We start from the raw sequence: 57671 nt of genomic DNA, 5'->3' as shown, positions 1-57671 counted from the left end.
GATATCCAGGTTGTATACCTTAGGATTGTTAATGTTAATCTTGTTTTCAAAGATTTCTGATGAATTTCTTTTAGAGTTCTCAGACCAAAGACGATCTGTCTGAGCGAAAGAAATACCCGAGATTAAGAGCATTCCAATCAGTGTTAATTGTTTTTTCATATTAATATATATGTTTGATTGTGGAATATCAAAGCTAACAAAAAATATATTACGAAAAACAAAAATTTTTAAGAATATTTTAGACTATTTGTTTAAAATATTATGCAATACATTGAATATGTTTGAAACTATTAGTATTAAAAAGAAAAATGACATACATGAAGGCGTATGTCATTTCCAATTTATAAAATAAATTAATTTCTAGTTACATTTTATCATCCGCAGTAGGGCCATAAAGTCCGGGAACCTTATTTCCTGTTGATCTTAAATAAACAACAAGCTCACCTCTGTGATGGTACAAATGATTACACAAAAATCCTCTGACTACCTGAATTTTCGGAGAGGGAGGAAAAAGAACATTTCCATTCATTTCCATTTTCCATTCATTGAAATAACGGCTTTCATCAGACTCTTCCAGCACTTTTTGTGCTTTGGCTGCATTTTCTTCAAATTTTGCGAGAATATTTTCGGCTTTTGAAATATCCCCTTTATCATACTCATACTTGCCCATATCAAAAATATCCTGATTGAAAGTGGGTTCGTACCAGTTGTAAACTTCTGCAATATGAGAGGCTAGCTGGCCTGTTGTCCAGTTTTTTTCGGACGGTTTCCAGTCTAAGGCGCTGTCAGGAATTGCTTGTAGAATTTTCCGTGTGTTTTCTGCTTCATGCAGAAATTCACCTAAAAGTGCCTGTTTAATCATTTGTATGTAAGGTTAAAGTTATTTTGTAATATCTCTTCCGATTACCAGTCTCTGGATTTCAGAAGTACCTTCACCAATAGTACAAAGTTTAGAATCTCTATAATATTTTTCAGCAGGGAAGTCTTTTGTATATCCATATCCTCCGAAAATCTGAACTGCATTATTAGCAATTCTTACACAGGCTTCAGAAGCATATAATTTAGCCATTGCTCCTTCTTTTGTCATTTTTTGCTTAGCATTTTTCAAAGTAGAAGCTTTTTGGATCAAAAGTTCAGCAGCATCAATTTCTGTAGCCATATCAGCAAGCATGAAGTTGATTGCCTGGAATTCTGCAATTGCTTTTCCAAACTGATGTCTTTCTTTAGCATATTTTAGAGCAGCTTTATAAGCGCCTCTTGCAGTACCTAAACTTAATGCGGCAATTGAAATTCTACCTCCATCCAATACTTTCATGGCTTGTTTGAAACCTTCTCCAACTTCTCCTAATCGGTGAGAATCTGGTACACGCACATTGTCAAAAATCAATTCTGCCGTTTCTGAAGCACGCATTCCTAATTTATTTTCTTTTTTTCCTGAAGTGAAACCGGGCATTCCTTTTTCTAAAACAAAAGCCGTAGAGTTGTTTTTGGCTCCTTTTTCACCAGTTCTTGTCATTACAACAGCGATATCTCCGGAAATAGCATGGGTAATAAAGTTCTTAGCTCCGTTGATGATCCACTCATCACCATCTTTTACAGCAGTGGTGGACATGCCTCCTGAATCGGACCCTGTATTATGTTCTGTTAATCCCCACGCTCCGATTACTTTTCCGGAAGCTAGCTGAGGAAGCCATTTATGTCTCTGTTCTTCATTTCCAAATTCATAAATATGGTTGGTACAAAGAGAGTTGTGTGCTGCTACAGAAAGACCAATAGAAGGATCTACCTGAGAGATTTCGTCCAGAATGGCAACATATTCATGATATCCTAAGCCGGAACCGCCGTATTGTTCAGGAACGACAATTCCCATAAATCCCATCTCACCTAGCTGGTGGAAAAGATCTTTTGGAAAAGTCTGGCTTTCATCCCACTCCATAATATTCGGTCGGATATTCTTTTCTGCAAATTCTCTAGCTGTCTCCGCTATCATTTTGATGTTGTCAATAGTCTCTGTATTCATATAGATAATAGTTAGTTCCCAAAGATAATTAAATTGACGGAAAGCCAAAAAAATTATTTTAGCCATAGTGTTTTGGCGGCAACTGTATTAGATTTCAATTTTTTATATTATTAAAATTAACGTTTTCGTAATAAAATATTCTAAATATTAAGTGTTTTATTTTACTATTTTAGTCGCCCAATTTTTAAGGTATGAAAAAAATTCTACTTCCTATTATTTTGATATCCTCTTATATTTCTGCTCAGGCTCCTGCCGGATATTATAGCGGAACTGCAGGATTGACAGGTTATGCACTGAAATCGAAACTCCATGATATTATTGCTGAAAAAAATATCAACTGGAATTATAGTGACCTTCAGAATCTTTATAACCAGACCGATCTTGATGTTTACTATGATCATGATGCTTCTAATACGACGCTTCTGCTGGATATTTATTCTGAAATTCCTACTGGGCCGGATGCATATGAATACGACAGCACTCAGATGATCGGAAGTGCATCAGCGGAAGGGGACGGCTGGAACAGAGAGCATATGATGCCGCAAAGTACTTTTTACAGCAACTATCCGATGTATTCTGATTTGTTTTATGTCATTCCTACGGATGCAAAAATTAATCAGCTGAGAAGTAATTATCCTTATGGTATTTCCACTACCACCGCGTCCAATGTGTATTATACCTTTACCAATACCTCCAAGATTGGCAAAAGTGCTATTCCGGGATGGGTGTACACAGGAAGGGTGTATGAACCTATAAATGAGTTTAAAGGGGATGTGGCCAGGAGTTTACTCTATTTTGCTGTCAGATATGAAGGGAAATTAGGAACATTCAATTTTAATAATAGTGCAAATCCCGCATCGGATACTAATCCTCTGGATGGTACTGAAGAGAGGGCATTTGAACCGGCTTATATTGCGATGCTTCTACAGTGGCATCAGCAGGACCCTGTTTCTCAACGTGAGATTGACAGGAACAATACGGTATATGGTATCCAGAAAAACAGAAACCCGTTTATTGATAATCCTTCATGGGTGAATGCCATCTGGGGGCAGGCTCCGGATGCTATAGCTCCTCAGGCGCCTTCAAACCTTATGTCTGTTCAGAATAGTGCTTATTTTACTACTTTAAGCTGGACTCCCGGATCTGATACAGATGTTATCGGCTATCAGATTTATCAGAACGGAACCTTGGTGGGGACAACAAAAAATACTTCCATAAGTATTGATCATCTTACGCCTTCAACTTCTTACAATTTTACAGTAAAGGCTTATGATAACGGATATTTATATTCGCCGGAGAGCAATACTGTTGCCGTAACAACGCTGGCTTCTGATGTATATGCTAAAGATCTGTATGTTTCAAAATATTTAAAGGGGTCATCTAATAATAAAGGAATTGAAGTAACGAATAAAACCGGCCATCCGGTCAAGCTGAGTGATTACAGGCTCTCTATACAATATCCGGGTAGTGGGGGTACTTATTATTTCCCGGCTCCTTATGAGTTGGATGGAATTGTACAGAATAATGAGTCATTTGTCATTTTAAATCCAGCGGCCAGTTTCTCATGTTACACCAATGATCAGGCGAAATTTGTAACAGCGGCTCCGCAAATGACATTTACAGGGAGTCAGTATCTGGAACTGAGATACAAAAACAGTACAGTGGATGCTATTGGTGTAAGAAACCAAAGTAATACTTCTGCTTTAGGAAATGTTTCATTGTACAGAAAACCTGCGGTAAATCAGCCGGCCAGCACATTCAATATCAGCGAGTGGGATTCTTACCCTGCCAATTATTGTCAAAATTTAGGCGGGACTTTGTCAACGGGTGAACTGATTACCTCGTCTAAAGAATTTAAAATTTATCCGAATCCGGTTAATGACAATCTGTATGTAAACGGAGCAACAGAGAAAATAGGGACGGTGCAGATTATTGACTTTTCAGGAAGAGTGATCTATACTGAAAAGGATCCGTTCAGAAATAAGAAAAGTATTTCCGTACAGAGCCTTCCGGCCGGATCTTACTTCTTAAAGCTTGATGGGAAAGTACATCAGTTTATTAAAAAATAGAAAGAAAAAAATAATATTGATATCGACTAAGCGAGGCAGGTTTTTAAAATCTGTCTCGTTTATTTATGATAAGAGATCCCGGAGGATCATCATGGCTGTGTTGTTTGTCTCTACTCTGATTTTTTCTTAGCCCCGATAGGAGCGGTTACCCCGCAGTAAGCCCGGATTTCGGGATGGAGACGAGGAGTATGAGCGGATAGCGGGAAACAGCTTCTGATGATAAAAAAAAAGAAAAGTGGAGTGAAAGCAGGTCAGGAAAATTGGTATTTATTTCCTGATCAAAGCCTTAAAAACCTCATATTTAGGACATCATCGATATAAGCAGATTGACTAATAATCATTATCTATAAGGGTTTCTGCTTATATTTTTTATTTATAAGTAATTATGCTTATATTTGCAGGATGATAGCGGTCATTACCGGTGATATTATAAATTCACAGCATGCGGACACGGAAGTCTGGATTACCAGGCTTAAAAATCTTCTCGATAACTGGGGGATCAGTCCTCAGACATGGGAAATCTACAGAGGAGACGAATTTCAATTCAAGTGTAGAATTGATGATGTTTTCTGGCATTTTATAGCTATCAAATCTCTTATTAAAAGTCAGGAAAATTTAGATGTAAGAATGGCTATTGGAATTGGTGAGGAAAGTTTTTCTTCTGAAAAAATCACGGAATCCAATGGTACGGCTTATGTATATTCCGGAAGATTACTTAATGATCTGAAAAATGACGGCCATACTGTGGCGATAAAAACTTCCAACGATTCTGTTGACAGAGATCTTAATATCCTTTTAAAATGGTCTTCAAAAGATTTTGATAACTGGACCATGGCTACCTCGGAAATCATTCATGAAATGATTATGAATCAGGATATCACTCAGGAAGATCTTGCCAGGAAATTTGCTATTTCACAGTCTTCGGTAAGCCAGAGACTGAAACGAGCCAACTATGAGCTCATCGTGGAAACCAACCAATATTTTAGAAAGAAAATCTCAGAACTATAGCATGATCTTTATCAAACTCATATTGGCACATCTACTCGGAGATTTTGTTCTTCAGCCAGACTCTTGGGTTGCAGATAAGGAAAACCATAAACTGAAAAGTAAGTTTTTATACTTTCATATTCTGATTCACACGGTATTAAGCTTTGTTTTCCTTTGGGATGCAGCGCTTTGGTGGGTGGCGGCTTTAGTGGGTGTTTCTCATTATATGATTGATGCCGCTAAACTTCGTTTTCAGAATGTTAAAACAAAGAAAAGATGGTTTTTTATTGATCAGCTATTACATGTTTTGGTCATTCTGGGGATTTCTTTTTATTTCGGAGAATTTAATTTCAGTTTTTTAAAAAATCAGGAGTTTCTAAAGATTATAATGGCAGCATTGCTCCTTACGACTCCTGCCTCTATTTTTATCAAGATCTTATTGTCATCATGGACCCCTGCTCCTGATGGCCCAAACAATATCCAAACCGAATCTTTAACGAGTGCGGGAAAATATATCGGAATTTTAGAACGCCTGCTGGTTTTCACTTTTATTATGGTGAATCATTGGGAAGGCGTAGGTTTCATGGTAGCTGCCAAATCTGTTTTCAGATTCAGCGACCTTGCACAGGCAAAACAGAGAAAACTTACAGAATATGTATTAATTGGTACACTGCTGAGTTTTGGACTGGCTGTCTTAACAGGAATAATAATAAAGTAAATCAATAAATCTAACTACAATTTAGAAAGTAAAAATTATGAGTCAAAAGAAAGAAATGTTGTACGAGGGTAAAGCGAAACAAGTATTTGCAACCGATAATCCTGATGAAGTGGTAGTACGTTTCAAAGACGATGCTACAGCATTTAATGCTCAAAAGAAAGGTCAGGTTGACCTGAAAGGAGAGATGAACAACGCCATCACTACTCTTATCTTTGAATATTTGAATGAAAAAGGAATCAAAACTCATTTCATTAAACAACTGGATGAAAGAGAACAGTTGGTAAGAAAAGTATCTATCATTCCTTTGGAAATGGTGGTAAGAAACTATTCTGCGGGAAGTATGGCACAAAGACTGGGTGTGGAAGAAGGAATCAAGTCTCCGGTAACTATTTTTGATATCTGCTACAAAAAAGACGAATTGGGAGATCCGCTTATCAACGATCACCATGCCGTTTTCTTAGGAGCAGCTACTTACGAAGAGCTTGACGAAATGTACGAACTGACTTCAGATATCAACGAAATCCTTATCGATCTGTTTGACAAAATCAACATTATCCTGGTAGATTTCAAAATTGAATTAGGTAAAACTTCAGATGGTGAGATTATCTTAGCTGACGAAATTTCTCCTGATACATGCAGACTTTGGGATAAAGATACCATGAAGAAATTAGACAAAGACAGATTCAGAAGAGACTTAGGAGAAGTAACTGAGGCTTATGTTGAAATCTATAACCGTCTTAAAAACTTACTTGGAAAATAAGATTCAGATGCTGGATATCAGATTTTTTTAGATATTAGCACTGAAAAATACTTTGTTAGTTTAAAACAAAAATTAAAATTTGAAGTTGGTTTTTAGTCTGAAATCTGAAATCTGACTTCTAAGATCTACAATTAGAAAAAATGAAAAGTTTAGACATTCATAAAAGTGAATATTTAAAACAGTTTAAAGACCAGCCTTACGGAAGAAATCTTTTCAGAACTCAGGAAGAGGAAAGACTGGATGCTCCTAATGAAGAGTGTGGGATTTTCGGACTGTATTCGGATAATGATCTGGATACGTTTTCTCTTTCACAGTTTGGCCTTTTTGCATTACAGCACAGAGGACAGGAGGCTTGTGGTATTTCCGTTTTAAAAGAAGGGAGAATTACCAATATGAAAGATGAAGGATTGGTTTTGGACGTTTATAAAGATATTCAGGAACCTGAAACTTTTATGGGAAATTCTGCAATCGGACATACCCGTTATACGACTGCAGGAGACAAGAAGAAATATAATTTTCAGCCATTTTTCGCGAAAAACGAATATGACCAGATTATACTTTCTATAGCACACAACGGTAACCTTACCAATGCGAAAGAGCTAAAAGCTGAATTAGAAGCTGAAGGTGTGGTTTTCAGAGCAACTTCCGATTCGGAAGTTATTTTAAGACTGATTCAGAAAAACCTTGATTTGGGACTTCGAGGAGCAATTAAAGCTACAATGGAGAAGATTGAGGGAGCATATTCTGTTGTGGGAATGACAAGAAACAAATTCTTTGCCTTCAGAGATTTCAACGGAATCCGTCCTTTGGTTTTGGGAGCTATTGATGAGAGATCATATGTAGTGGCTTCCGAGTCTGTGGCCTTGGACGCTGTAGGTGCTCAGTATGTACGTGATATTCTTCCCGGAGAGATCATCTATACCAATGAAAACGAACCCGGAAAACTTCATTCTTATATGATGGATGAAGCAAAAGGTAAGCAGAGAATCTGCTCTTTCGAATATATCTATTTCGCAAGACCCGACTCTACGTTAGAAAATATTAATGTATATGAAATCAGGGAAAAATCAGGTGAGAAAATCTGGGAACAGGCACCGGTAGAAGCTGATTTGGTAATTGGGGTTCCGGATTCCGGAGTTCCGGCTGCTATTGGATTCTCGAAAGCTTCCGGAATACCTTTCCGTCCTGTACTGATCAAAAACAGATATATAGGAAGGAGTTTCATTGTTCCTACCCAGGAAATGAGAGAAAGAGTCGTTAATCTGAAACTAAACCCTATTATTTCTGAAATGAAAGATAAGAGGGTAGTGATTATTGATGATTCTATTGTTCGTGGAACTACATCAAAGAGACTGGTTAAAATCTTAAAAGATGCAGGAGTGAAGGAAATCCACTTCAGAAGTGTTTCTCCACCTATTATTGCTCCTTGTTATCTGGGAATCGATACTCCTTCAAAAGATGATCTGATCTCAGCCAATATGTCTACAGAAGAACTTAAAAATTATTTAGGTGTTGATTCTTTAGAATTTTTAAGTATTGACAACCTGAAAGAGATTTTAGGGTCTTCCAATCACTGTTTCGGATGTTTCACAGAAGAATATCCGGTAGGAAAAGGAGAGGAGGTAGAATTATTCAATTAATTTATTCATTATAAAAATAAAGGCCGGATCGTACGCGATCCGGCTTTTTCTTTTGGATTAAATGTAGCAAAAGCTTAACATTCCTTTATTATACAGTATATATGTAAATTCTACTTTTGTGAAGTTAAAATTTCAGTGTATGAAAAAAGGATGTATTACAGGACTTTTTATAGTATTGGCTCAGTGTTTTTCTGCTCAGTCTTTCGATAAACAGGCTCACCGGGGCGGAAAATCCCTTTATCCTGAAAATACGATCCCCGCAATGAAGAATGCTCTGAAAATGAACATCACCACATTGGAAATGGATTTAGCCATTACCAAAGATAAAAAGGTAATTCTTTCTCATGACGCATTTCTGTCTCCTGAACTGGTAACAAAAGCCGACGGAACACCTATTCCGAAAGACTCCGGATTTTATTATAAGATTTATGAGATGCCTTACGCAAAGATTCAGACATTTGACGTAGGATTAAAGAAGCTTGATCATTATCCTGATCAAAAGAAACTAAAGGTTCAGAAACCTCTTTTTTCAGCCGTAATAGACGCCTGTGAAAGCTATTCACGTGAATTGAAAAGACCACTGCCATTCTATAACATAGAAACCAAAACCCGTCCTTTCTCTGATCATGTCTTCCATCCGGAACCTGAAGAATTTGTAGCCCTGATGATGAAAATTATTCTGGAAAAAGGAATTCAGGATCGTGTGATTATCCAGTCTTTTGATCCCAGAACGCTGGAAATCATTCATAAGAAATATCCTAAAATAATGACTGCACTGCTGGTGGAAAAAGTAGATGATAAAAAACGGACACAGCAGCAGGCTTATTTTAAAAATATTCCTGCAGAAAAATTTAAACTGTATCCAAACCACCTTACGGGAGTGAAAGGAGATATGAAATTTTTAAGTTTTACTCCTACCATATACAGCCCGGATCAGAGCCTGGTTACTCCCGAACTCGTACAGGAATGCCATAGATTGGGAATGAAAGTTATCCCATGGACTGTAAACACTAAAGAAAGGTTGCAGGACCTGAAAACAATGGGAATAGACGGAGTCATCAGTGATGATCCGAGAATATTTGAATAAGACTTTATTTTTTACTTTACTATATACAGAAATGGCCGGAAGAATCTCTTTCGGCCATTCTATAATGCATTGCTGCATTGAAGTTAAAAAATTGATCTAATTATTAAAAACTGATTGTATTAAAACTTATAGTTTAATCCTAATTGGAAAACTCTGTTGTTATTGGCTGCTGCAGGAGTATTTTTATCAATCTTCGTCAGACTGTTTACATATCTTGCATTGATCCCGATATTATTGGTGATATCATACCCAAGACCAAGACCTAAACCGAAGTTGAATTTATTGATCTGGTCTTTATCAAGGTCCTCAGAGTGAGATTGAGTGGTGGTAGTTGTAACTCCACCTGTCGTTGTAGTTCTGGTGATATCTCCTTTGTTTTTTCCATTAATGAAATAGCTGAATTCAGGTCCTGCTTCAATATAAAACTTATCAAGAGGTCTCATCTGAACCATTAAAGGAACTGAAATATAATTCATCGTTACTTTATCCTGAACTTTTACATTCCCATTTTCAACAGGAGTGGAAGAGATCACATCTCTTGCTCCCATCTGGTTGTATAATACCTCCGGTTGGAAACTGAACTGTTTAGAAATTGGAATATTTACAAAAGCACCGGCATGAAAACCTAGTTTCTGGCTGTTCATTCCAAAACTCTGTGCACTGAAGTAAGAGGAGTTTCCACCTGCCTTAATCCCAAATCTGATAGGCTGAACGTCTTTTTTTAAAGGTGATGTATTGGCAGTCTGAGTGGTCTGAGTAGTCTGAGTTTCTTGAGCAAAGGCTAGTGTACCGGCTGTTAAAGCCAGTCCTAAAAATAACTTCTTCATAATTTTTATTTTTTAATTTTACTATTTGCACTTTATTTTACAAAATGCTTGCCAAACTCCAAAAACCCTGATTTAAAGCAGTATACAGGCGTTTTTAATAATTAAAAAACAACTGTCATGTTCGGCTTTTAGTAAAATATTTTAATATATATTGAATATTTATGATAAATTTTATGTTAATTTTTTTCTATACAGAAATATCTCTTTATTGAGAAAAATTTTCATCATTATTATAAGATGATATTTTTATTTACCGATATTTTTTATTTATAAATAAAAAGCCGGATACTGAAAGCATCCGGCACACATCGAAAAATAATAAATATCTATTTGAATTTATAGGCTACCCCAATCTGAAGTGCGTTGTTTCTTACTTTGTAACCATCATCAGCATTCTTAAGAATGTTTGTGATGCCTGCAGTAAATCGTGCTGTTACTGCAAAGTTCTGAGTAAAATAATAACCTGCACCCATCCCTATCCCAAAGTTGAATCTGTTGTAAAAATCCATAGGAAGTTTTTCGGAAAAACTCTCAGTAGTGGTAACAACTACACTACCTGTTTTGCTGGATTGTGTTTCATCCCCTTTTGATTTACCTCCTAGTAATAACCCGAATTCAGGACCTGCTTCTACATATAATTGAGGAAGAATATTGTACTGAACCACAACCGGAAGGACAAGATAGTTGAGGTTTGTTTTATAATCAGCATTTTTCCTGTACGTCGTGTTGTTGTAAGTGTAACTAAATCTTTCTTCTGTTTTTGCTCCTAACTGGGTGAAAAGAAGTTCCGGCTGGATGCTGAATTTTTGTGCTACCGGAATATTAACGAAAACACCTGCATGAAAACCAGCCTTCATTTTATCTTCATCATCCTGAAAATCACCGTCATGATCATTAGTACGTGAGAGAGTAGAGGCATTGAATCCTGCTTTAACTCCAAAAGTGATAGGAGAAGAGGATTGGGCTTTTTCCTGTGCATTCATAAAAAGACTTCCTGCAACTGCCAATCCGGCAAATAATTTCTTCATGATTAAAAGTTTAAATTTAACTCTCACATCGAAGCAAAACTCCCGCCAAAGAGAGAAAATTGATAAAAATCATATAAAAGCGAAAAGGTCAGATGTAAACGAGTAAACCTGACCTTTTCTATTGAAATCAAAATGTATTCTAATGTATTCTATATGACCCTGTACAATGCCTTTTCCGGATCTGTCCGCATTTTTAATCGCTTCACAGCTGAAGTCAATCTAATAACCGATAATTTATTTTTTTGAAATGGTGTTAGAATTGAAGCGGGAATTATAATTCAGAAACATTATAATAGGTACAATCATTATTTAATTTGCAAATTCCTTGCCAAAATTGTTCATAACAAAAAAGTCAGGCTAAATAAATAACCTGACTCTTCGTATTGAAATAAAATTTGTTAGTGTGTAATCCGCTTATTAGAATTTATAAGCTAATCCAACCTGGAATACTCCGTTTTTAGAAGAATCACCACCCACTCTGTTTTTTGCGATATCAGTTAATCCTGCAACGTATCTTACGTTAACTCCGATATTCTGAGTAAAATAGTATCCGGCTCCAAGACCAAGTCCGAAATCAAAAGTCTTTGTTGAATCTTTAAGATCCAGGCTTCCTGAATTTGTCTTTAATTTCGCACCTACCAGGAAACCAAATTGAGGACCTGCTTCTACATATAAGTTAGGAAGTGCATTGTACTGGAACATTACCGGTACTGCAATATAATCTAAATTGATTTTATCACTACTGTTATATTTAGATTTAGCCCCCATTCCGCTGTATAAAACTTCCGGCTGTACAGAGAAATCCTGTGCTACTGGAATGTTAGCAAATACACCACCGTAGAATCCAGCTTTTGAATTAGTATCGCTGTTAGAAATGTTAGAAATATTAAGACCTGCTTTTAAACCAAATCTAACTGGTGAAGAAGCTGCTGTATTAGTAGAAGTTTTTTGTGCGAATGCGAAAGTACCTGCTACAAGTGCTAGGCCTAAAAAAATCTTTTTCATAAGTATTTATTTAATAGTTTTTTAAGTTTTGTTTAACATTTTGTTTATTATCAAATGCTGTGCCAAAAAAATAAAATCCATTGTATTTATTTGTAATGCTTTATTCATAAAGCATTTTTCAATGATTGCAATCGCAAAAAATCAATAGGTAGTGATTTTAAAAGACTATTATGTATTGATTTTTTAACAAAAATTAGGTTTTAAGAATAAAAAAGGTCAGATTAAAATAAATCTGACCTTTTCGTATTGAATATAAAATTTGTTATTGAATGTAAAGCCTATTATTTGAATTTATAAGCTAATCCTACCTGGAATACATTATTTTTTACAGCATCACCGGAATTATTTTTATAAATATCTGTAAGACCTGCTGTATATCTTGCTGTAATTCCTAAGTTAGGAAGGAAATAATATCCTGCTCCGATACCGATACCAAAGTTGAAGGTTTTGAAGTCATCCTTATTAAGGCTGGCAATCTGAGTGTTAGTGTTATTGTTTGTAGAGCTTTTAAATTTATCATTAGCACTTACTAAGAATCCGAATTCCGGACCTGCTTCAAGGAAAAATTCCGGAGTCGCATTATACTGGAACATTACCGGTACTGCAACATATCCCAGATTTCTTGAATATTCACTTCTATATGTATTTCCTAATGCAGAATACTCTCTGGTCACTTTTGAACCCAAGTCGTTATAAATAACCTCCGCCTGCACACTGAATGAGCTCGCCACCGGGATATTAGCAAAAACCCCTGCATTAAAACCGATTTTGGATTTAGAGTCACTTAAGTCTGCTCCGTTAGATAATGAAGATACGTTCATTCCCCCTTTTACCCCAAACGTTACTGGATTAGATGACGTGTTTCCTGTTTGTTGCGCGAACGCTAACGTACTTGCAGTTACTGCTAATCCTAAAATTAACTTTTTCATAACTTTAATTTTTTAATATTTTACTCTTTCTTAATTTTAAATTTTACTACTGTCCAAGTATCCCGTTGGACGCAGAGTATCTTTCAAATTGCTTGCCAAAAATATTTTTTATGATTAAAATCAATAAAAAAATCAGTACCGAAACATATTAATAGTGTTGTATCGTTTTGATTATCAATTTATTATTTTTTTAATTAAACGTTTGTTTAGAAGCTGTCTAAATTGACAATTTTGTCAAAATAACAGGGATGTCGGGTTTAATTTTTATGAAATCAGGTAATATTGTACTATTGCGTTATAAAAAGGATAGGTTCAAAAATGTTTTCTGATCTTCCGGCGGCCTTTATTATATCATTCTGATTTCCTTAGACAGCATAACTAAATCCTGTCTATCTCATTTTGCTTTATTAATTTTGTAGTTCTTATAAAATGATAACCAGATGCCCTTACAAAACAAATTCTCGAATTTTGTAAGGATTCGCTAATCTCGACAATATGAAAAAGTGCACATTGCTGCTGTTATTTCTATTCTTTGAAAATACTTTTCAGGCCCAGGTGGGCATTAATACCACAACACCAAACCCTTCTTCCGTACTGGAGATTGTGGGTTCTGACAAAGGAATCTTAATCCCCCGAATTGCACTGACCGGAAGTTCGGATACCGTGACCATACCATCGCCGGCCCAGTCTTTAATGATTTACAATACAGCCGCTGTAAACGGATTGGTTCCGGGATATTATTACTGGAGTACAACTGCCGGACGATGGACAAAAGTTCTGGATGATCTGACACCTGTTGTGATGACAGGATGGAGCCTTACGGGAAACTCCGGTATGGTAAACGGAGTTAACTTTATAGGAACATCTGATAATGTAGATGTTATCTTTAAAAGAAATAATATAGTATCCGGTGTACTCAATACGACGAATACTATATTTGGAGTCAATAGTTTAACGGCTAATACAAGTGGCCTTAACAATACTGCGGTAGGGGTCAATAATTTGATTTCAAATACCATAGGAAGTATGAATACCGCTATAGGAGCAGAGGTCTTAAGCAGTAACAAATCCGGAATACAGAATACCGGTTACGGATATCGGGCACTATATTCGAATCTGGATGGAAATAATAATGTTGCCAATGGCTATTTTTCACTTTTTTCCGCTAAAAGTACCATAGGGAATGTAGGCATTGGAGCCAGCTCTCTTAGGGAACTGATCTCCGGTGATGACAATATAGGAATAGGAGGAGATGCTTTCCGGATGCTTCCGGGAGGAAGAGGAAATACGGCAATTGGCGGATCTGCAGGATATAATTTAAATACCGCGAATAATTATAACACTTTTATCGGTTTCCGGGCAGGTACAGGACTTGTTTCAGGAAAAGCGAATACCATAATCGGAGCGAATGTAAGCGGATTACCTGCTTCACTTTCAAATAATATTATCATTGCCGATGGTGACGGAAACAGAAGAATCAATATTGATCAGAACGGAAATATTGGTATAGGAACGAATGCACCGAAATTTCCGTTGGATATCCGCTTAAAGACTGCCTCATGGCCTTTGGCTGTATCAAGCCTTACCTATTACGGCATAAGCCCGGATTCGGGGGCTCCCGACGGAATGTTAACTACCTATCCGAATTATACTAATGATATAGGGGCTTTCAATACCAATACATCTATGTATGCAGATGGAAATATTATAGCGGTAGGGAAACTGAGTGTGGCACAGACTTCGCTTTTTTCAGATAAAAGAATCAAAAATATCATAGGAAAATCAGATACAACAAAGGATTTAGCGATCTTAAAAAAACTGGATATTACCGATTATCTTATGAAAGATGAGGCGGTGTACGGCAGACAAGAATTTAAAAAGGTAATTGCTCAGGAAGTGGAAGCTGTATATCCGCAGGCAGTCAGTAAAAATAATGTGAAAACTTTTATTCCCAATATTTATCAGCCAGCCCGGCAAAACGACGAGGTTTTTACCTTTGAAAGACCGATAGCTATTTCTAAAGACGATAAATTTCTTAAAATATATGATGAAACCGGAGAAATTATTTTAGAAATTAAAAAGAGTACTCATAAGAGTATTACAGTACATTTGGAAGGAAAAAAACTTAAAGGAAAGCTATTTGTTTACGGAACTGAAGTATCCGATCTGAGAACGGTAGATTATGATGCCTTATCTATGCTGAATATTTCTGCAACTCAGGAACTGGCAAAAAAAATAGAGACGTTAGAAAATGAAAATACTGCATTGAAAAAAATGAATATGGAATTGCAGCAAGTACAGACCTTGTTTGAAGAGCGCTTAAAACGTCTGGAATCTTCTTTTGCAAAACAGAGATATTTTCAAAAATAATAAATACTAAACCCTGCTTAACGCAAGCAGGGTTTAGTATATAATATGATGTTCAGCTCATCTGTATAAAAAATAATTACGCGTTATTCAGATTTCTGTAAAAAGATAACGACTCCAGAATGTTTTTCTGACTGCACTGATGATCATAATTACATGAACCTATGGAAGTAAGCAGAGAAAAATTAATCTTACTGTCTGTATTTTTCTTGTCATTTAATAATAATGCCGTAATATCCTCGTCTGTAAAATCACTGATATCTAAATACGGGTAGTATCTCTGAATATTTTCGATGATGATTTTTGAGTCTTCCTCGGAAATAAGCTGTTCAAGATATCCAAGATGAGCTTCACAAATCATTCCCATAGCTACAGCTTCTCCGTGAAGAATAGGATTTTTACGTTGCAGACACAGACTTTCAACAGCATGGCCTATCGTATGTCCAAAGTTTAAGGTTTTTCTGATATCTTTTTCATGGAAGTCTTTTTCCACAACATCCTGTTTGATATTCATGGATGTCCGGATATGAGGAGTTACGGTTTCTACTTCAAGCTTATGGATCTGAATTAAATGATTCCAATGAGCTTTGTCTGCAATTAATCCGTGTTTCAGCATTTCGGCAAATCCGCTTCTTAATTCTTTAAACGGCAATGTTTCTAGGAATTTAGGATAAATAAAAATCTGCTCAGGAAAAGCAAACGTACCTACCATATTTTTATAATGCATCAAATCTATTCCCGTTTTACCACCAATTGAGGCATCACACATCGATAAAAGGGTAGTGGGGATATTGATAAACTGTACCCCTCTTTTGTAGGTAGAGGCAACAAAGCCGCCCATATCTGTGATGACACCCCCCCCCAGATTGATGACCAGTGCTTTTCTGTCCGCCTGCATTTCCGTAAGAATTTCCCAAAGCTGGTTGGCTGTCTGAATATTTTTCATTTCTTCACCGGCTTCAATTTCTAAAATTTCAAACCCAAGATCGGTTTCCATATTTCCTAAAAGAACAGGAAGGCAGTATTCGTGAGTATTTTCATCTACAAGAATAAAAATTTTACTGAATTTTTTTTCATGCAGAAATTCGTTCAGTTGCGAGAAATTATCGTTTAATATTGTTATCATCTTCAAATTTATGTAAAGTTAAAAAGTAAACTATATTGCAAAGTTATGATTCTTAATTTTTAACTCGTAACTAAATTACTATCTTTGCAGAAATTTTTAGAATGAGCAGAGATAATAATAATTCAGACAGACCAAAGAGACCAAGAATTTCAACCAAGAAAAGTTCTGATGATTCTCGTGCTTCCAGATCTGGAAATTCTTCAGGATCAAAACCTTTTAAGAAACCTTTTTCTAAGGAAGGAGGAAGAAAAGGCCCCGAACATCAAGGGTCAAACTCAAGATTTGAAAAAAAACCTTTCAAGAAAAATACAGACAGCTCTGATGATGATTTCAACCCAAAATCTGAAAGAAAAGCGTATATCACGAATAAAAGTGAGAGCTACGAGAAAAAAACTTTTGGAAAACCTAAAAGAGGCGGGAAAAATTTCGATACCAGAGATAAGTATGAAAGAGGCAGTCTGAAATACGGAAGAAGACCTTCTAACGGAGATGAAAGAAATGACGACAGAGCAAAATCTTTTGTACAGAAAAGAAGACTGAACAAAATTGAAAAAGACGTTCATAAAGACAGTATCCGTCTTAACAAGTATATCGCCAATTCAGGAATCTGCAGCAGAAGAGAAGCTGATGAGCTGATAACTCAGGGATTGGTAGAAGTTAACGGAAAAGTGGTAACCGAAATGGGGTATCAGGTACAGAAAACCGACAGAGTAGTTTTTGACGGACAAAGTATTACTCCGGAAAAGCCTGTTTATGTACTTTTGAATAAACCAAAAGGTTATATTTCTACAACAAAAGATGACAAAGCAAGAAAAACGGTAATGGATCTTGTGGCCAATGCTTCTCCTTACAGACTTTTTCCTGTAGGAAGATTAGACCGTTCAACAACCGGAGTTATCTTATTGACAAATGACGGGCACATGACAAAAAAACTGACGCATCCGTCTTTTGATGCTAAAAAGATTTATCATGTCACACTGGATAAAAAACTTACCGGGGAAGATTTACGTCTTATCGCGGAAGGTATCCGTCTTGATGAAGGGGTAGCTGTTGTAGATCAGATTTCATATATTGAAGGAAAACCTAAAAATGAAATCGGGATTGAAATTCATATCGGATGGAACCGCGTGATCAGAAGAATTTTCCAAAGATTAGGATATGAGGTAGAGGCTTTAGACAGAGTGATGTTCTCCGGATTAACGAAGAAGAATATCAAGAGAGGACACTGGAGAATCCTTACGGAACTGGAAGTGAATAATCTTAAAATGCTTTAGAATGGTGATGGATTCAAAGATAGATGGTGAGTCTTCTGATTCATATGTCTGTAATTGATATCATTCTTTCAAAAAGTGAATTTTAAATTAAAAAATAAAAAGACGCTGAAATAAATCAGCGTCTTTTGTTTTATATGATTATGAATGTTCAAATTTGAGGATGTTAGCCCAATACGGTTACTCCTTTTTCAATCATTTCATAGATCGCGTCTCTGCCGTTGTCCGGTTTTACGTTCACAGCACGGGTTCCGTTGAAATGAAGACAGGTAACATATCCGTTGGCAACAGCATCTAATGCTGTGAATTTAACGCAATAATCCATTGCGAGTCCTACAATTTCCAGCAATTGGATATCGTGGTATTTTAAGAAATCATCCAGTCCGGTTTTCATGAAGTGATTGTTATCCTGGAAACCGCTATAGCTGTCGATTTCAATGTTTTTTCCTTTCTGTATAATATGAGTTACTTTATCCTGATTCAGATCTTTGTGGAATTCTGCTCCGACAGTTCCCTGAACGCAGTGATCCGGCCACATAAACTGAGGAACCCCATTTAAAATAATGCTTTCTCCCACTTTTCTGCCATTACTGCTTGCAAAACTTTTATGACCTGCAGGATGCCAGTCCTGAGTCAGAACAATCTGATCATATTGGTTTTCCTCCATTAAAAGATTAATGTATGGAATGATTTCATTCGCTCCCGGTACTGCCAATGCTCCGCCTTCACAAAAATCATTCTGTACATCGACTATTATTAATGCTTTTTTCATATTTAGATTTCTCGAATTTTTGATAAATTTACGAAACTAATACACAAAAATTTGTCCAAAACTGAATTATCGGACAAATCGGCCATATAAATTTTTTATGCCTGTCGGATGAAGGGGGAAGAACCTGAAATCATTAAACTTTGGCTAGAATATGGGGTTGGAGCCTAAACCAAATATCAATAGCGTATCTTTGCGGGAAATAATTATTTTATGTCATTTGAATCTTTAGGATTATCACACAATATTATTCGTTCTGTTAACAAACTGGGATATTTGAAACCATTTCCAATTCAGGAACAGGCTGTCCCTGTTATTTTACAAGGGAAAGACCTGATGGGAATTGCCCGGACGGGTTCCGGAAAAACGGCTTGTTTTGTGATGCCGATTTTAGAAAAGCTGCAAAACTCAGAAGTTAAGAAAAACCGTAATATTCAGGTATTAATATTGGTCCCTACCCGTGAATTAGCAATTCAGATTGATGAGGTTTTCAGGGCTTTTACGGAAAATCTGAAACGGGAGGTTCGTACAATGGCGGTATATGGCGGTGTTTCCATCAATCCACAGATGAAAGGGATGTTTGGAGTAGAGGTTCTTATAGCAACCCCCGGACGTTTATTGGACTTAATTGATCATAATGCACTGAGTATTTCGGAAATCCAGCATCTGGTTATTGATGAAGCCGATAAAATGTTTCAGCTGGGTTTTGGTGAAGAAATGGATAAGCTTTTTGCTTTAATGCCTGTGGTGAAACAAACGACTTTATTCTCGGCAACTTTAAATGATAAAGTTTCCGAAATGAAAGAACGTTTATCTATTAACCCTGTCATTGTTGAAATAAAAAAAGAAGAGGTTGAAATTGATCATATTGAACAGCTGGCTTATCATGTTTCGCCGGAAAACAAAGGACCTTTTTTACGGTATTTAATTAAAGAAAAAAAGGTGGATAAGGCGTTGGTTTTTGTTTCATCCACAAGATCTGCCGATAATCTGGTTGAGAAACTTAAAAAGAATAAAATTAAAGCGGTGGCTATTCACAGTCAGAAATCACAGGGTGCCCGTAGAAACAATTTAGAAGAATTTAAAGTCAATGGAGCTCAGATTTTAGTTGCTACAGATTTAATTGGCCGTGGAATTCATATCGACGATTTGCCATGCGTTATCAATTACGAATTACCGCGTTCTCCGCTGGATTATATCCATCGTATCGGAAGAACGGGACGTGCCAATGAAAAAGGAACTGCCATTACCATTTTAACGGATGATGAATTACAGCATTTCAGAGTTATTCAGAAAAAAATGGGAAAAAGAGTGACTCTGCAGAGAACAGAGGATATCAATTTACATGGGTATTAGCCCGGTAATCCAAATAAGAAGCTTCAGTTCTGCAACTGAAGCTTTTTTGTTCGCTGATAAGTATATAAACGAATACCTGCAATTAACACTTTTTCATATTCAGGTTTCTCGAAATTTTGATAAATTTACCAGACGAGCGAAAGGCTTAGCCATATTTAAAAAATAAAAATTAAAACCCTGAACAATGAGTGATTTAGAGAAAAAAAAATTTCCTATCGGACAGTTTGAAGCACCTGAACATATTTGTGATACAACACTGGATACTTATATCAAAGTGATTAAAGATTTTCCCGGTCGGCTAAAAAACCTCATTGAACATTTCACAGATGATCAACTTGATACTCCCTACAGAGAAGGAGGGTGGACGGTACGACAGCTTGTGAATCACCTTTCAGACAGCCATATGAACAGTTTTATCCGTTTTAAGCTCGCTCTTACTGAAGATAATCCGACGATTAAGCCATACGACGAAGCCAAATGGGCAGAGCTACAGGATAGTTTCCACATGCCTGTAAAACCGGCTATGAGAATGCTGAAAGGAACTCATCAACGATGGGTAGTGTTACTGAAAAGCCTTACCAATAAACAGCTTGAAAGAACATTTCATCATCCTGAACATCATCGGGATTATGATCTCAGAAATAGTCTTGCTTTATATGTCTGGCATTGTAATCATCATTTTGCACACATTGAAAACCTGAAGAAAGAAAAGGGTTGGTAAAGAAAAGTCTTAATAATCCCATCTATTGTAAGGAAATTATAAAAAGAATTTCCAAATTGTCTGAAAATTCTCCTGGAAAATGGGGCCAGATGAATGTAAGTCAAATGTTTAAACATTGTGACCTGGTTCTTCAGGTAGCACTGGGAAAAATTGAACTCCCACGTATTAACCCGCTTTTTGAAGCTATAGGAATCATGACTAAAATGGAAATGTATGTTTTCAATAACGGAATTCCCAGAAATATGCCTACTTTTCAAAAACTAATCGTTAATTTTGAGTGTGATTTTGATGAATCAAAGACCAATCTTCTGAAAACACTGGAGGAATTTCGGACAGCATGTAAAAATAATATTCTGCCGGACCATCACAGGCTATTCGGAAACATGACTGAAAAAGACTGGCAATTTTTAGAATATAAACATCTTGATCACCATCTAAAACAATTTAATGTATGAGTTTTTTTGATAAAATATTCGGTGGAAAGAGCGAAACTCCTGATCAAAAATCTTTCTGGAAAAAGATAGAATCTGAAGAAGATCTGTCAAAAGCGCTTGAGGAATCCCATCAGCATAAAATAGCAATTTTTAAACATTCAACAAGCTGTTTTATCAGCAGAACAGTATTGAAGAATTTTGAAAGAGAAATTGAAAATTCGGAGAAAGAGGTACAGGTTTATTATCTGGATTTATTGGCATACCGGCCTATATCCAATAAAATTGCTGAAGATTTTGGCATCAGACACGAAAGTCCGCAGTTAATCGTGATAGAAAACGGAAAAGCGGTGAATAATGCCTCACACCAAAGTATTTCATTAAGCCAGATTGTACCATGAAGAATATCAATAATTATTTAGCTAAAGTCCTGAATGTTCCGCTTCAAAGTGTTAATACCTGCAGCCTGCATTACGAGGTAAAAAAGATTCCTAGAAATCAATTTTTATTGCAGTACGGGGAAATATGCAGACATATTTTCTTTGTTGAAAAAGGACTGCTGAAAATGTATTCCATTGATAAAAACGGAAAAGAACATATCATACAGTTTGCTCCTGAAAGCTGGCTGATTTCAGACAGAAGCAGTCTTTATTTTAATGAAAAATCCAATTACTACATAGAGGCAGTTGAGGACTCTGAAGTTTTGTTTCTACATCCTGATTTTTTCAATAAACTGGTAGAGCAATTTCCAAACAGTATAGAAAGAAGTGATTTCCTTCTTCAGAAACATATCAGAAGTCTTCAGAACAGAATCAATTCTTTATTGGGTGAGACGGCTGAAGAGCGATACATGAAATTTATTAAAATGTATCCGGATTTATTGCTCAGAGTCCCGCAATGGATGATTGCTTCTTATCTGGGAATTACTCCCGAGAGCTTAAGTCGTGTGAGAAAGGAATTGGCAAGAAAAAATTTTGTTCCGGATAACAAATAATTCGGACTAGATTTTTTTTGCAAGATTTCCAACCTGTCTGAGTTTTGCCTGTGTATCTTCCGACCAGGGAAGCCCGAAGCAAAGCCTCATACAGTTTTCAAACTGCTCCTGAAAGGTAAACATCCTTCCGGGAGCAATACTAATGTTCTGCTTAATAGCCAGATCGTAAAGCTCTGTAGTGCGTATATTTTTATCAAATTCCACCCATAAAGAAAGTCCTCCTTGCGGCCGGCTGGTTTTGGTGCCTTCCGGAAATGAGTCTGCAATAGTCTGTACATAATTCTGATAATTATACTGAAGGGTTTTCCTAAGTTGCTGAAGATGTTTTTCATATTTTCCGGTTTTCAGGAAATTAGCTACAGCTTCATTGACAATCGAAATAGAAGAAGTGGAATGCAGTAACTTCAGTTTCATAATTTTATCTTTATATTTTCCGGGAGCAATCCAGCCTACACGATAGCCGGGAGCCAGTGTCTTTGAAATAGAACTACAATAAAGTACGCTTCCGTCTTTATCAAAAGATTTACAACATTTTGGACGGGAAGAACCAAAATAGAGATCTCCGTAAACATCATCCTCAATCAGCGGTATATTATTTTCAGAAAGTATTTTTACAACTTCTTTTTTATTTTCATCCGGCATACAGCTTCCCAAAGGAGAATTAAAATTGGGAATTAGCAGACACAGATCAATTTTAGGAATCAGTTTTTTTAATGCTGCAACTTCTATTCCCGTTGTGGGATGTGTAGGAAGCTCCAGAACCTTTAGCCCTAATCCGTTGGCCAGTTGTAAGATTCCGGGGTAACATGGGCTTTCAATTGCGATAACATCGCCGGGTTTTCCTAAAGCCATCAGGCAAAAAGACAGAGCATTCATTCCGCCATTGGTGGTCACCAGATCATTTTCCTTAAGATTTCCGCCCCATTGAAGAGAACGTACGGCAATCATCCTCCGAAGTTTAAGATTTCCCTGAAGCTCTTCATATTCTGTACCGCCTTCCTTCAGCTCACGAATAGCGTTTACAATTTCTTTTTTAAGTTTTGCCTGTGGGAGTAGGTCTCCGGATGGAATTCCGATGGAAAAAAAAGTAATATCTTTCCGCCCCATATTTTCGTACACTTTACTGATCAGTTCATCAGGCTCATCATTATTAGCGATCAGGGAAGGGCGACTTACCTCAGGTAAAGGAAGTTTTACAGACAGCAACTGACTTACAAAATAGCCTGATTGTGGTTTTGACTCTACTAACGATTGAGATTCGAGTTCCAGAAAAACACGTTTTGCAGTATTCATGCTTACCTGATGTTCCTGGCAGAGCATTCTTACTGAAGGAAGCTTATCTCCTGCTTTTAAAACTCCGGTTCTGATCTGGTTGGCAATACCATCTGCAATCTCTGTATATAAAAATTCTTTGCTCATATTTTTAAACTGTGCTCATGCAAATATACAAAACTGATACTGTGTTTATTTATTTTTCCTGTCTAATTTTGACTTGTTAATTAAAACTTTAAAAATGATGTCAGATACAATTTCAAAAGACCAGGCAGTAAACGGCTGGATAAACGGATTCATCGGAGTATTGCTTTTCAGTGGTTCAATGCCGGCTACAAAACTGGCTGTCATGGAAATGGATCCTATATTTGTAACGATTGCCCGTGCGGTCATTGCAGGAGTACTTGCACTTTCGGTTCTTCTTATATATAAAGAAAAAAGGCCGGCAAAAAGCCAGCTGTTTCCGTTGGCTTTAGTGGCGATCGGATGTGTCATAGGTTTTCCTTTGCTGTCTTCACTGGCGCTGCAATACCTGACTTCAGCCCATTCAATTGTTTTTCTGGGTATGCTGCCTCTTGCTACCGCTATTTTCGGAGTATTTCGTGGCGGAGAAAGACCGCATCCTGTATTTTGGTTTTTCTCGATTGTCGGAAGTCTTCTGGTAATAGGGTATGCTTTTTCACAGGGAATCTCAGCATCACCTGTTGGAGATGTTCTAATGCTTCTGGCTGTTATTTTGTGCGGGCTGGGGTATGCAGAAGGAGCTAAACTTTCAAAAACATTAGGAGGATGGCAGGTCATTTCCTGGGCACTGGTATTATCTCTGCCTGTGATGCTTCCGTTGTTTTTTATTTATTTCCCAACAAATCTGGAGGCTATAAGCTTTAAAGGATGGTTTGGATTAGGATATATTTCCTTATTCAGTATGTTCATAGGATTTATTTTCTGGTATAAAGGCCTGGCGCAGGGGGGAATTACTACGGTTGGCCAGCTTCAGCTGTTACAGCCTTTCTTTGGACTGGCATTAGCGGCGTATCTTCTTCATGAGCAGGTCAGTATAGGGATGCTAGGTATTACGGTAGGTGTTATTTTATGTGTGGCAGGAACTAAGAAGTTTGCCAAATGATTGAGAATAGGGAATGATGACCCGAGTCATAAAGAAAGAATAAATAATAGTCTAGTTTTGGGGTATCATCACAGAATAGTATACTGTTATGAAATAGATTACGTCTGGACCACAAGAAATAAGTCCATCAAAAAATAAAATACTTTTAACTTACCCATAGATTTAAAACCCGTTTCTCTTTGTGAAGAACGGGTTTTTCTGTTGACGAAACTAATTGGTTCTTATCATATTATGGGTTTTAAAAAATATCATTAATAAAACAATTTTAATGAAACAATATGAATAATAATATTATAAATAATGGATATTGATAATCTATTTAACTTTATTTAACGTTTTTACTAATGATTAAGGTTTGATATTTGCATGTCTATTAAGATCAGTTCCCAATGATATTTTTACTAAGAGATTAAGAAGAAGAAACAACACCAAAAACAACTATTATGGTTATTGACGAAAATATTTTACATTCAGCGGGAGCGGAAGTAAGAGACTACAGCCCTTCAGAAACTATTTTTTCTGAGGGAAACATGCCCAATTATTATTACCAGATCATCAGCGGAGAGGTTAAACTCAACAATTATAATGAGGAAGGAAAGGAATTTATTCAAAATATTCTATCAGAAGGACAAAGTTGTGGAGAAGCGATTCTTTTCATAGACAAACCTTATCCAATGAATGCAGAAGCCATGACGGAATGTAGTATTCTAAGGCTTCATAAATCCATTTTTTTTAATTTGTTAAGTCATTCACCCAAACTTTGTATGGAAGTAAGCAGTTTTCTGTCTCAGCGTCTTTATTACAAATTTGTAATGATGCTGAATATTTCCTCACAAAACCCATATATACGGCTAAAAGGATTGATGGATTATCTTAAGAGCTTTCAGGAAGACGATAGTCCTTATTCTTTTCTGGTTCCTTTAACGAGGCAGCAAATGGCCAGCCTTACAGGTTTGTGTGTTGAAACCGCCATAAGGACGATTAAACATATGGAAAGAGACAAGCTTCTTAAAATCGAAAACCGTAAAATTTTATATTAAATAGATATTTTTAAAGTAAGACATTACGGTTTTTCCTTAAACAACACACTGTATGAATAGGTATACATTACCAATGCAGGTAAGCGGGATAAGCTATACCCGATAAAATCAAAAAAACAAATAATGATCGTCATTTTTAATGTAATATGGGTTAACATGACTCAGATCATAAAAAAGTGATATATTCTGACGTAGATTTGAAATATAAATTTTCAATATTATTCTTCTGTCCTTAGTAAGGAAATGAAAAAAGCGTTTGGCTTTTATACTCAATTTGTAATTACCAATTCCAGTTCGTTTCTGTCTAAATATTAGTCACGGATTGTAATGGATCACTTACATATTAATATAAAAATTAAGTAATAAACACCAGAAATTTTAAAAACACAGTTCAGGAGAATATCCATAGACTTCTGAAGATGTAAAAGATGTTTTTAAAGATAAATATCCATCAGTTTTGATGAGAAACAAGAAGACTAAACTAGCTTTATAAGTCACATAGTTTATAGTATGTGGCTTATTTTTAACCTTGAAATCAAAATATATGGATTGTCAAAACATCATAAGAGTCCTGAGACACAAAGACTTTATAAAGGTTGATAATAATGGAATATGTTTCGAAAACGGTGCTACAATTTATGCAAAGGAGATCAAGAATAATATCTTTCTGTTATTTGTCATTCTGAAAGATATAGAAATTGAAAATATTCAGGCATTAATTGCCCACTTTGATTCTTTTAGCAGCATCGGATTAAAAGAGCCTGAACAGATTATGTTTTATTTGTCGATTAAGGATAAAGACGACCTCCATTATTTTGAACAATACTTAAAGGCTGCCCATAACTAATAACCTTTTAACCTATGATATTTGAAAATGAAACATTGCAGCATTCCGGGCTGAATGATAAAAATAATGCGATAGAAAACGAATCTTTATTTCCGGTGATGATCAATTCTTACGGGGTAACGGCTTTTCTGATCAAATCTTTGGAAAAGATTAAAAATAATACACCGTGTGAAGATCTTAAAAAAGTGATCAATACATGTATAGAAGAGTATATCCTCCATATCCGGGAATTTCACACTAAAAATACGGCGAATATCAACGGTTTGAATACGGAAATAATAATTGAATCGCCTTCTTTCACTTTATACGCTAAAACAGCCTATTACAAAGTATTGAAAGAAGAAGAATATATGAACAGGTTGCTTGAGATTCTGGAGAACAATAAGAGAAAAATAGCTCTGTAAGCCTTACGTCTAATTGTTTATTATCATTAATATGACCTTCACACCAAACACCTTAATATTAATAAAAGCTGCTGTTTTTTAATTATTCAGCAGCTTTTTAACCTTGTCATTTTTAATACCAATTATCTAAAATATTATCTTATGGAATTTCAAAAGAATCTTCTCGAATATATAAGCCAGTCTCTAATGACCATTGATGAAACAATCTCAATAGCAGAAAGTGTTACTTCAGGATGTTTACAACTGGCTTTTTCACAGATGCCCGATGCGTCATTATTTTATAAAGGAGGAATGACAACCTATACATTACCTGAAAAAGTAAAATTATTAAAGGTTGATCGACTGGAAGCAGAAGAATGTGACTGTGTTTCAGAAAATATTGCGGAAACAATGGCACTTAATATAGCCAGACTTTATGAATCGGACTGGTCTATTGCTACCACTGGCTATTGTACGCCCATCCAGAATTCCGGATATAAAATTTTTGCGTATTTTTCCTTTTCTTATAAAGGTGAAATTATCCTTACAAAAAAACTGGAACTTCATCCTAAAACCCAGGCTCTGAATGCCCAGCTCTATTATACGGAATTTATTCTGGGATGTTTCAAAAGTGAAATTAACAGACTTTTAATTCTGCAGTAAAAAAATTTCAGTGGTAATTAAAATATGGTCACATGGGAAAATTAGATCATAAATCTGTTTTAATTACCGGAGCAGATAGCGGAATAGGCAGAGCTGTAGCTTTTCTTTTTGCATTGGAGGGAGCAGATGTGGCCATTATTTATCATTCCGGTAATCAGGATGCTGAAAGCATTCAAAAAGATATTGAAAATCTGGGCCGGAAATGTATCATTTTTCAGGGTGATATTAATGACTATGAATTTTGTGAAGAAACTACGCAAAAAGTCATTTCCCAATTCAAAAAAATTGATATTCTGATTAATAATGCGGGAGTTCAGTTTCCTGCGGAAAGTATGGAGGAACTTAAAGAAAATAATATCGGACAAACTTTTGATTCCAATATTGTCGGAATGATTTTATTGACAAAAGTAGTCTTTCCCTATTTGAAAGAAGGAAGCTGTGTGATTAATACAACATCTGTTTCTGCTTATCAGGGGCATCCTGAGTTACTGGATTATTCAGCGACGAGGGGTGCTATTGTTTCTTTTACGCGTTCTCTTGCATTACAGGCAAAACCAAAGGGAATTCGTGTCAATGCAGTAGCTCTGGGGCCTGTAGCAATACCTCTTACCCAAGAAACTTCTGACGATAAAAAAGAAGATTCCGCTAAACCGGCTCTCGAAAGAAGTGCCGGTCCTGAAGAAATTGCTTTTAGTTTTTTGTTTTTGGCGGGTAACGAAGCATCACAGATGACGGGACAGGTATTGCTCCCCAACGGAGGATTGATTATAAACGGTTAATTTCCATTATCAGAAGCGGTGAACAATTACTTTATAACTCCTTTATATTTACCATTTTCAGGTTTTGTTTTCATGACGGTAAAATAGGATGAGGTGAAAGCAGAAAGACTCTGGTAGCCTACTTTATAAGCTATCTGACTTAAGGTGTACTGTCGGGTGTCAATCAGCTCAATACTTTTTAAAATTCTTGTCAGTTGAAGATACTTTTGTAACGTAATTCCTGTTTCATTTTTAAAGATTCTTTGCAGGCTTCTTACAGACATTTGGGCTTTTTCAGCTAAGGAATCAATATCAAGATTGTATCTGAAATTTGAATTTATCTCATGGCAGACAGGAATCAGTCTCTTGTCTGCAGGGACAGGAATTTCCAGTCCGTTGCTTTCCTTACAGAAGTTGGGGAGGCTTTTCAGAATCGCCTTAAAGAAGATATCCTGCTCTTCATTTTCTTCCAGTGACTGGTTCCATTTTGAAGCATACAACAACATCTCTTTAAGAACTGCCGGCACTGTAAATACATGAACATTCTGATAGAATTCATCTTCAAAAACAGATTTAAATAAAAATACCATCAGGTTTACCGTTTTTGCTTCCGAAGTAATTTTGTGAGCTTTTCCGGAAGGAACCCATATTACATGATGTTGGGGAACAAGATATATTTTCTGATCAATGTGAAAGTATTGGTAGCCTTCTTCTACGAAAGTAAGTTGTGAACGATGATGGATGTGTTCATATTTATCATGTTTCCAGTCTTTTTCACACCACACATAAGCTTCTTTTTCGATGGTGTCTACAAACTGGCTTTCCGTTTTTTCGATCAGTCCGCATTTCATATTGTCGTTTTGTATATATTTTTTGGCAAATTTAATAAAAACGACAATATTAATTTTGCAATATCAATAGAATGGGTCAATTCATTCATTGTATTAAAAAATATAACTTATATCTTATTCAACATGAAAAAACTGTCTTTTTTCTTTATTCTGATTTTATTATTAAAAAGCATCACAATTATGGCACAAGATAAAGCAAAAATACTGGTTCTTATCCACTCTGATAACGGAGGAACCTATGAACTGGCTAAAGAAATAGCCAAAGGAATTGAAAGTGAACACCATGCTGTTTCTTATATTAAATTAGTAAAAGCTTCTCAAAATCCAATATTGAAATCTCTTCCTGTTGCCACTGTAGATGAGCTGACATCCTATGACGGAATCGCTTTCGGATCTCCCGTTTATTTTGGGAATATCAGCACAGGAATGAGTGAGTTTTTATCTAAAACGGTTACATTATGGACGAATCATTCGCTGGAAGGTGTTCCGGCAACCGTTTTTATGTCAGCAGGAAGTGGTGCGGGAAAAGAACTCGCTCTTCAGGCGTTCTGGAACAGCCTTGCGGTACACGGAATGGTTTTGGTAGCTAACGGAATCCGCGGAACTGAAGAACTGAATAAAGCTATTCCACAGGGAAATACCGTTTTAGGAATTACAAGTATGGCTTCTTTAAAAGATGTTGAAAGACCCACAAAAGGAGAGCGGTCATTAGCAGAAATTCAGGGCAAGAACTTTGCGAAAATAGCTTTGGCATTAAGGGGAACTCATGTGAAAAAAGGGGTAATTGCTGTTGAGAATCATGAAAATTTTAATGAAGTTTTAAAACAGAAGAATATTGTTCTGCCTCAGGTACCAAAACCGGCAGGAAATTATCAGCCTTTTGTACGTTCAGGAAATCTGGTATTTATTAATCAGGTTGCGCTGAGAGACGGAAAAATCGTTAATCCCGGAAAATTGGGCGTTGAAGTAAGTGAACAACAGGTCAAGGAAGCAACTAAAGTTACCATGCTTAATGTATTATCTGTTTTGAAAGAAGCAGTTGGCGGAGATTTAGGCAGAGTAAAACAATGTGTTCAGCTTACCGGAATTTTCAATACAAAAGAAGATTATACCAGGCATGCAGATTTAATGAATGTCGCCTCAGATCTGACGGTTGAAGTATTTGGAGATAAAGGAAAACATGCAAGAGCTACATTGGGTGCTTCGTCTATTCCGGTAGGTTCTTCCGTAGAGATTCAGGCAGTCTTTGAAGTAGAGTAGTTTTGAGAATTTCTCCATTTTGTTATTCAATTGAGGGATCCGTTACAGAAACTATTATGATTTAAAAATCAAAGCCTTACATTTTATTAGATGTGAGGCTTTAAAGTTAAATTAATTCTATATTTCATTAATATAGATGCGTTTTTTTTATTGTGTTAATATGAGAAGAAGAGCCTGCTTTCCATACAAAGGCTCTATCAATAGAGTCTGAATAAGATTAAATAAAAAAATATTACCCGGATTATACACATCGCGTAAAATCCGGGTAATAAATTACTACTATATGATTGGGATCAGTTGGTACTGTCCCGAGTTGAAAACTCAGAAAGAACCTCTGCAATAACAGGAATGCTTTGTTCCAGCTGTTCTTCTGTAAGTGCTCCATAACTCAATCTGAATCCATTGACATGATTTTGACTATACTGCCCCGGATGAATAATTTTAATATTCTTATCCAGTAACAGGCTGGTTATTCTGTCCCAGTCCGGTTGTATTTTGGGGACAATCCAAAACGCCAGCCCGCCTTCCGGTAATGTAAAATCAGCAAGTGTTTTCATATACTTATTCAAAAGAATGTAGACAAAATCTCTTTTATTTTTATAGTGAACAGTCGCTTTTTTAATATGTTTTTTTACAGTTCCCTCTCTGATCAGCTGAAGAACAGCCTGTTCCATAATGACATCACCGTGTACATCAATCATTTTTCTCAGTTTTCCTATTTTTTCAAGTAAATCCTGATTTTTGGTTGCCAGATAGCCAATCCTTAGCGCTGGTGCAACAACTTTACTGAATGTTCCTATATAGACATAATGGTGAAGCTCCTGAAAACTTGATAAAGGAAGAATAGGGCGGTATCCGAAGTGAAATTCATTGTCATAATCATCTTCAATAATGGTTATTTTGTACTGATTGGAAAGTTGAATCAGCTTTAATCTTCTTGATAAACTTAAAGTAACCGTAGTAGGATACTGTCTGTGTGGGGTGATATATATCGCTTTTATGTCTTTATGCCGGATTAAAAGTTTTTCCACCTCGTCTGTATTTATCCCTTCATCATCTACCTGAACAGGTAAAAGCTGTGCTCCCGCATATTCAAATGCCTGCCATGCCGGTTGGTATCCGGGATCTTCTACAATGATACGGTCACCGGAAGTTAGCAGAACCTGAGCCGTCAGAAACATTCCCATCTGGCTTCCTCTTGTGACGGAGATCTCATAATCATGAATATGCATACCACGTTGATGATTCAGCATTTGGGCCAATGTTTTCCGGAACTCGATATCACCATGCTCATTTCCGTATCCCATCATTTGCCATTTTGCCTTTATGCCGAATATCTGTCTGTATGCACGGGCAAGTTCCGTAACAGGAGCTATCTTGCTATCCGGATGTCCATCATCAAAATTAATGATCATTCCATTTGGCAGGATAGAGTTGTTCCGGGTGTGAAATGCTTTGTCTGCTCTTTTCTGCTGTAAAGAAGGAATTTTATCCGATACAAAAATTCCTTTTCGCTCTTTTGAAATAACCCATTCTTCATTGATCAGCACCTGATAAGCTTCTACAACCGTATTCCTGTTAACCTTTAACGTTGCCGCCAGATTTCGGCTGCCCGGCAATGCATCTCCGCCAGTAAGTCTTCCGGAACGGATATCCGCAATGATTGTGTCGGCAATCTGGAGATACACTGCCTGATCAAGATGTTTATCTATTTCAAATTCTAATTTCCAAGGTCTTAACATCTGGACTATCTATTTATGTGAAAACTGACTCATTTGAACAGGCCAAATATAAAATAATTTTGTCATGCAATAAAGCACAAAACTTTTTAAATTTTAAAATCATGGACAAAAAACAATTCAGTTCAAAAGACTTTCATGAAACCTTTGCAAGGCCTAAGTATGTTAAACCAAGCCATTTAATTCATAAAAATGTAGAACATGCAGGAGAGCATAATCAGTTTTCAACGGAGAGAAAGCACCCTGTCTTTTTTGTTGATCTACCCAGTAAAAACGTTAGTATGACTATTGGCGGACTGCTTCCGGGGCAACAAACCAACAGACACAGACATACTTATGAGACCGTAGTATTTGTCATTGAAGGAAAAGGATGGACAGAAGTGGAAGACGAGAAAATTCACTGGGAAGCCGGAGATGCTGTTTATATACCTTCCTGGGCGTGGCACAGACACCAAAATCTAAGCGATACGGAGTCTGCTAAATATATCGCCTGTGAGAATGCTCCGCAATTGCAGAATCTGGGCGTTGCTTTAAGAGAAGAAGAAGGAAGAGACCTGTAATCATTCACCTTAAAAAATAAAAATGAAAAATGTACCCTTCAAAGGAATAATTGCTTATCCTATAACTCCTTTTGATGAAAATGAAAGAATAAATCTTCCTCTTTTCAGACATCTGGTTGAAAGGCTTATCCAATCAGGAAGTCATGGAATTGCTCCGCTGGGAAGTACCGGAGTGATGCCCTATCTGTCTGATGACGAAAAGGAATCCATTACCGAAGCAACCATACAACAGGTCAACGGAAGAATTCCAACCCTGGTGGGAGTTTCTAATCTTACGACAGAAAAAACGATTTACCACGCTCAGTTTGCAGAAAAAGCAGGGGCTGATGCGGTAATGATCATTCCTATGAGTTACTGGAAACTTACAGACGATGAAATTGTAGCGCATTATGATGCGGTTGCCCGTAAAATTTCTATTCCCATTATGGCTTATAACAATCCGGCAACAAGTGGAGTCGATATGTCACCTTCACTTTTAAAAAGACTTCTGGAAATCCCCAATATAACTATGATTAAGGAAAGTTCGGGGGATATTCAGAGAATGCATTATCTGAGAAGAGAGCTGGGGGAAGAAGTGGCTTTTTATAACGGATCAAATCCATTGGCATTAGCTGCGTTCACAGCAGGTGCCAGAGGCTGGTGTACAGCTGCTCCGAATCTTATTCCTGAGCTCAATATCAACCTCTACCAGTCTGTTGAAGAAGGAAATCTTACAAAAGCAAAAGATATATTCTATCAGCAATTTGATCTTCTAAAGTTTATTGTGAATAAAGGCTTACCAAGAGCGGTGAAAGCAGGTCTTCATATTCTTGGCGAAAACGGAGGGAGTTTGAAAAGTCCCTTAAAGCCTTTAACAGAAAAAGAAACCGAGGAATTAAAGAATATTATTAAAAACCTTACTCATTAAGAATCTTATGAAAAAATCTGTTTTTTATCACGCAGGATGTCCTGTCTGTATCAGTGCAGAACACGACATTATAGACCTTATAGGATTTGAAAATATAGAAATAATTCATTTGGGAAATGACAAAAATAAGATGGCAGAAGCTGAAAAGGCTGGTGTAAAATCTGTGCCGGCTTTAGTAACCCCTCATGGAAATGTTCTTCATATTAATTTTGGAGCATCAATAGAAGAGATTAAAAAATAACGGCATCCATCCTGGATAAAACGGCTCAAGAAATTGAGCCGTTTGTTATTGAAAAATCTATATATCAAACGTTTTATCTCAGGCACACCCTTTAAATGGTTGCATTGCCTTCAATGCCGTCTGAATTATTAGTTTTATGTCCTGTAATTGCTGAAGTTACAAAATTAAACAGGCTCACCAGTTTTCCGGCTTTGGTATCCCAATAATATGTTTCCTCAGGTTCTACACGAATGATGGTAATATCGGGATCGTCTTTTCCGTCAAACCATGCGTTGGCTAATGGTGACCATTTTTCATCAATGGTTGCTTTATCTTTATAAACAGATGCCTGTCCGTAAACAGAAAGATATTGAGCATCACCATTATTCATGAAAAATAATTGTACCCGCCGGTCTTCTTTGATTTCAAAATTTTTATTGCTGGTTCCGCTGCTGATAAACCATAAGTTTCCGCTGTTGTCTGTTTCCTGTAGTGACATAGGCCGTGAATTGACAGGAAGCGTTTCCAGATCTGTGCAAAACATACATATTTTTGCTTTTTCCGACAGTTCCTTGATCTTTTTAATCGCCTCGAGGTGGGTAAGATTTTGTGTTGACATAATATAATATTTTAAGTGACTGGCTGATGAATAAAAGGAATCTCCTTTTGCAAAACAGCTCTATCGATAGAGCTTTAATATGGGTTGAAATATTCAAATACCTGACCAAAAGACTTAAAAATGTGGTATATGGCGATTAATTTCTAATAATCTTTTTTAAAAAGAACAAAGTCTTGTTTACTTCTTATTACCTTAATAAAACAATAAAAGACACGAACATACAAATGATTATTCATGAATTTTTTGCGTACATTTGAATATGCAGTTTGAACCTCCCGGACATCTGAAGCCTTTTATCAGGCACTATATCTTTTTGGAAAACTCTGAAAAGAATACTAAGGATGTAAGGTTATTTACCGATGGCAGTACCGGACTAATCTTATCGGGGGATATGAAGCTGTATTCCCGTATTTCCGATACCCGAATGCCTCTTTCATTTTTTTACGGAGCTTTAAGCAGCTATAAAGATTTTTATTCCCAAGGTGAATTTTTTTTAATAGCGGTCATATTTCAGCCTTATTTTCTGAATATTCTTTTAAAGGCCTCTGCCCGAGAATCCCGGGATCAGATTATTTCAGTAGAAGATGTTTTTCAATATCAGCTGCTTCCTTTTCAGGAAAGCCTTTTCAATAAAATCTCTCCCATATCTGTTATTAACGAACTCAATATTTTTTTTAGTGATTTTTTACATAAAAAAACGGATTCAGACTATAAGCTGATCATTGCAGTACAACAGTATATACTTACAAATAATGGCCGTATTTCTTCAAAAGAACTGGAAAAATTCAGCGGATATTCTGAACGGCAGCTGGAGCGAAAGTTTGAAAACAACATGGGACTATCTCCTAAAAAGTACAGCAATATCATTCGGCTTCATTATTTCCTGAGCCTTATCAATAAAGCTGCGGGAGATCAAAATATGACCGGTCTTTCTTATCATGCAGGGTATGCGGACCAATCACATCTTATCAGAGAATTTAAAAATAATGTAGGGCTGACTCCGAAACAATATTTAAAAACAGAAAATAAAATGGCGGTTAATTTTATCGAGTTGTAAGCATGATGTCGGTTTTATACAATTTTTCAGTGATGTGATCATGTAGTTTTGCTGAAAAAAAACAATGAATATTAAAATTTCAACTGCACAATTCGAAAACAAAAGCGGAAACAAAGAATACAATCTTTCCGTGATAGAAAAATTAGCCGGTCAGGCTGCTTCTCAAGGCTCTCATGTGATTGCTTTCCATGAATGTTCCATTACCGGATATACTTTTGCCCGAAACCTTTCGCGGGAACAGCTTCTTGATATTGCAGAACCCATTCCGGATGGAGAAAGTATTAAGCGATTGCAACAGATTGCTAAACAATACGATATTACCATATTGGCAGGGCTTTTTGAGAAAGATGAGAACAATCGTCTTTTCAAAGCTTATGTCTGTGTGGATAAAACAGGGCTGAAGGCCAAATACAGAAAACTTCATCCCTTTATCAACCCGAACCTTACCCCAGGTAATGAATATTGTGTATTTGAGATTCATGGATGGAAATGTGGTATTCTAATTTGCTATGACAATAATATCGTTGAAAATGTCCGGGCAACTAAACTTCTGGGGGCCGATATTATTTTTATGCCTCATGTAACGATGTGTACTCCTTCTACCAGACCCGGTGCCGGTTTTGTTGATCCTAAACTATGGGAAAACAGAGAAAAGGATCCTATTTCTTTACGCTTAGAATTTAACGGAATGAAGGGCAGAGACTGGCTGATGAAATGGCTTCCTGCAAGAGCTTATGATAACGGTGTGTATGTTGTTTTTTCAAACCCTGTTGGGATGGACGATGACCAGTTAAAAAACGGATGTTCTATGATCGTTGATCCTTTTGGGGATATTGTTGCAGAATGCCGTTCATTCAATGATAGTTTTGAATCGGCGGTTATAATCCCGGAAAAACTGGTTCAGGCTGGAGGTTATCGATATATAAAAGCCCGAAGACCGGACTTGTATAAAGATATTCTTGGAAGGGAACATTCTGCTGAACAGAAAGTTGTATGGATGCATGATCAACCCGACAAATAATTTTTGTTGAAGTGTTGAAAAGCAACAAAGACGGGAAAGATTCAAAGCTTTTCAGTAAACATAATCCTTTATTTTTGCCACGAATGCACGGATAAAATAAAGCGTGTATTCTTGGCATTTTGTATTTTCTTTGAATCCTGAAGTACTTTATACAATTTGAGTGCGTTATTTGTTTATTATTATTCTGATAGTTTTACATAATTTAAATAATTTTTATAATACATTTTTTCGTCGGAAATTTGTCTTGTCAATATCAACAAAATTACAAGACAATGAATTTTCAAAAAGAAATACAAATCAATACCGCTGCACAGAGCGTTAAAAGCAAAGGTCTTCCTGCGGCATTATGGGCACTGACAATAAGTGCTTTCGGAATTGGGACTACAGAATTTGTGATTGTAGGTCTCCTGCCAACAGTGGCTTCAGATCTGGGGATTACGATTCCTTCAGCAGGTTTACTGGTAAGTCTTTACGCTATAGGTGTTGCGATTGGAGCCCCGATATTAACGGCATTAACCGGAAAGGTTCCCCGTAAAATGCTTTTAGTTTTCATTATGCTGTTATTTGTTATCGGAAATGGATTAGCTTCTATCGCACCCGGTTTTATCACCCTTGTTCTGGCCAGAATTCTAACAGGGTTTGCTCATGGAGTCTATTTTTCTATTGGTTCCACGATCGCAGCATCACTGGTTCCGGAAGAGAAAAGAGCAACAGCCATTTCTATCATGTTTGCAGGGCTTACGCTGGCTATTGTTACTGGAGTTCCGTTAGGAACTTTTATAGGACAGCATTTTGGATGGCGGGCTACCTTTATAGGAGTGTCAATTCTTGGGATTGTCGGATTAATAGCGAGTATGTTATTGGTTCCTAATAATCTGAAAAACGGAAAAACGACATCGCTGAAAAGCCAGTTTAAGGTATTGGGAAACAAACGTTTAATCTTTGCTTTTTTGATGACTGCAATGGGATATGGCGGAACATTTGTTGTTTTTACTTATCTGTCACCTATTTTACAGAAAATCACAGGATTTCAGGAATCTACGGTAACTTTTATTCTCCTTATTTATGGAATTGCTATTGCGCTGGGAAATCTGATTGGCGGGAAAGTTGCGAATAAAAATCCTTTAAAAGCTCTTCTATGGATGTTTGCTGCGCAAGGCTTAGTTTTATTAGTCTTTTATTTTACGGTAAGCAGTCCGGTGCTAAGTATCATTACGCTTTTCTTTTTAGGGGCACTTTCTTTTGCTACCGTTCCGGGGCTTCAGCTTCTGGTCGTACAAATTGCGGAAAAAGAACTTCCGGGAACAGAAGATGTAGCATCGGGAATTAATATTGCCGCTTTTAATATCGGGATTGCCATCGGATCTTATGCCGGAGGAATGATTGTAACATCATCCCTGGGATTGGGAAGTACCCCGTGGATTGGGGCTTTATTCCTGGTCATTACGGTGTTGATTACGATCTATAGTATTCGTTTAAGTAAAAAAACAAACTAAGTACAACTTATCCGAAAATCAAAATTGGATCTGTAAAAATTCCCTTCTCTTGTGGGGGTGGCAAAAATTCAAAGAATTGTTGACGGAGTGGTCATTACTGCCCGGTAATTATATTTCCAAACAAAAATATTGTAAAGCCAAAATCTTAGTTTTAAGTAAATATATGAAGTAAGGATACTGAGGGATAGGTTTTAATAGTAAGGGCAGATCGATGGTCTGCCCTTATTTATTTAATATAAATGCAAAGTTTTAATATATAATTTCTTATTTCCAGAAAACAAAGAGGTTAATCAACATTGTTGATCCGAGGAAGCGTATGGCTTATCAAAGCGGGCTTATCTGCCTTTTTTGCACTATAGATATTCTTTAATCTCTGCGTTTAAAAATAAAATATACATTTCCTGATGAATACTTGCCTGAAGTTGTTTAAACGTCTGAACGAAATAAGGATTAAAAAAATATTTAAATCTCATAAATCTCCGAATCCGTAAATACAAAAAACGTACTTTTCTCAGGAAGGTTTTTAGTATCAAGGCCTGTAAATTCACTAAAAGCAGGGAGTAGTAATTGATAAGGACTAAGAACAAAACAGGGAAGTCTGATACTTTTCACGGCGGAATGTAAAATAATCCCCGGGTGAATATGTCCGGTAATCTGAAATCCGGGTTTTGTTTTTTCAAAATCATGGATAAAAGTAAAGCTGCGAACTTCCAATGAAGGCGCTTTAAAGTTTAAACACAATTTTTTTTCTAAAGATTCTGACAATCGGTCATGATTTCCCTCAATAAGATAAAACTGAATCTCAGGATACTGATTCCTCCACCTGCAAAACTCATCAACATCCGAATTATCTCCTGCATGGAGCAGATCACCCACCACAATAAATTTATCCGGCTGAAAATATTCAATTAAAGCAGATAAACGCTCCATATCACTCTTCATAATATGATTGGCCAGAGCAATTCCGTTTTTACGGAAATGGGCAGTTTTTCCAATATGAAGATCAGAGAGAATCAGCGCTTTTTCTTTTTCCCAGAATGCAGCACGCTGATTGGTTAAAGTAAAAGTCTCATTTTGAATGGAAATAGTTTTGGTGGCTATAAACACGATGACGAATTATGAATTTAAAGGTTAAAGGTGGGTGTTTACAATATGTTTTATGTAGTCCTATATAATGCCCTTGTTTTTATTTTTTCCTGCTCTCTTTCGATGAGTAAAGCGGCAATTACCCTGCCGGAAGACTGGTTCTTATTGTTTGCCAAAGCTTTGCGAACTTTCTCTTCCGGCACATCAATTCTATATAAAATGCTTAGGAGTTTATTAAAATCTGTTTGGATGATATGTTCCAGATATTCAGATATGACAGAAAATAATTTTTCTTCTGTATCATTCTGTTCTACAGGAATATCTAGTTTGTCAACAATAAGTAATAGCGGTTGATTAGTTTCCATTTTAAAGCCTCTTAAATTGTCTTTCATAAGTATAAATCAAGGGATCTCCGGTGGCTATTTCTTTTTGAAGAATTTCTTCAGGAGAAAGATGTTCGAGATACATTACCAGTGCCCGGAGGCTGTTGCCGTGAGCAACGATTAATATATTCTCACCATCCTTCAATAAAGGATTTATCTTTTCTTCAAAATAAGGAATCACTCTGTCATAAGTATCTTTAAGACTTTCTCCTCCGGGAGGAGCCACATCATAAGACCTGCGCCATATATGGACCTGTTCGTCCCCGTATTGTTTGGCGGTTTCAGCTTTATTTAATCCTTCCAGATCACCGTAAGAGCGTTCATTCAATGCTTTATCTTTAATAACCGGAATATTGGGTTCTCCGATTTGTTCCAGGATAATATCCAGGGTGTGTTGTGCTCTGATAAGAGTAGACGTAAAAGCAATATCGATTTGTTCACCCCGTAAAGAAATCCCTGCATTTCGGGCTTCTTCTCGCCCAAGATCTGTTAAATCAATATCTTTCCAACCGGTAAATCTGTTTTCAAGATTCCATTGTGATTGTCCGTGACGGACCAGGAATAGTTTTGTCATATTCTGTTTATTTGTGTTTAGCTTCCGCAAGAGATGCATTCTTCAGGATGATCCAGGGAACAGGAAATATCTTCATAATTTTGCTGTCCACTTTCTGTTTTTTCTACCGTAAATTGAATAGCATCTGCAGCAGCTTTAGTACGAAGATAGTACATTCCTGTCTTTAATCCGCTTTTCCACGCATGAAAATGCATCGAAGTGAGCTTAGCCATATTCGGTTGGGCCATAAATAAATTAAGAGATTGTGACTGACAGATAAAAGCACCACGATCAGCGGCCATATCAATAATTGTTTTTTGTCTGATCTCCCAAACGGTTTTATACAGTTCTTTCAAGGGAGCCGGAATTTGGGCAATGTTCTGTACAGATCCGTTTTCTGCAATGAGCTTATTTTTCATGGTATTATTCCAGAGGCCTAAATCCGTTAGATCTTTGAGTAAAAATTTGTTCACCACTACAAATTCTCCGGATAATACCCGTCTGTTGTAAACATTGCTCGTGTAAGGTTCAAAGCACTCATTATTGCCTAAAATCTGCGAAGTAGAAGCTGTGGGCATGGGTGCAACCAAAAGAGAGTTCCGGACACCATATTGCATGACTTGTTGACGGAGTATTTCCCAGTTCCAACGATCAGAAGGGATTACGTTCCATAAATCAAATTGAAATCGGCCTTCGGACAGCGGGGAACCCTGAAAGCTTTCATATGTTCCGTATTCTTTTGCTAATTGCATGGACGCTTCCATAGCGGCAAAATAAACCGTTTCAAAAATATCCTTGTTAAGCTGTCTGGCTTCCTCACTTTCGAAAGGTAATCTCAATTGCAGGAAAACATCTGCCAAACCCTGTACACCCAAACCGATAGGTCTGTGTTTGAGGTTAGATACTTTTGTTTCAGGAACAGGATAGTAGTTAGTGTCAATTACTTTATTAAGGTTTCGGGTGACAATCTGAGTGACTTCATAGAGCTTTTGAAAATCAAAGCCGTTCTCATTCACATATCTTGGTAAAGCTAAAGAAGCAAGATTACAAACGGCTACTTCTTCAGCGCTGGTATATTCCATGATTTCAGTACAAAGATTAGAGCTTCGGATTGTTCCTAAATTTTTCTGATTAGATTTTTCGTTGGCAGCATCTTTATAACACATAAAAGGAGTGCCTGTTTCAATTTGTGCTTCCAGAATCGCGTTCCATAATTCGCGGGCTTTTATTTGTTTTTGAAATTTACCCTCTTGTTCATAATGAAGATATAATGTATTAAAATTATTTCCGTACGTTTCAAATAACCCGGGTGCTTCATTGGGATCAAATAGTGACCATATTGTATTTTCTTCTACGCGCTTCATGAATAAATCGGGAATCCATAATGCAGGAAATAAATCTCTGGCCCGCATTTCTTCCTTACCGTGATTTTTACGGATATCCAGAAAATCAAAAATATCAGCATGCCATGGTTCCAGATAAATGGCAATAGCTCCTTTCCGCTTTCCACCACCCTGATCTACGTATCGGGCCGTATCGTTATACACCCGGAGCATCGGTAAAATTCCGTTAGAAATCCCGCCTGTTCCTTTGATGTAACTTCCTGTTGATCTTACATTATGAATGCTTAATCCGATTCCTCCGGCGGCTTGAGAAATAAGAGCACATCTTTTAAGGGTATCAAATATTCCGCTGATGCTGTCTTCAGTCATGCTTAATAAAAAGCAGGAGGACATCTGTGGCTTGGGAGTTCCGGCATTAAAAAGGGTAGGTGTAGCATGAATAAACCATTTTTCACTCATAAGGTTATAGGTTTCAATAGCTGCTTTGATGTCTTCTTTATGGATACCGAGGGCTACTCTCATAAAAAGGTGTTGAGGACGTTCTGTAACTTTTCCCTGAGTACGAATCAAATAGGATCGTTCAAGCGTTTTAAATCCGAAATAATCAAAATTATAATCCCGGTCATAAATAATACTGCTATCGATTTGATCGGTATTTTTAAGAATAATGTCTAAAATTTCACCGGATATCAACGGAGCATGTTCTCCGGTAGCCGGATCAATATAATCATGCAGTAATATTGCCGTTTTGGAAAAAGATTTTAAAGTATTTTTATGAAGGTTACTTACAGCAATTCTGGCAGCGAGTACTGCAAAATCCGGATGGATAGTCGTACAGGCTGCTGCCGTTTCAGCGGCAAGATTATCCAGTTCTGTGGTGGTCACCTGATCATAAATTCCCTGAATGACCTTTTTGGTAATTTCTATGACGTCATTTTCGGTAACAGCCAGTCCATAAATCAGTTTATGAATACGAGCGGTAATTTTATCAAAATGTACGGCTTCTTTTTTTCCGTTTCTTTTTATTACATGCATAATTATAATGGTGATAAGTTGATGGTAATTTTTTTAAAAGTCTTCATCTAAAGAAAACTTATTGTTTTCTTTGGAATGTTGTGCTACTCCTGTCTTTTGATATTCTCCGACACGACGCTCAAAGAAATTGGTTTTTCCCTGTAAGGATATTAATTCCATAAAATCGAAGGGATTGGAAGCATTCCATATTTTGGAATACCCTAAAGCAAGCAAAAGGCGGTCTGCAACAAATTCAATATATTGGCACATGAGATCTGCATTCATGCCGATAAGCCTTACCGGAAGAGCATCTGTGACAAATTCTTTTTCTATGGTCACTGCATCTGCAATGATTTTCCTGACAATTTTTTCCTGCAATCTGTTTTCAAGATGTTGAGTATACAAAAGGCAGGCAAAATCAGCATGAAGACCTTCATCACGGCTTATCAGTTCATTGGAGAAAGCAAGCCCCGGCATCAGTCCCCGTTTTTTTAACCAGAAAATAGAGCAGAAGCTGCCGGAAAAAAATATACCTTCTACAGCTGCAAACGCAATCAGACGTTCTGCATAGCTTTCACTGTCCATCCATCTTAAAGCCCATTCTGCTTTTTTCTGAACACATGGAATGGTTTCAATCGCTCTCAGTAAATGATCTTTTTCTTTAGCGTCTTTAATGTAAGTATCAATCAACAGAGAGTACATTTCGGAATGAATGTTTTCTATCATAATTTGAAAACCGTAAAAACACCGGGCTTCCGGATATTGCACTTCCTGAATAAAGTTAACGGATAGATTTTCATTAACGATACCATCACTGGCTGCAAAAAAAGCGAGAATATGAGCAATAAAATAACGTTCATCCTTACTCAGTTTATTCTGCCAGTCGTGCATATCCGGTGAGAGATCCACTTCTTCTGTTGTCCAGAAACTGGCTTCAGCTTTCTTATAAAATTCCCATATATCATGATGTCTGATAGGGAATATGACAAATCTGTCTTTATTTTCCTGTAGTATAGGTTCAGTCATGAATGCATTTGTTTTTAATAAAATGGTATAATAAGCGGACGCAAACCGCTGTGGCACCAGTTTGCTGATAACCTCTTGTTTCTTTTATAAAGGCCGCTCCCGCAATATCCAGATGGATCCATGGATAATGGGTGAAGTGTTCCAGAAATTTAGCTGCTGTGCTTGCTCCTCCAACAGGGCCTGCTACATTTTTTAAATCGGCAATGTCGGATTGGAGCATATCTCCGTATTCTTTCCAAAAGGGAAGCTGAAACAGACGTTCATATACATACTCTCCGGATTGTGTCAGTTTGTTCATTGATGACGGATCATTTCCTGTCATTGCAATTCCCAAAGAACCGGTGATTGCTGCTGATGCTCCGGTAAGGGTTGCAATATCGATAACCAGCTCAGGATCAAAATTAGTTGCATAAGTAAGAGCATCAGCTAATACTAAACGTCCCTCTGCATCAGTATTCTGTACTTCAACGGTTGTGCCGTCCATCATCGTAATAATATCATCTACCACCAATGCATCGGGAGCGATTTTATTATCTGTGGCAGGGACTAAACCTATGACATAATAAGGAAGTTTATTGGCACTGATAGCACATATGGTCCCTAATACGGCAGCGCCTCCGGCCATATCATCTTTCATCCCTGACATTGTTCCGCCTACTTTCAGGGAATATCCTCCTGTATCAAACATTACCCCTTTTCCTATCAGAATCATTGGTTTTTTATTGACTGCATTATCCGGCTGATGCCTGAATATATTGAATGTTGGTGGTATTTCAGAACCTCTGTTTACGGCCAGTAAGCCACCCATTTTCAGATCTTCTATTTTCTTTTTATGGAATACTTCTGCCTCAAATCCAAATTCTTCTGAAAGGAGGCCCGCTGTTTCAGTAAATACTAAAGCATCCATATAATTGAGAGGTTCATTCACCAGGTTTTTAGTAATGCTCACAGCATCTACAAGTGAAATCAGTTCGTTGTATTTTTCTTCAGGAATATCATTACTATTAATATGGATGGATATCTTATTCGTTTCAGCCTTTGTTTTATGTTTATGAAAACAATAGCTGCTTAAGAACATTCCTTCCAGAAAAGCCAATCGGTGTTCTTCAGATAAGAGATTGAGTCCTTCTATATTAGCGCCTGAAACCTGTTTCTGTTGCAAAGCTTTATAAACTAAAGCCCCTGTATTCCGTAAGCATTCCGCTTCATGTTCCGGAATTATTGCTAAAAAGCGGTATTGATGGTCTGCTATGGTAAAAACTTCAGCTTTATTTTTCAAAAAAGCATGGTTGACAGGTTTTTCCAAAGCTTTTGGAAATGCCGATTGTTCAAATTGCCCTTTTTGAGTAATAAGAATAATTGGGACAATAATTTCCTGTATTTCAGTTGGGCTTTTGTAAAGTATAGGTTGTATATTGAGGTAATTATCCAAGATTTTCTTCTTTTAATTTGGCGGTTAAAGTTCGTTCTCCTGTAGTCCAGCCACATGCTGTAAGTTCTTCTGTCTGCAAGGCATCTAAAACGCGTAAGACTTCCTGTACATTTCTTCCGATATTCATAGGGTAAAGGCTTAACCATTGAATACAGCCTTTAGGATCTATAATAAAAGTAGCTCTGTTGGCCACTTTTTCTTCGTGATCCAATATTCCCATTTCTTCAGCTAAAGATTTTGAAGTATCGGCAAGCATTGGAAAGGAGAGATCAGCTAATCCCGGATGGTTCTTTCGCCATGCAAGATGAACATATTCAGAATCGGTAGAGGCTCCGATGATAAGAGCATTTCGTTGGGAAAATGCTGTGGTGTGTTTGCCAAATTCTATAATCTCAGTAGGGCAGACAAAAGTAAAGTCTTTTGGCCACCAGAATAAAACCAGCCATTTTCCCTGTTCTCCGGCGTAAGTATGCTTAATCTCGGTGATTCCCATTTTCTGTCCGGATGATATCACTGCTTTTTTATGAAAATCGGGTAGGTGGTCCCCAAGAGTTAGCGGACCTTTCTGCATCAGTGTTGGTTCTTGTGATGCCATTAATTTTTTTATGGAATTACACATTGTTCTTAATTTATACTAATGTTTTTTTTCTCCAGCAATTGTTCTTTCAATAGAGTGAATAGCTTTTCCTGCTTCACTTTGCCCTTATTCTTCTTTTCTGTAAAATGAATATAAGTTACGGCTGCTTTTTTGAGCTCCGGCTGGATCTGATCTGTATTCAGGATGCTATTTCCTGCAAGATGTAAGAGATAATATATCACGCGTTTCAGCATGTTTTCTGCTTCTTCATTCTTTCCGAGCTCTTCATATGTATTGGCCAGATTATTACAGGAAATAATGTAAACCTGAACAAAAGGGATATTGAGACGGGTACAGTCCGGAATGTGGCTGTTGAGTATTTCAGCCCTGTAGAAAGCATCTTTATAACCGGCCAGAGCTTTTTCAAAGTTTCCTTTGTTAAAATAATCATTGGTTGAAATAGTAAGTGCCTTCCAATGATTTTCAATATGGTTCATACAGGTATCGCTCATGTTATTTTAAATTTTCGTTAGCAAAATTCCAGTTCACGATTTCCCAGAAGCCCTCTACAAATTTTGGCCGGGCATTACGATAATCAATATAATAAGCATGCTCCCATACATCCAGAGTCAGAATTGGTTTTTTACCTAAAGTAAGAGGAGTGTGGGCATCTTTCATTGGAATAATTTCAAGGATTCCATTTTCATTTTGGGCAAGCCAGGCCCATCCACATCCGAAAAGCCTGACTGCTGTTGAAGAAAATTCTTCTTTAAAGTTTTCAAAGCTGCCAAAATCTCTGTTCATAAGCGTTGCTATTTTTCCTGTAGGAGCCTTTCCTCCATCGGGAGACATACAGTTCCAAAAGAAGCTGTGGTTCCAGTGTTGGGCTGCATTATTGAATAACCCGGTATTGTTTTCCTCAAATCCCTTTTGGATAATCTGCTCAACGGTAGCTTCTTCCAAAGGAGTATCTTTTATCAATGCAGTAAGATTATTCACATAGGCTGCATGATGTTTGCCGTAATGATAATCAAAAGTTTCTTCTGTAATAATTGGTTTTAGAGCATTTGTGCTGTAAGGAAGCTCCGGTAGGGTTTGTGTAATTGTCATTGTTTTCTATTTTTTAATTTTAAAATTTTAATTGCTTTTCTTAGCTCACCAACTTTATTGAGTTCCAGTAGGGCGGTATTGGTGTCTGCTTTCATCAGATTAGCCTGACGAATATTTCGTTCTAAAAACTTTCTGTTTTTTTCCAATAATTCTATAACATAATCCATAGGAGTAATTTTTCTATTATAAAAGTTAGATAGACAAAATTAATAAGTTAGATTAGTCTAACAAAATTATTTTAACATTTATTTTCCAATAAATTTTACTATGGGACTAAAAAATGCATCTAAGAAAAAAGAGAAGCGGATGTGTGTTTTTACCGAAATAAACAGCTTGAAATCAGCTTTTTATAAGTGATTTATTTTTGGTTGAAAATAGCGTCAAAATGAACAGGATTTTATTATTTTTTAATTTGTTTTAGCATCCGTTGTATTCTTGCGTCCAGCCCTTCACTGGATAGAGTTTGCCTAAGGCTGTCAACTTTTATGGGAAAACTTAAAGGTGTAAAGGTGTAAGAATGTTTTAAAATAATTTCGGATTTCTCAATTCTTTTAAAGGCTTCTACAAGCCGCTGTTCCTGAAGCTGTACGTTGAAAACTTCAGTATACGCCTGCTTAATGAGAAAGTGGTTTGAATCGTAATCTTCCAGTACTTTAAAAATAAGACCGGCAGAACTCTGTAAGGATTTATTGGATCGCTGTTTCCCTGCGTAATTTTGAATCACCATTCCTGAGATGACTGCTATATCACGGAATTTTCTTTTGGCCATTTCTGCAGAATTAATACTTGCGATCACATCTGTCATCAGATTATCTCTGGTTAAGATCTGATGTAAATTTTCCTCATTGAGAGGAATTTCCTTGTCACTGAATAATTCAAATCCATAATCATTCATAGCCATAGAGAATGAAATCGGAGCAAGTTTTGAGATACGGTAGGCCATTAAAGCGGCCATCACTTCATGAACCAGCCGTCCTTCAAAAGGATACATAAATAAATGATAGCCTTCCCGGTTTCTGATCATTTCTACCAGAAATTCATTCTCTTTCGGAATATGAGAGTTTTCTTCCTGATTGATTAATAGAGGATGTAAAAATTTCAGCTCCTTTTCAGAGGCCTTTGGCTGTAAGGCATGTGACAGTTTTTCCCGTAAAAAATGCCCCAGATTTGAACTCAAAGGTAGCCTTCCGCCCAGATAACTTGGCACAAGTGCTTTACCTTTTGCCGCTCTCACATACACTGTCATATCCTTGATCATAACGACTTCCAGGGTACGTCCGGCAAGGATAAATTTTTCCTCTTTTTTTAATTTTGAAATAAAATATTCCTCAATCATTCCGACATATCCACCGGAAATAAATTTGACTTTCAGCATGGCATCGCTTACAATCACTCCCATATTCATTCGGTGCAGCATGGCAATTTTCCTGGAGGTCACTTTATACAAACCATCTTCCATAATCACGATTTTATGGAATTCCTCATAGTTTTTTAAAACACTTCCACCTATAGTCAGAAACTCAAGAATGCTTTTCCATTCTTCATCTAGGATTTCCTGAAAAGCATATACCTTTTTTATTCTTTCATAGGTTTCATCAGGATAAAAGCCGTCTCCGACAGCCAGAGTCATCAGAAACTGAACGAGTACATCGAAACATAAAACCTGAGGTTCGCGGGGTTCGACCACTTTTTGCTTTACCGCTTCTTTTAGTGCGGAAACTTCAATCAATTCTAAAGAATGGGTAGGGACACAAAATATTTTTGAAGTTTCAAAAGGAGAGTGTCCGCTACGGCCTGCCCGTTGTAGAAACCTGGCCACACCTTTTGCTGAGCCGATTTGAATGACGGTATCTACCGGTTTAAAATCAATTCCTAAATCTAAAGATGAAGTAGAAACAACAGCTTTCAACTTTCCGGAACTCAGATTCTCTTCAATCCAGATTCGCAGATGAGCGTCAATAGAACTGTGGTGGATCGCAATCTGACCTGCAAAATCCGGATATGCATCGAGAAGCAGCTGGTACCACATTTCACTCTGACTTCGGGTATTGGTGAAAACAATGGTAGATTTTGAACCGAGAATAATAGGAACCACTTTATCTGCTAATTTATTTCCAAGATGTCCTGCCCAGGGTAAAATTTCGATTTCATCAGGAAAGACCGGAATAATATCTATTTTTTTATGTTCTTTGGCCGTAACTTTTGTCTTTTTTATATCATAGGGAATAAGAACATCCATAGCTTCATTCAGATTGCCAATGGTGGCTGTAATCCCCCAGATTTTCATTTTGGGAACATACTTTCTCAATTGTGAAATTCCCAATTCTATCATCACACCACGTTTTGAACCTAATAATTCATGCCATTCATCTACAACAGTGCATTTCATATCATGAAAAAAAGTTTGGTGATTTTTTTGTGCCAGAAGCAGATGAAGACTTTCGGGGGTTACTACCAGAATTTCAGGCATCTTTTTAACCTGTTGTTGCCTTACTTTAGGATCTGTATCTCCATTTCTGACTCCAACGGTCCAGTCGAGGCCTATTTCATCAATAGCCTCCTGCATGGCTTTGGCAATATCTTTAGACAGTGAACGGAGCGGGGTGATCCAGATCATTTTCAGTCCTTTTTTATACTGTTCGGGATGATTAAGAAAATCTGAAATTAAAGCCAGAAAAACAGAGAATGTTTTCCCGAAACCTGTGGGAGCTATAACCATTCCGCTATAGCCGGTTCCAAACTTCTTCCATGTTTCAATCTGAAATTTAAAAGGAGACATTTCTTTATCTGTCATCCATTGCTGAATGATTCTGAATCCGTCGCTATGTTCAAAAGCTGCCAATTATTGTTATTGTATTAATTTTTTTATTTCTTCAAGATGATCAATTTCATCCACCGTTTTATCTTTCCGCCATCTTACAATTCTCGGAAACCGCAACGCAACGCCACTTTTATGACGATTGCTGAAACCTATTCCTTCAAATGCGATTTCAAAGACAAGCTCGGCTTTTACCGTTCGTACAGGGCCAAATTTTTCAATGGCATTTTTGGTTACAAACCGGCTGACTTCCATAATTTCTTTATCCGTCAGTCCGGAGTAGGCTTTGGCAATAGTTACCAGCTGGTCTCCGTTTTTAACGGCAAACGTGTAATCGGTATAGTAAGCACTTCGCCGACCGCTCCCTTTTTGTGCATAAATCAGAACAGCATCAATGGTATACGGATTTATTTTCCATTTCCACCAGTCTCCTTTTTTTCTTCCGGAATGATAAGGAGATTTTTTATTTTTAAGCATTAATCCTTCGCTGTTTATGGATCTTGAATTTTCACGAATGCTTTTCAGTTCATCCCATTTTTCAAATGGAATATGCTGTGAAAGTTTGATGTTTCCGGGTGCTTCATTGAGTAATAATTCTTCCAGCATGGCTCTTCTTCCGGAAATAGGTTTATCCCTGAGATCATTATTTTCCAGTTCCAGTAAATCGTAGGCAAATACTTCAATCGGAATTTCTGAAAGCATTTTTTTAGTTAAAGTTTTCCTGTTTAATCTCTTTTGTAATTCGTTGAAATTTAAAATATTACCATTGATTACCGCAAGTATTTCTCCATCTAAAACAAAATCCCCTTTCATAGCTTTTACGGTTTCAGTAATTTCAGGAAACTGCTCCGTAACGAGCTCTTCACCTCTGGACCAGATAAATACTTCATCATTTCTTCGGATGATCTGTCCGCGTATCCCGTCCCATTTATATTCTGCTATCCAGTCATCCGGCTCTCCCAGTTCATTCAGGTTTTTCTCCAGAGGATAGGCGAGACAGAAAGGATAGGGTTTTGAATTGTCGGGATTGATATTTTCGGCTGTAATTAATTCCTGAAAAGAAGCTTCACCGGGAAGCCATTTTCCCATAAGGCTGTGCATCAGTGTACTGGCTTCCTGTCCTGAAAATTTAGTCAGGGCATTGATGAGTGTTTTATCTGAAACTCCTATTCTAAAGCTGCCTCCGATTAATTTATTAAAAATCAGGCGTTCCGTATAATCCAATCCGTTCCATGAGCTTAGGACAAATTCTTTTTTTTCATTTTCTTTTTTATCCTTTAAATCAACAATATCCTGCATCCATTGAGATAAGGTCCTGTCAATTTTATGCTGAGGCGGGGGAAGAATCAAGGAAAGAGTTTCACCCAGATCGCCAACAGAAGAATAGCTTTCCTGAAACAGCCATATAGGAAGTTTTGTGATTTCCAATGCCCATTGTTTCATATGACTGGTGTTGACATTTCTTTTGGGCCTTTTTCCCGTAAACAGGGCGATAAACCATACTTTGTCTTCATCAGGAGCACGCTCCAGATAATCGATAATTGCCTCGATTTTAGCATTGGTTTTATTGGTGGTTTCCAGAGCATTGATCAGATCGGCAAAATGTCTCATAGCGTTTTGTTTTCAATGGTTTCTTTTTCCGTTTCATCATCATCACCAAATAGTGTTTCCACCACATCAGAATGAATTCCGGTTTCATTCAGGTATTTAGAGAAAACAGCGGTTTGCCCATGAGTAACATGAACAATTTCTGCTTCCGTAGCCTTTACAGTTTGCAGTAATCCTTTCCAGTCGGCATGATCACTCATGGCAAATCCTGCATCTGCACTTCGCCATCTTCGGGCACCCCGTACCTGCATCCAGCCGGAACAAATAGCTGTCGCAGGGTCCGGAATTTTCTTGATAATATTACTGTCTAACAAAGCCGGAGGCACAATTACTATTTCATGTTCCAGCTTTTTCGGGTGCTCTCTGAAATCCGCAATCTCATATTCCGGAAGATTAATTCCTACCGCTTCAAAAGCTTCATTCAGTTTTCCGATGGAATAGTGGACATTTATTTTACCTAATCCTTCCACGGCTTTCATAATGCGCTGGGCTTTGCCTAAAGAATATCCGATGAAAACAGAGGTTTTATTATTTTCTTTATTTTTCAATACCCAGTTCTGAAGTCTTTTATTGAGATCCTGTACTTCCAGCCAGTTGTATATGGGCAGCCCGAAAGTACTTTCCGTCACAAATTCATTACACCTTACCAATTCAAAAGGAGTACTCAGACCATCATCCTGAATCTTATAATCACCTGAAACTACGGCTACGTAGCCTTTATATTCCAGCCTTATCTGTGCAGATCCGATAATATGTCCGGCAGGATGAAGTGATAACTGTACACCATTAATCAGAATTTTTTCACCATAAGCCACACTCTGACATTCAATGTCCTGTCCGATTCTCTGATGTAAAATAGGTTTTGTAAAATGATGACAAAGGTATTTTTTCATTCCCCATCGTGCATGATCAGCATGGCCATGGGTAATAACTGCCAGATCTACAGGTCTCCAGGGATCTATATAGAATTTTCCCTGCGGGCAGTACATTCCTTTTTTTGTAAATGTGATTAGTTTCAATGGTGTGGCTGGTTTATAAAATTAACTTCAAAAACTTAACCAAATTACAATAAAGTATTGATTTTATTTCTATATGAGATCAGCAATTTAAGGGAATGTGGTATGCTTTACAGCGCATGGTATCTTTGTGGAAATTAGGGTTTGGCTAAAGCCGATGAATTTGTTGCATTATCAATAGAAACGGGCTTCAGCCCGTTTCTATTGATAATGCAGTGTTTTAGAGCCGTTAAGGAATTAAATTTTCAGCTCTTATTCTTTCAAATACTTCTATGAAAGAATCTTCTGTACTTTTATAAGACGTAAAACCGGCCTTTCTGCTGTTAGACATATCACACATCACTTCAAGAGGCCTTCCCAAATCAAGATCGGTGTGCCATGCTGAAGACAGCCGGCTAAGGTTTTTCTCATTGAGATTATATTTTTCCGCTATGGCCTTCCAGATTTCACTGTCATTTTCCAGCTCTTTTTCCAGTGGTCTTATACTTCCTTTAAAGCCTTCTGCTTCTATACCAAACCAGTCGGCTAATCTTTTCCAGAGCCATTTCCAGCGGAATACATCACCATTGGTAATATTGAATGCCTGATTCTTTGCCGATTCGGTTTCAGAGGCCCAGACTAATTGTTTGGCAAGAATCTTAGCATCTGTGATATCGGAAATACCGTTCCATTGCGCTTCAGATCCCGGCCAGACGAATTTTCTTCCTGTTTCTTTACAGATACTGGCATAAACGGCCAGGGTAGAGGCAATATTCATTAAGTTTCCTACTGTATATCCCACAACGGTATGGGGTCTGTGAATACTCCACGTAAATTCATCTCTTTCGGAGGCTTTATACACTTCATCTTCCTGAGCATAATAAAAATTAGGGAGGGAAAGTCTCGGATGTTCTTCTCTGACAGGTGTTTCAGGGAGGATTCCTTCTTTGGCATAGGCTTCAAAAGGCCCTAAATAATGTTTCAGTCCGGTTACCAGCGCAACATGCCTAACAGACTTTTTCGGGGACAGTACATTGAGCAGATTTCTTACCAATGTACTGTTGATAAGGATATTTTCTTCTTCCGTGTCATGGCGCATCCAGGTTGTAAAATAAACGTGAGTAGGAGAGAGATCCTTCAACGCTTCATGAAGATTGTGTTCATTCAGCAAATCGGCTTTAACAGTATGTAAACCAGGGATGTTGTTTTGGGGATTTCTGGATAGTCCGTAGGTAGTCCACCCCTGAGCGATAAGTTCTTCAGCAAGGTTACTCCCCGTAATTCCGGTAGCACCCACTACCAATGCAATATTTTCCATAAGTCTTGTAAATTTTTTTACAAAATTATGGGTGAGAATAAGCTTTTACGCTTGATCTGGATCATGCATTTGAATTGATCAGGATCAAGGGCTGTTGAGTAAATTTTTCTTACGAATACGGCTTACCGTTTCAGGAGCAAGCCCCAGATAAGAAGCAATGAGATTGTGGGGGATCCTTTTGATCATTTCAGGATTTTTCTGTGCAAACTGCAGGTACTTTTCTTCAGCAGTATAACTGTTGGAAACAATAAGCCTGTAATCTTTTGTCACCAGACTGTTCTGATACAACATTCTAAAATAACGGTCCATTACCGGAACGTCCAGCATGATTCTGTTGTAATCTTCCAGTGTAATCATCAGGATATCTGTTTCTTCAATGGCATCGATATTCAGAACAGACTTTTCCTGATTTACAAAGCTGTTGAAATCGGAAATCCACCAGCCTTCGAAAGCAAACATATTGATATGTTCATTTCCTTTTTCATCCGGAAAATAAGATTTTAGTAATCCTTTGCTTACGAAAGAAAGAGATTTGCAGATTTCTCCTTCCTCAAGCAGATATTGTTTTTTTCTGAGCTTTTTAAAGCTAAAAAAAGACTGTACCTGTTTTTTCTGGTGATCAGTGATATCAACTTTATTTTGTATATGAGAAAGCAGGACGTCAAACATCAGTTAAATATTTTTTCAAAAATAATGCTTTCGTATTAGTGTTCAAAATCATAGAGATTAATCCCGACATTTTCATCTTTAATCTTCACTACTTTTGTGTTTAACGGATAGAAAATGAATTCTGCAGCCCCCTGGATTTTTGCATCCAGAAGATGTCCTGCCAAAGCGGTATAATCTTCTCTTCCTAATGTAATATGCAAATGAAGGAGTATTTTTCCATCCACTTCGGATACATTTCCTGAAATATTGGCAACTTCCATCTGTTCTGTAAAAGTTTTGTCTACATATTTTTTTGTTGAAGGATTAAAAAACCTGAGTGTTGCTTCACTTACGGCTCCTATACCCGTAACTTCTCCTGCACTGATACTCTGATGCTGAACAAAATCTGTTAAAGCTTCCACAATATTTGAGTGGTTTTTAAGGCTTAGTATATAAATATGATCTACTTTTCTGGCAGACCAGTTGTTACCTTTACAATTTTTGATCTCCATATTATCTTATTATTTTTAAATAATTTATAATTCCTATGACATCATCCTGCCCGAAACCTTTATCATGTGCAGTTTGATAAGTATTAACCAGAACTTCAGATAATGGATAGCCAGCCCCTGCATTTTTAGCAAGAAGAATATCTTTTAGCATAAGATCAAGAGCAAATGCCGGAGTGTAATGATCCTCAATCAGCATGGGTGTTTTTACTTTTGTGGCACCGCTTCCGCTTGCACTTTCATTAATGATTTCAAGCATATCTGATCGTTCAATACCTAATTTTTCTGACAGTAAAACAGTTTCTGCCAATCCCTGATAAATAGCTGCCAGAAAATAATTAACAGACAGCTTTCCGGCAATTCCTTTACCGTTTTCTCCCAGATGTTTTACGGATTTCCCCATTTTCATCAGATAAGGCATCGCACGTTGTAGATTTTCTTCTTCACCTCCGGTCATAATGATTAATGTTCCTTCCTTCGCCGGCTGAGTACTTCCGGCCACCGGAGCATCGATAAAGGAAGCTTCTTTTATTCTCAGTGCGTCTGCAGTTTCTTTAGAGGCTTCAGGTGAAATGGTGCTCATATCTACAAAAAGTTTTCCTTGAATATCCAGATTCAGAATCTCTTTATAAACAGCCTTTACCGCAGCGTCATTGGTGAGCATTGTGAATATAAGATCTGTATTTTGTACAAGATCTTTAACGTGGGTATATACTGAAGACTTTTCTTCAAAATCTCTGGCTTTTTCAGGAGATCTGTTATAAACAGAGAGGGGAAATCCTGCTTTTTCGAGGTTTTTAGCCATAGGATGGCCCATATTTCCCAATCCAATAAATCCGATTTTTTCTATTTTCATATTTTTTATTGTATTATAAATGATGTTTTCAGAGAAAGCCTAATCATCAGAATCATCTGTTTTTCAGCCTATGAATAAGAAGGCAAAGTATATATTTTGTATGCAAAAAATCTACCACATCCTAGCTTCATAGGATTAAGTTTTAGTTATATTTTCAGCCATACACTTTCAAAACCGGAGAAACTTTCAGAAATTTGCAGTAAAAATAAGAATTAATGAAGATCGTAGACCTTGAAAAATGGAACAGGAAAGAGCATTTTGAATTTTTCTCAGGTATGGCAAGCCCTTATTTTGGTTTTACAACAGAAGTGGACTGTACAAAAGCCTATGATACGGCTAAGGCAAAAGGATATTCTTTCTTTGCCTATTACTATCACAAGTCCATGGTTGCTGTCAATACAGTAGAGGAATTAAAGCTTAGAATTGTTGACGGGCAGGTTGTCCAGTTCGATATCGTTCATGCAGGAAGTACGATCGGCAGACCGGACGGAACTTTTGGCTTCTCATTTACCCATTTTTCAGAGAATTTTGAGATTTTCAATGCTGCATTACAGGAAGAGATTAAAGGGGTTCATCTTTCTTCAGGGCTTCGATTAAGCAATAAAAGATTAGGAAAAGATCACATCAGACATACCACGATTCCCTGGAATTCTTTTACTGCGATTCTTCATCCGACAGATTTTAACAATGATGAATCGGTACCCAAAATATCTTTTGGTAAATTCAATATCCGTGATGGCAGAAAATTCCTTCCGGTTTCCATTGAAGCTCATCACGGTCTTGCAGACGGTATTCATATTGCAAAATACCTGGAAGAGTTTCAGAGACAGTTGGATCAGTAAGGTGGTATTATATCTGTCTGCAGACATGCTAAGCCTGATCAAAACTCAATAATCATTTTTCACCTTCGTTTTTAATTCTTTACGGAAAACCGTAAAGAATATGTTCTTCTATTCAATACATTTGGGCAATATTAGTATATTAGAGAATTGATTTCCCATCGGAGATCCGGACACCAATACCGCAATTTTATGAAGATGAGCAATTTTGAAAATACAGAAGTACAACCTGTAGCCAACACAACAGATCTGCGTATTGATTTTGTAAAGAAACCTATCAGTTCACGATAAATTTATCAGTTGTTATGGCCAGCGAGAATCCTTTATTTATAAACGCTTCCGATTTTATCATTGATGTTTCAGGAAATGCTGATATCCCTATTAATTTCAGAAGTGAACATATTGTTTCCGGTACTGAGATTGCACAGCATTCAGGGAAGTCTTATCACTCTGACGAAGGGAAAATAGGTAAGAAATATATCCGCAAACTCAGTCTGAATGAAAATCAGGTCAAAATGCTGGATAAAATGTCTTTTTCCGGGAATGTCTTTAATGAAATTGAATATTGCAGAATACAGATTTTAAAGCAGTTTTTAAGAGCTATTGATTATCTTTATCAACACTGTATTCCTGTGAATACCTCTTATGTAACAGTCATTGATGAAGTCTCGGAGATTATTGTATGCCTCAGATACAATTACAGAAAAGACAGCCTGAATTACGGCTATACTTACGATTCTGTACAAACGGAAATTTTCAATCATATCTTAAAATTATGCGAAAATAATGTTCGTGAAGTTTATGCTATCAAAAGAAAAATAGGTACTGATTTTAATTATAATGAGCCGGATATTCTTCATCAGTACCATAGAAAAATTGTTTCTAAGCTTGATGTTTTTTTTATGGAAAACCGGCATCAGATTCTGGAAGCAGATTATAAAACGAATACTATTCTTAATGAAAACAATACCATCCGATGGAAGACTGCGTTTGCTCTTATAAAAGAAGACTATTCTAATCCGCAAGCTTTTGAAAGGGAGATTTTCAGACTTGCAGAAGTCAATATTAAAAATCCTTCTGCAGATGCTATATTCTTTGAAGCTTCAAAATTTGTAGCGGAATATGATAAAATCTGTGCATTGCGTCTTTATATCCATTATCTTGAAAAAGATATGGATTCACCGAAATTTGATCAGAGGCAGCTGAATAAAAACATTCAGAAAAACCTGTTTTCTACCAAAGAACAGTTTTTAGATTTTGAAAAAATTGTGAACGAATTTATGGGTGACAGGAATCTGGAAGCAGCTCTTCAGAAAGCGGGCCAACTGTATCTTCCAAAAAGGAAAATAATCACTATTGATCCGGAAGCTATAAAAAATATTCAGGCATTAGATTCGGAAGCTGCAGACATTTTGGGACAGATCCTCAGTGAAGATGATGATGAGGAAGAAAGACCTGTACAGAAACCGGAAAGCTTTACTGAATTAACGATTTCCATAACACATCCGGTTTCTGAGATTCAGGCTTCAAAATATCTTAATGAACTCAACCTGAACGATACTCAAAAAGAAATCCTCAACTTATTTGAAAAACACAGCTTCAATATTCTTCAAAGTGATTTCAGCGGATTTA

58 protein-coding genes (2 of these 58 running past the window's edge) are annotated in these 57671 nt (G+C 37.0%); 28 read left to right on the top strand and 30 right to left on the bottom strand.

The genetic code is table 11. The features are described 5' to 3' along the window. The 3 genes from JO178_RS14100 to JO178_RS14090 all read right to left on the bottom strand — a co-directional run. On the bottom strand, positions 1-159 hold the beginning of the coding sequence (locus JO178_RS14100) for a reprolysin-like metallopeptidase (RefSeq protein ID WP_291937027.1). The gene continues 2772 nt to the left of window position 1, outside the view; 159 of the gene's 2931 nt are visible here — the first part of the coding sequence; the start codon lies at positions 157-159; its stop codon lies beyond the left edge, outside the window. A 205-nt stretch (positions 160-364) separates the two neighbouring features. Further along, positions 365-862 carry a DinB family protein gene (locus tag JO178_RS14095; RefSeq protein ID WP_291937024.1) on the bottom strand — a complete coding sequence of 166 codons (498 nt, stop codon included), beginning with the start codon at positions 860-862 and terminating at the stop codon, positions 365-367. An 18-nt stretch (positions 863-880) separates the two neighbouring features. Continuing rightward, a complete protein-coding gene (locus tag JO178_RS14090) occupies positions 881-2020 on the bottom strand; it encodes an acyl-CoA dehydrogenase family protein (protein WP_291937202.1) in 1140 nt (379 codons plus the stop codon). Positions 2021-2211: 191 nt separating this feature from the next. Between JO178_RS14090 and JO178_RS14085 the strand changes: the two genes are divergently transcribed. From JO178_RS14085 to JO178_RS14060, 6 genes are all read left to right on the top strand, one after another. Then, positions 2212-4089, top strand: coding sequence for an endonuclease (locus tag JO178_RS14085; RefSeq protein ID WP_291937020.1), 1878 nt, complete (start codon positions 2212-2214; stop codon positions 4087-4089). A gap of 402 nt (positions 4090-4491) precedes the next feature. After that, a complete protein-coding gene (locus JO178_RS14080; protein ID WP_291937016.1) occupies positions 4492-5097 on the top strand; it encodes a SatD family protein in 606 nt (201 codons plus the stop codon). Position 5098: 1 nt separating this feature from the next. Further along, a complete protein-coding gene (locus JO178_RS14075) occupies positions 5099-5794 on the top strand; it encodes a DUF3307 domain-containing protein (protein WP_291937199.1) in 696 nt (231 codons plus the stop codon). A 37-nt stretch (positions 5795-5831) separates the two neighbouring features. Further along, positions 5832-6554 carry a phosphoribosylaminoimidazolesuccinocarboxamide synthase gene (gene purC, locus JO178_RS14070; protein ID WP_065394483.1) on the top strand — a complete coding sequence of 241 codons (723 nt, stop codon included), beginning with the start codon at positions 5832-5834 and terminating at the stop codon, positions 6552-6554. Positions 6555-6694: 140 nt separating this feature from the next. Then, positions 6695-8194 carry an amidophosphoribosyltransferase gene (purF, locus tag JO178_RS14065; protein WP_291937007.1) on the top strand — a complete coding sequence of 500 codons (1500 nt, stop codon included), beginning with the start codon at positions 6695-6697 and terminating at the stop codon, positions 8192-8194. Between the two features lie 139 nt (positions 8195-8333). Then, entirely contained in the window at positions 8334-9281 is a 948-nt protein-coding gene (locus tag JO178_RS14060; RefSeq protein ID WP_291937004.1) for a glycerophosphodiester phosphodiesterase family protein, read from the top strand. A gap of 119 nt (positions 9282-9400) precedes the next feature. Here the strand turns inward: JO178_RS14060 and JO178_RS14055 are convergent, their stop codons facing one another. The 4 genes from JO178_RS14055 to JO178_RS14040 all read right to left on the bottom strand — a co-directional run bounded on the left by JO178_RS14055 (position 9401) and on the right by JO178_RS14040 (position 13070). Further along, positions 9401-10108 carry a porin family protein gene (locus JO178_RS14055; protein ID WP_291937002.1) on the bottom strand — a complete coding sequence of 236 codons (708 nt, stop codon included), beginning with the start codon at positions 10106-10108 and terminating at the stop codon, positions 9401-9403. A 326-nt stretch (positions 10109-10434) separates the two neighbouring features. Then, complete coding sequence (locus tag JO178_RS14050; protein WP_291936999.1) at positions 10435-11136, bottom strand: porin family protein; 702 nt, start codon at positions 11134-11136, stop codon at positions 10435-10437. A 417-nt stretch (positions 11137-11553) separates the two neighbouring features. Further along, a complete protein-coding gene (locus JO178_RS14045; protein WP_291936997.1) occupies positions 11554-12141 on the bottom strand; it encodes a porin family protein in 588 nt (195 codons plus the stop codon). A gap of 281 nt (positions 12142-12422) precedes the next feature. Then, the gene (locus tag JO178_RS14040) at positions 12423-13070 is read right to left on the bottom strand and encodes a porin family protein (protein ID WP_291936994.1); all 648 of its coding nucleotides are present in this window, start codon (positions 13068-13070) and stop codon (positions 12423-12425) included. A 495-nt stretch (positions 13071-13565) separates the two neighbouring features. On the opposite strand from JO178_RS14040, the gene JO178_RS14035 reads away from it, so the two are divergent. Next, positions 13566-15440: a tail fiber domain-containing protein gene (locus JO178_RS14035; RefSeq protein ID WP_291936991.1), complete on the top strand. Its 1875-nt coding sequence runs from the start codon at positions 13566-13568 to the stop codon at positions 15438-15440. A gap of 76 nt (positions 15441-15516) precedes the next feature. Here JO178_RS14035 and aroB read toward each other — a convergent pair whose 3' ends face one another. Next, positions 15517-16563, bottom strand: a complete 1047-nt coding sequence (gene aroB, locus JO178_RS14030; RefSeq protein ID WP_291936988.1) for a 3-dehydroquinate synthase — start codon at positions 16561-16563, stop codon at positions 15517-15519. Positions 16564-16664: 101 nt separating this feature from the next. On the opposite strand from aroB, the gene JO178_RS14025 reads away from it, so the two are divergent. After that, positions 16665-17837: a pseudouridine synthase gene (locus tag JO178_RS14025; protein WP_291936985.1), complete on the top strand. Its 1173-nt coding sequence runs from the start codon at positions 16665-16667 to the stop codon at positions 17835-17837. A gap of 163 nt (positions 17838-18000) precedes the next feature. Here JO178_RS14025 and pncA read toward each other — a convergent pair whose 3' ends face one another. Then, positions 18001-18606 (bottom strand): bifunctional nicotinamidase/pyrazinamidase, encoded by a 606-nt coding sequence (gene pncA / locus JO178_RS14020; RefSeq protein WP_291936982.1) that lies wholly within the window; start codon positions 18604-18606, stop codon positions 18001-18003. 210 nt (positions 18607-18816) lie between these two features. Between pncA and JO178_RS14015 the strand changes: the two genes are divergently transcribed. The 5 genes from JO178_RS14015 to JO178_RS13995 all read left to right on the top strand — a co-directional run bounded on the left by JO178_RS14015 (position 18817) and on the right by JO178_RS13995 (position 22105). Beyond that, a complete protein-coding gene (locus tag JO178_RS14015; RefSeq protein WP_291936980.1) occupies positions 18817-19959 on the top strand; it encodes a DEAD/DEAH box helicase in 1143 nt (380 codons plus the stop codon). A 184-nt stretch (positions 19960-20143) separates the two neighbouring features. Then, the gene (locus JO178_RS14010) at positions 20144-20680 is read left to right on the top strand and encodes a YfiT family bacillithiol transferase (protein WP_291936975.1); all 537 of its coding nucleotides are present in this window, start codon (positions 20144-20146) and stop codon (positions 20678-20680) included. Further along, entirely contained in the window at positions 20674-21135 is a 462-nt protein-coding gene (locus JO178_RS14005; protein WP_291936971.1) for a DUF1569 domain-containing protein, read from the top strand. The genes JO178_RS14010 and JO178_RS14005 overlap by 7 nt, the downstream gene beginning before the upstream one ends. Then, complete coding sequence (gene ytxJ / locus JO178_RS14000; protein WP_291936968.1) at positions 21132-21512, top strand: bacillithiol system redox-active protein YtxJ; 381 nt, start codon at positions 21132-21134, stop codon at positions 21510-21512. The genes JO178_RS14005 and ytxJ overlap by 4 nt, the downstream gene beginning before the upstream one ends. Next, entirely contained in the window at positions 21509-22105 is a 597-nt protein-coding gene (locus JO178_RS13995) for a Crp/Fnr family transcriptional regulator (RefSeq protein ID WP_291936965.1), read from the top strand. Before ytxJ ends, JO178_RS13995 begins: the two co-directional genes overlap by 4 nt. Positions 22106-22111: 6 nt before the next feature. Here JO178_RS13995 and JO178_RS13990 read toward each other — a convergent pair whose 3' ends face one another. Beyond that, positions 22112-23524, bottom strand: coding sequence for a PLP-dependent aminotransferase family protein (locus JO178_RS13990; protein WP_291936962.1), 1413 nt, complete (start codon positions 23522-23524; stop codon positions 22112-22114). 94 nt (positions 23525-23618) lie between these two features. On the opposite strand from JO178_RS13990, the gene JO178_RS13985 reads away from it, so the two are divergent. From JO178_RS13985 to JO178_RS13960, 6 genes are all read left to right on the top strand, one after another. Next, positions 23619-24503, top strand: coding sequence for a DMT family transporter (locus tag JO178_RS13985; protein ID WP_291936959.1), 885 nt, complete (start codon positions 23619-23621; stop codon positions 24501-24503). 443 nt (positions 24504-24946) lie between these two features. Further along, complete coding sequence (locus tag JO178_RS13980) at positions 24947-25543, top strand: Crp/Fnr family transcriptional regulator (RefSeq protein WP_291936956.1); 597 nt, start codon at positions 24947-24949, stop codon at positions 25541-25543. 544 nt (positions 25544-26087) lie between these two features. Continuing rightward, positions 26088-26390, top strand: coding sequence for a hypothetical protein (locus JO178_RS13975; RefSeq protein ID WP_291936954.1), 303 nt, complete (start codon positions 26088-26090; stop codon positions 26388-26390). Positions 26391-26404: 14 nt separating this feature from the next. Next, positions 26405-26794, top strand: coding sequence for a hypothetical protein (locus tag JO178_RS13970; RefSeq protein ID WP_291936952.1), 390 nt, complete (start codon positions 26405-26407; stop codon positions 26792-26794). Between the two features lie 141 nt (positions 26795-26935). Next, on the top strand, positions 26936-27436 hold the full coding sequence (locus tag JO178_RS13965; protein ID WP_291936949.1) for a nicotinamide-nucleotide amidohydrolase family protein: 501 nt from the start codon (positions 26936-26938) through the stop codon (positions 27434-27436). A 32-nt stretch (positions 27437-27468) separates the two neighbouring features. Then, positions 27469-28215, top strand: a complete 747-nt coding sequence (locus JO178_RS13960) for an SDR family oxidoreductase (RefSeq protein ID WP_291936947.1) — start codon at positions 27469-27471, stop codon at positions 28213-28215. A 26-nt stretch (positions 28216-28241) separates the two neighbouring features. On the opposite strand, the gene JO178_RS13955 is transcribed toward JO178_RS13960, so the two are convergent. Next, positions 28242-29045 carry an AraC family transcriptional regulator gene (locus JO178_RS13955; RefSeq protein WP_291936944.1) on the bottom strand — a complete coding sequence of 268 codons (804 nt, stop codon included), beginning with the start codon at positions 29043-29045 and terminating at the stop codon, positions 28242-28244. 180 nt (positions 29046-29225) lie between these two features. On the opposite strand from JO178_RS13955, the gene JO178_RS13950 reads away from it, so the two are divergent. Continuing rightward, entirely contained in the window at positions 29226-30305 is a 1080-nt protein-coding gene (locus tag JO178_RS13950; protein ID WP_291936941.1) for an Atu1372/SO_1960 family protein, read from the top strand. Between the two features lie 293 nt (positions 30306-30598). On the opposite strand, the gene JO178_RS13945 is transcribed toward JO178_RS13950, so the two are convergent. Beyond that, entirely contained in the window at positions 30599-32047 is a 1449-nt protein-coding gene (locus JO178_RS13945) for a PLP-dependent aminotransferase family protein (protein ID WP_291936939.1), read from the bottom strand. A 101-nt stretch (positions 32048-32148) separates the two neighbouring features. Here JO178_RS13945 and JO178_RS13940 point away from each other — a divergent pair, with 101 nt between their 5' ends. The 3 genes from JO178_RS13940 to JO178_RS13930 are packed head-to-tail and all read left to right on the top strand — an operon-like array spanning position 32149 to position 33752. After that, entirely contained in the window at positions 32149-32604 is a 456-nt protein-coding gene (locus tag JO178_RS13940; RefSeq protein ID WP_291936938.1) for a cupin domain-containing protein, read from the top strand. 22 nt (positions 32605-32626) lie between these two features. Next, positions 32627-33511, top strand: a complete 885-nt coding sequence (locus JO178_RS13935) for a dihydrodipicolinate synthase family protein (RefSeq protein ID WP_291936936.1) — start codon at positions 32627-32629, stop codon at positions 33509-33511. 7 nt (positions 33512-33518) lie between these two features. Then, on the top strand, positions 33519-33752 hold the full coding sequence (locus JO178_RS13930; RefSeq protein ID WP_291936935.1) for a thioredoxin family protein: 234 nt from the start codon (positions 33519-33521) through the stop codon (positions 33750-33752). Positions 33753-33843: 91 nt separating this feature from the next. On the opposite strand, the gene JO178_RS13925 is transcribed toward JO178_RS13930, so the two are convergent. Continuing rightward, positions 33844-34350, bottom strand: a complete 507-nt coding sequence (locus tag JO178_RS13925) for a pyridoxamine 5'-phosphate oxidase family protein (RefSeq protein WP_291936932.1) — start codon at positions 34348-34350, stop codon at positions 33844-33846. Between the two features lie 259 nt (positions 34351-34609). On the opposite strand from JO178_RS13925, the gene JO178_RS13920 reads away from it, so the two are divergent. From JO178_RS13920 to JO178_RS13910, 3 genes are all read left to right on the top strand, one after another. Further along, positions 34610-35407: an AraC family transcriptional regulator gene (locus tag JO178_RS13920; protein ID WP_291936928.1), complete on the top strand. Its 798-nt coding sequence runs from the start codon at positions 34610-34612 to the stop codon at positions 35405-35407. A 64-nt stretch (positions 35408-35471) separates the two neighbouring features. Then, positions 35472-36428, top strand: a complete 957-nt coding sequence (locus JO178_RS13915; protein ID WP_291936925.1) for a nitrilase family protein — start codon at positions 35472-35474, stop codon at positions 36426-36428. 272 nt (positions 36429-36700) lie between these two features. After that, positions 36701-37924 (top strand): MFS transporter, encoded by a 1224-nt coding sequence (locus JO178_RS13910; protein ID WP_291936923.1) that lies wholly within the window; start codon positions 36701-36703, stop codon positions 37922-37924. 462 nt (positions 37925-38386) lie between these two features. Here the strand turns inward: JO178_RS13910 and pdeM are convergent, their stop codons facing one another. The 17 genes from pdeM to JO178_RS13825 form a co-directional block, all read right to left on the bottom strand. Next, positions 38387-39031 carry a ligase-associated DNA damage response endonuclease PdeM gene (gene pdeM, locus JO178_RS13905; RefSeq protein WP_291936920.1) on the bottom strand — a complete coding sequence of 215 codons (645 nt, stop codon included), beginning with the start codon at positions 39029-39031 and terminating at the stop codon, positions 38387-38389. Between the two features lie 50 nt (positions 39032-39081). Further along, positions 39082-39375, bottom strand: a complete 294-nt coding sequence (locus JO178_RS13900) for a hypothetical protein (RefSeq protein ID WP_291936918.1) — start codon at positions 39373-39375, stop codon at positions 39082-39084. Position 39376: 1 nt separating this feature from the next. Beyond that, positions 39377-39967: a 2,3-bisphosphoglycerate-dependent phosphoglycerate mutase gene (locus JO178_RS13895; protein WP_291936914.1), complete on the bottom strand. Its 591-nt coding sequence runs from the start codon at positions 39965-39967 to the stop codon at positions 39377-39379. 17 nt (positions 39968-39984) lie between these two features. Then, the gene (locus JO178_RS13890) at positions 39985-42324 is read right to left on the bottom strand and encodes a ribonucleoside-diphosphate reductase subunit alpha (protein WP_291936911.1); all 2340 of its coding nucleotides are present in this window, start codon (positions 42322-42324) and stop codon (positions 39985-39987) included. A 33-nt stretch (positions 42325-42357) separates the two neighbouring features. Then, positions 42358-43329 carry a ribonucleoside-diphosphate reductase small subunit gene (locus tag JO178_RS13885; protein ID WP_291936908.1) on the bottom strand — a complete coding sequence of 324 codons (972 nt, stop codon included), beginning with the start codon at positions 43327-43329 and terminating at the stop codon, positions 42358-42360. Then, positions 43322-44761 (bottom strand): leucyl aminopeptidase, encoded by a 1440-nt coding sequence (locus JO178_RS13880; protein ID WP_291936905.1) that lies wholly within the window; start codon positions 44759-44761, stop codon positions 43322-43324. The genes JO178_RS13885 and JO178_RS13880 overlap by 8 nt, the downstream gene beginning before the upstream one ends. Continuing rightward, the gene (locus JO178_RS13875) at positions 44754-45356 is read right to left on the bottom strand and encodes a peroxiredoxin (protein WP_291936902.1); all 603 of its coding nucleotides are present in this window, start codon (positions 45354-45356) and stop codon (positions 44754-44756) included. The genes JO178_RS13880 and JO178_RS13875 overlap by 8 nt, the downstream gene beginning before the upstream one ends. 29 nt (positions 45357-45385) lie before the next feature. After that, on the bottom strand, positions 45386-45850 hold the full coding sequence (locus tag JO178_RS13870) for a tetratricopeptide repeat protein (RefSeq protein ID WP_291936898.1): 465 nt from the start codon (positions 45848-45850) through the stop codon (positions 45386-45388). Position 45851: 1 nt separating this feature from the next. Continuing rightward, positions 45852-46448, bottom strand: coding sequence for a superoxide dismutase (locus tag JO178_RS13865; protein WP_291936896.1), 597 nt, complete (start codon positions 46446-46448; stop codon positions 45852-45854). Then, positions 46445-46615, bottom strand: coding sequence for a hypothetical protein (locus JO178_RS13860; protein ID WP_291936892.1), 171 nt, complete (start codon positions 46613-46615; stop codon positions 46445-46447). Before JO178_RS13860 ends, JO178_RS13865 begins: the two co-directional genes overlap by 4 nt. A gap of 233 nt (positions 46616-46848) precedes the next feature. Beyond that, a complete protein-coding gene (locus JO178_RS13855; protein WP_291936888.1) occupies positions 46849-49290 on the bottom strand; it encodes a ligase-associated DNA damage response DEXH box helicase in 2442 nt (813 codons plus the stop codon). A gap of 6 nt (positions 49291-49296) precedes the next feature. Next, positions 49297-50877 carry an ATP-dependent DNA ligase gene (locus tag JO178_RS13850; protein ID WP_291936885.1) on the bottom strand — a complete coding sequence of 527 codons (1581 nt, stop codon included), beginning with the start codon at positions 50875-50877 and terminating at the stop codon, positions 49297-49299. After that, the gene (locus JO178_RS13845; protein WP_291936882.1) at positions 50874-51893 is read right to left on the bottom strand and encodes a ligase-associated DNA damage response exonuclease; all 1020 of its coding nucleotides are present in this window, start codon (positions 51891-51893) and stop codon (positions 50874-50876) included. The genes JO178_RS13850 and JO178_RS13845 overlap by 4 nt, the downstream gene beginning before the upstream one ends. Before the next feature lie 226 nt (positions 51894-52119). Further along, positions 52120-53187, bottom strand: coding sequence for an SDR family oxidoreductase (locus JO178_RS13840; RefSeq protein WP_291936879.1), 1068 nt, complete (start codon positions 53185-53187; stop codon positions 52120-52122). Positions 53188-53271: 84 nt separating this feature from the next. Then, on the bottom strand, positions 53272-53856 hold the full coding sequence (locus tag JO178_RS13835) for a Crp/Fnr family transcriptional regulator (RefSeq protein WP_291936876.1): 585 nt from the start codon (positions 53854-53856) through the stop codon (positions 53272-53274). A gap of 35 nt (positions 53857-53891) precedes the next feature. After that, positions 53892-54347 (bottom strand): PPC domain-containing DNA-binding protein, encoded by a 456-nt coding sequence (locus JO178_RS13830; protein ID WP_291936873.1) that lies wholly within the window; start codon positions 54345-54347, stop codon positions 53892-53894. 1 nt (position 54348) lies between these two features. Continuing rightward, the gene (locus JO178_RS13825; protein ID WP_291936870.1) at positions 54349-55200 is read right to left on the bottom strand and encodes an NAD(P)-dependent oxidoreductase; all 852 of its coding nucleotides are present in this window, start codon (positions 55198-55200) and stop codon (positions 54349-54351) included. 215 nt (positions 55201-55415) lie between these two features. Between JO178_RS13825 and JO178_RS13820 the strand changes: the two genes are divergently transcribed. Continuing rightward, positions 55416-56042, top strand: a complete 627-nt coding sequence (locus tag JO178_RS13820; protein WP_291936867.1) for a chloramphenicol acetyltransferase — start codon at positions 55416-55418, stop codon at positions 56040-56042. Positions 56043-56344: 302 nt separating this feature from the next. Continuing rightward, positions 56345-57671, top strand: the 5' portion of a protein-coding gene (locus JO178_RS13815; RefSeq protein ID WP_291936864.1) for a tellurite resistance TerB C-terminal domain-containing protein. The gene runs 152 nt beyond the window's last position; 1327 of the gene's 1479 nt are visible here — the first part of the coding sequence; the start codon lies at positions 56345-56347; the stop codon falls past the right edge of the window.

The organism is Chryseobacterium sp., assembly GCF_019236175.1.
In the GTDB taxonomy this organism is placed as follows: Bacteria; Bacteroidota; Bacteroidia; order Flavobacteriales; family Weeksellaceae; genus Chryseobacterium.
The sequence above is the reverse complement of the archived record's forward strand: the minus strand, read 5'-3'. Positions and strand labels throughout refer to the sequence as shown.

Excerpts from the sequence above, each read along its gene's own strand:
- JO178_RS14080 (WP_291937016.1), top strand. The coding sequence starts at position 4,492 with ATGATAGCGGTCATTACCGGTGATATTATAAATTCACAGCATGCGGAC.
- JO178_RS14055 (WP_291937002.1), bottom strand. The coding sequence starts at position 10,108 with ATGAAGAAGTTATTTTTAGGACTGGCTTTAACAGCCGGTACACTAGCC.
- JO178_RS13965 (WP_291936949.1), top strand. The coding sequence starts at position 26,936 with ATGGAATTTCAAAAGAATCTTCTCGAATATATAAGCCAGTCTCTAATG.
- JO178_RS14090 (WP_291937202.1), bottom strand. The coding sequence starts at position 2,020 with ATGAATACAGAGACTATTGACAACATCAAAATGATAGCGGAGACAGCT.
- JO178_RS13870 (WP_291936898.1), bottom strand. The coding sequence starts at position 45,850 with ATGAGCGATACCTGTATGAACCATATTGAAAATCATTGGAAGGCACTT.
- JO178_RS13955 (WP_291936944.1), bottom strand. The coding sequence starts at position 29,045 with ATGAAATGCGGACTGATCGAAAAAACGGAAAGCCAGTTTGTAGACACC.
- JO178_RS14015 (WP_291936980.1), top strand. The coding sequence starts at position 18,817 with ATGTCATTTGAATCTTTAGGATTATCACACAATATTATTCGTTCTGTT.
- JO178_RS13985 (WP_291936959.1), top strand. The coding sequence starts at position 23,619 with ATGATGTCAGATACAATTTCAAAAGACCAGGCAGTAAACGGCTGGATA.
- JO178_RS13960 (WP_291936947.1), top strand. The coding sequence starts at position 27,469 with ATGGGAAAATTAGATCATAAATCTGTTTTAATTACCGGAGCAGATAGC.
- JO178_RS13995 (WP_291936965.1), top strand. The coding sequence starts at position 21,509 with ATGAAGAATATCAATAATTATTTAGCTAAAGTCCTGAATGTTCCGCTT.
- JO178_RS13990 (WP_291936962.1), bottom strand. The coding sequence starts at position 23,524 with ATGAGCAAAGAATTTTTATATACAGAGATTGCAGATGGTATTGCCAAC.
- purC (WP_065394483.1), top strand. The coding sequence starts at position 5,832 with ATGAGTCAAAAGAAAGAAATGTTGTACGAGGGTAAAGCGAAACAAGTA.
- JO178_RS13830 (WP_291936873.1), bottom strand. The coding sequence starts at position 54,347 with ATGGAGATCAAAAATTGTAAAGGTAACAACTGGTCTGCCAGAAAAGTA.
- JO178_RS13920 (WP_291936928.1), top strand. The coding sequence starts at position 34,610 with ATGCAGTTTGAACCTCCCGGACATCTGAAGCCTTTTATCAGGCACTAT.
- JO178_RS13835 (WP_291936876.1), bottom strand. The coding sequence starts at position 53,856 with ATGTTTGACGTCCTGCTTTCTCATATACAAAATAAAGTTGATATCACT.
- JO178_RS13865 (WP_291936896.1), bottom strand. The coding sequence starts at position 46,448 with ATGACAATTACACAAACCCTACCGGAGCTTCCTTACAGCACAAATGCT.
- aroB (WP_291936988.1), bottom strand. The coding sequence starts at position 16,563 with ATGATAACAATATTAAACGATAATTTCTCGCAACTGAACGAATTTCTG.
- purF (WP_291937007.1), top strand. The coding sequence starts at position 6,695 with ATGAAAAGTTTAGACATTCATAAAAGTGAATATTTAAAACAGTTTAAA.
- JO178_RS13925 (WP_291936932.1), bottom strand. The coding sequence starts at position 34,350 with ATGTCAACACAAAATCTTACCCACCTCGAGGCGATTAAAAAGATCAAG.
- JO178_RS14050 (WP_291936999.1), bottom strand. The coding sequence starts at position 11,136 with ATGAAGAAATTATTTGCCGGATTGGCAGTTGCAGGAAGTCTTTTTATG.
- JO178_RS13980 (WP_291936956.1), top strand. The coding sequence starts at position 24,947 with ATGGTTATTGACGAAAATATTTTACATTCAGCGGGAGCGGAAGTAAGA.
- JO178_RS13945 (WP_291936939.1), bottom strand. The coding sequence starts at position 32,047 with ATGTTAAGACCTTGGAAATTAGAATTTGAAATAGATAAACATCTTGAT.
- JO178_RS13910 (WP_291936923.1), top strand. The coding sequence starts at position 36,701 with ATGAATTTTCAAAAAGAAATACAAATCAATACCGCTGCACAGAGCGTT.
- JO178_RS13890 (WP_291936911.1), bottom strand. The coding sequence starts at position 42,324 with ATGCATGTAATAAAAAGAAACGGAAAAAAAGAAGCCGTACATTTTGAT.
- JO178_RS13915 (WP_291936925.1), top strand. The coding sequence starts at position 35,472 with ATGAATATTAAAATTTCAACTGCACAATTCGAAAACAAAAGCGGAAAC.
- JO178_RS13875 (WP_291936902.1), bottom strand. The coding sequence starts at position 45,356 with ATGGCATCACAAGAACCAACACTGATGCAGAAAGGTCCGCTAACTCTT.
- JO178_RS13940 (WP_291936938.1), top strand. The coding sequence starts at position 32,149 with ATGGACAAAAAACAATTCAGTTCAAAAGACTTTCATGAAACCTTTGCA.
- JO178_RS13825 (WP_291936870.1), bottom strand. The coding sequence starts at position 55,200 with ATGAAAATAGAAAAAATCGGATTTATTGGATTGGGAAATATGGGCCAT.
- JO178_RS13860 (WP_291936892.1), bottom strand. The coding sequence starts at position 46,615 with ATGGATTATGTTATAGAATTATTGGAAAAAAACAGAAAGTTTTTAGAA.
- JO178_RS14040 (WP_291936994.1), bottom strand. The coding sequence starts at position 13,070 with ATGAAAAAGTTAATTTTAGGATTAGCAGTAACTGCAAGTACGTTAGCG.
- JO178_RS13970 (WP_291936952.1), top strand. The coding sequence starts at position 26,405 with ATGATATTTGAAAATGAAACATTGCAGCATTCCGGGCTGAATGATAAA.
- JO178_RS14060 (WP_291937004.1), top strand. The coding sequence starts at position 8,334 with ATGAAAAAAGGATGTATTACAGGACTTTTTATAGTATTGGCTCAGTGT.
- JO178_RS13895 (WP_291936914.1), bottom strand. The coding sequence starts at position 39,967 with ATGACAAAACTATTCCTGGTCCGTCACGGACAATCACAATGGAATCTT.
- JO178_RS14010 (WP_291936975.1), top strand. The coding sequence starts at position 20,144 with ATGAGTGATTTAGAGAAAAAAAAATTTCCTATCGGACAGTTTGAAGCA.
- JO178_RS13820 (WP_291936867.1), top strand. The coding sequence starts at position 55,416 with ATGAAGATCGTAGACCTTGAAAAATGGAACAGGAAAGAGCATTTTGAA.
- JO178_RS13840 (WP_291936879.1), bottom strand. The coding sequence starts at position 53,187 with ATGGAAAATATTGCATTGGTAGTGGGTGCTACCGGAATTACGGGGAGT.
- JO178_RS14025 (WP_291936985.1), top strand. The coding sequence starts at position 16,665 with ATGAGCAGAGATAATAATAATTCAGACAGACCAAAGAGACCAAGAATT.
- JO178_RS13935 (WP_291936936.1), top strand. The coding sequence starts at position 32,627 with ATGAAAAATGTACCCTTCAAAGGAATAATTGCTTATCCTATAACTCCT.
- pncA (WP_291936982.1), bottom strand. The coding sequence starts at position 18,606 with ATGAAAAAAGCATTAATAATAGTCGATGTACAGAATGATTTTTGTGAA.
- JO178_RS13975 (WP_291936954.1), top strand. The coding sequence starts at position 26,088 with ATGGATTGTCAAAACATCATAAGAGTCCTGAGACACAAAGACTTTATA.
- JO178_RS14095 (WP_291937024.1), bottom strand. The coding sequence starts at position 862 with ATGATTAAACAGGCACTTTTAGGTGAATTTCTGCATGAAGCAGAAAAC.
- ytxJ (WP_291936968.1), top strand. The coding sequence starts at position 21,132 with ATGAGTTTTTTTGATAAAATATTCGGTGGAAAGAGCGAAACTCCTGAT.
- JO178_RS13950 (WP_291936941.1), top strand. The coding sequence starts at position 29,226 with ATGGCACAAGATAAAGCAAAAATACTGGTTCTTATCCACTCTGATAAC.
- JO178_RS13850 (WP_291936885.1), bottom strand. The coding sequence starts at position 50,877 with ATGAGACATTTTGCCGATCTGATCAATGCTCTGGAAACCACCAATAAA.
- JO178_RS14085 (WP_291937020.1), top strand. The coding sequence starts at position 2,212 with ATGAAAAAAATTCTACTTCCTATTATTTTGATATCCTCTTATATTTCT.
- JO178_RS14035 (WP_291936991.1), top strand. The coding sequence starts at position 13,566 with ATGAAAAAGTGCACATTGCTGCTGTTATTTCTATTCTTTGAAAATACT.
- JO178_RS13930 (WP_291936935.1), top strand. The coding sequence starts at position 33,519 with ATGAAAAAATCTGTTTTTTATCACGCAGGATGTCCTGTCTGTATCAGT.
- JO178_RS13900 (WP_291936918.1), bottom strand. The coding sequence starts at position 39,375 with ATGGAAACTAATCAACCGCTATTACTTATTGTTGACAAACTAGATATT.
- JO178_RS14075 (WP_291937199.1), top strand. The coding sequence starts at position 5,099 with ATGATCTTTATCAAACTCATATTGGCACATCTACTCGGAGATTTTGTT.
- JO178_RS14045 (WP_291936997.1), bottom strand. The coding sequence starts at position 12,141 with ATGAAAAAGATTTTTTTAGGCCTAGCACTTGTAGCAGGTACTTTCGCA.
- JO178_RS13885 (WP_291936908.1), bottom strand. The coding sequence starts at position 43,329 with ATGACTGAACCTATACTACAGGAAAATAAAGACAGATTTGTCATATTC.